We start from the raw sequence: 48790 nt of genomic DNA on the forward strand, positions 1-48790 counted from the left end.
AAGGTTGCGAACCCCTCATCTCAAGACAGGACGCCTCGTTGCGCTATCCTCTCAGCCGCGCTGCCGGCCGTCGTGCCTACCGCGCGAGCGGTTTAGTCCAATGACCCCAATTCAGACATCGGCCTCCCTCTCCCTCTCCCTCTCTCTCTCTCTTCATGTTGCAGTAGTCTTGAATTGAGACGCCCCGACCAATTGTCGCGGCGCTCGTCGATTTCATATCGTCCGCCAACTAGCCCTTAGACGTTTGTCTCGCGTCGGTTGGCGCAGCGACATATCTAGAGTTCGGCGCAACCAGGAAGTCACGTCAGAGGGCAAACCGACCCGATCGGTGCGCCGTCGCGTGCGCCATTCCCAACTACAATCGTTTTTTTTGCGAAGAAACGCACCTTAAGCCTTTAGGTCCGTGATCCGCATAATCGCGACCACGTTCCCATCATTGAACGCCTGCTCCTTTGTGTCCTTGTTGCAGGTCCAGACAAAATTCTTCTTGCCGGTAAAGGTCTTTTCGTCCTGCTCAAGCCGAAGCTCTCCTTCGGTGATATGGCAGACCATGGCATTCATCATCGGGGGCCCCATGGTCTTCGATCCCGGCTGCATGATGATGTCGCGCATTGAGACGGTCTTAAAACCCGGGATCAGCGATGGTGTCTCGCCATCATACTCACGCACCACCACACCTGGCCACGGAGTTGTGTCCTTGTAGCCCGTCGTTTGAGCGGCGGCGGGCTTTATCATGGCCGCCGATGCCGCTGCCAACCCGAATGTCAATGCAGACCTTCGATCGATCTTGCTCATCGCTTTTCTCCCTGGGTTACTTGCAACAAGCCGCCGCAAAAGCTGCGCGCGTGTGGAATGTGAAATCGTGGTGTGAAACCGAAAAGGGGGGGCGGTCTCTTAGGCTAGCGTACCTGCCGACAGCGCTAGTACTGCTCGTTCGGCCCGAACGGTGACTTCGGCACATCCCGCTTCAAGGGCGACCACATTCTACGAGAACGGACGCGCCCTAGAAATGGGTGTTTCGCCCAAGAGGCATAATGCCTCAGTTTGCTTAGGCCTGAAGTTCGGACCCGGCGTCAGCAACTTCACACTGCGACCAACTGAATACGCAAGTCAGTGTCACTGACTGGTCCTGTGGCGGGTCGCAGTAAGTGTGCGGCCACGACCTATTGGCGTCGAGTGCGGAGGCGATGATGCTGCTCCCGCAAGACCGCCCGGAGCTAGCCCATCAGCGAAGTGGCAGCACGCCTCAGTTTTATCGGACAAAGGGCAAGGGTCCGATGCCATCAGTGCAACCCGGAAATGAAATAGCTCCAAGCGGTGGCCGGTATTATACTGGTGCTACTGGAAGTGCTGTTTCAAGCGTTCGTGGAAAGATTGCTACGACCAGTCTGGGAGGAACATCTGATGACGACTATGTTTGTTAGACACACGGTTTCCGACTACAAGACCTGGCGGAAAGTTTACGACGATTTTGCTTCGGTTCAGAAGACGAAGGGCGTAACAGCCGAGGCTGTCTACCGAGCAGTCGAAAATCCCAATGACATCACAGTAACTCACGAGTTTGCCACGATTGAAGCTGCGCAAGCCTTCGCGGAGAGTGCTGAATTGAAGAATGCCATGCAGAATGCGGGAGTAGCGAAAGCTCCAACGATTTGGTTTACCAAAAAGGCGTGAAGTATCGATCCCGGCCAAGTGCCGGCTGTGGTGGTACCATGTCGCCTGTTGGCCCATTGAGACATGCCGAAGCGGTCTGACGATATCCGTTCACAGGGGTAGACCGGTAGAGAACGGCACGCGGCCAAAGTGACGCGATTGACCCTGGCTGTGTAAAAACGCAAAGATCGAAACGCGACGAGAATGACATTCTGGCTTTGCGGGCCCGCCGCCCTAGAATTGCGGCGATCAGGATGGGCGAAATGCAGTATGTTTGCGACACGCCGAAGGGTAAGACCTGGTTCCGTATCGAAACGGAAGGTGAAGCGGTGCAAGAGTCGCGCCTGATGCGCCACACAGTCGAGAAATATTTCTGCCGCGAGCGAGAGAAGGCAGTCCAATCCTGGCGTCCGGAGCAGCCCAACGCGATCGAGCGCGACATCGGCCTCGAGGCCCATGTACAGCGAGAGATGCCGCTTTTCCTCACGTTGCGTGACAGGGAGGGTAATCCACTGGCTACAGCGATGCTGCCACCGGGTGGCAAGGATCGCGGCGGGTTCCGGATCATCATCGTTGCCGCATGCAATGCCGATCCTTATCCTGAGCAGGATGCGGCCATCGCTGCGCTAGGAGCGCATTTCGGTCTCACACTCGATCGCCACCGCTGCTTCCCCTACGGCCGCTAAGGAGCCTGACAAGTATCGCTGCTTGGAGCGAAGTCGGCTCATGTCCCGTTGCGGACCTGCGCCGGCCTGCTACCTAATGGCAGCTTCTGACCGAAGGCGGCTATCGCATGGTCTCTATTTCTGCGAAACGGCTCTGTATTCACCACTCGCTCCGCCGGACGAGACGATGGCGCTTTCCCGGAACGGCGCACGGGTAGGCTGGGGCGCCGACAATTCCTGGCAATACATCCGATCGATCTTGCGCTGCATGAGCGCATAGCAGTCGCATACAACGCGCTCGAGCCGCACCCGGTCGATCTCGATAAACCCGCGCCGGTCGGAGGGGACGGCGCCGGCCGCGCGCAGCTTGCTCATCGTCAGAGTCACTGTCGTCCGCCGCACCCCAAGCAATTGCGCAAGCGCCTCCTGCGTCACCGGAAGGAGGTCATCGGGAACGCGGTCGTGAAGCTGCAGAAGCCACCGCGCCATGCGGCCATCCACCCGGTGCAGCGCGTTGCAAGCGGCTACGTGCTGGAGTTGCAATAACACCGCGCGGGCGTGGAGCTGAACGACATTCCTGATGGCTGCGCTTTGCGCATAGGCATCCCGAAATTTGGCGGCGGAAATCAATGATGCTGTGCCAGCGATGCGTGCAATCGCGGTCACGGATGAAAGCGATGGGCCGAGTACGGAGAAAGAGGCCAAAGCGCCTTCCCGTCCCATCAAGGTGGTTGCGACCGTTTGCCCGTCCGGCATATCGAGCATGAAGGCGATTGCGCCGCTATGGGGAAAATAGACCGGGTCCATCTCATCGCCCGAGCGCACCAGAACCGCATCTGGCTCAAACGAGATCTTCTGGAAGTAGGGCGTGAGCAAGCTGAGATCCGCTGGCGGCAGCGCTGCCAGTAGCCGATTCCCGATGCCAGTGCGGTTGACGGTCCCGATGCTTTCTTGTGAAAGAGCCCCCACTGAACGGCCGCGTCCATCTATTTCATTCACTAGGATTATCCGAATTATGAGTTGCCGAAAGGCAACTATCCAAACAGAGCCATTAGTCGAGATCAAGCACGGACATTTGCGGAGACGCTGCCGGCGTCTCGCCGCGCAAGCAGGATCTTGCATACATCATACTATTCACGCCCGTTGTGCGACTCGGCGAGCGGGGCCCTGCGGGATGATCAACCGGTGATGGTTCCGGCAGCGCTTGCTCTTGGCTTCCTAGCTGACGTCTTCGGCGGTGTGGGGCGTGCACGTCTTTTGGCCCGGCGCTTCCGTTGACACGGTGCAATTATCCGTCGGTTGATTGGGGTAAAGCCGGAAGTTTGCCGCCCCGCCAGAGCGACGCTTTTGCCCTCAACGGACATGCGGGCGTTGTCCGTCAGGAGGCCCCAGGCCAGCACGCTTAGGTTGCTCTGCCGAAAGTGCGGACATAACGCGGCCAGCTGCTTAATGAGTACACAGCCTAGGAGCGCCCTGCTGCCAGTTAAATTCGGCGACTGTTCGGGATTCCTCGCCGTGCGCAGACGCCGCCCCTGCACTGGCGGTGATCCACAGGCGATGCTTGCGCTATTCGCGCCACGGCATGCGGCACGGATCCGTAGCCCGCACATCGCCTGTTTCGTCCAGCCGTATGCACGCAAATTCCCTGTTCGCTAGCGATAAATTCCCTGTTCGGATTTGGCGGATCGCGCCCCGGATGCACTGAATTTCGAGGCAAATGTTCGCATTTTCATGGGATAGCGGCCTCACCGCAGGCGCGCTTTCCCTGTAAAATTCCCTGTTCGCAGGGAATTCGGACCGCGGCAGCGAAGGATCTTCCTGCGTCTGTCGTGATTGCTGTTCAAGCGCAGGGAGACGCATCCATGATCCGCAAACCTCTGTTCGTTGTCCTTGCCTGCATAGCATTCTCGTCGACAGCGTTCGCCCAAGGCGACGGTGGCGGCTCGGGTGGGGGAGCCGGCGGCGGCGCGTGTTCGGCGGCAAGCTCTGGTGCTGGGACAGGCACCTCGTCGAGCAGCGCGACCTCGGGCCCCTCGGCTCCTTCCGGCATAGGGACTCAAGGCACCACCACCGGCGCTAACGTGAACACGAGCAGCCCCAACCCCAGCCAGAACAATCCGAACGTCCAACCCCCAACCGCGAACGGAAAGACGCCGGCCGCCGCGCAAGCCGAGCGTAACTCCGGGGTTGGTCATTCAGCTAATGGTTTGCCGATCGGAAGCCCCGGATCAGGCACCAGCAACGAAGATCAGAAATAGGGCGATCTATTCATCAGCTCTCACCGAAAGGCCCACCGTTGTGGGCCTTTTCCTTCGAGCTATGGCTCCGAATAGATCGGACAGCCTGCGGCCAGTGTGTTAAGGCCGGGGATGAAAAAATTGATTTTGGCGATGCTGCTCATCGCGACGCCGGCCTTGGCGCAGCCCGAACCGCTAGCCCCGAAGGCCCCATTGACCGATCGCGAACGGGTTCAGGCCGATCGTGCGCAGGCCGCCACGCAGGAGAAGGACGCCCCGACCGCGCGGCCGTGGGACAGGGGCGCGGATGGCAAGCGGCCCTGGGACCGGGGTGCGCAGGCGAAGTAGCAGCGTTCCCGACGGGACCTCGAAAGCTTGCCGGCAATCGGCAGCAGCCTTCCGTGAGGATCCTTCCGCGACGGAACTGAGTTTAGGCGGCACGGGCTGGGGCTGCCTCAATTTCTCCATCGAGCCGTCCAGTGCAGCGACAGCGCTCCGGCTCCGCTTCCTCGCCAGTCGGCACGGCCCTATCTGACGGTCACTTCCACAGCGATGATCGAGGATCCGCGCTGCCTGCGGTTTTCGCCTGACACCGCAATTCGAAACCGGTCAGTCCCTGGACGTGAGGGGGCTTGGTAGCGAAATGACGGGCCGACGATCGTCACATGACCGGCACTGGGCGCCTCTGCCAGTTTAACTTCATCCAGAAGCTGAGTTCTGCCGCGCAGGCCTTGCAGGCATTCCGTGCCGGCTGGGATTGAAACAACCCAATACACGGTGTCGGAAAGCAGTACGAAGCGCTCGGGCCGCAAGGCGCATTCACCTGCGGCCGCAGCATGCGCTTGCAGCCAGTATCCCGCGATAAAACATAGGCTTGCCGCCGCTGTTTTGGGCCTCATGCTGCCGCCCATGCGGTGATCATGGTTGGATCGGCCAGGCAAGCTCAAACAAAATCGCCGCCACCGGCTGCCCGGTGTTGCGGCGATTCATGGGTGAACGCGGCTGGTCGCTAAACGCTATGCCGTTCACCGAGCGTACCAATACCCCCACCAGCGTTGCGACACAGGCCGGGCCTCCGCCTTGAGCGCGGCGACTTCCTCGACAGAGCGAAGGTTGGGGCCATAGATCGCAGGCGGGTAGACATCATCCCAAAACACGTAACCGGTTCGGAGGTGGGCCGACCGATGATGCGCAGGAGCAAGCGCGAGCTCCGCGGCTGAAGCTGCGGTCGTTATCAAAGCAAGGCCAAGAACAGAAAGAGCAATGGATGGAGCAAGGGTGCGGAAGTTCATTGGATCAATCCCTCTCGAAATGGGCGAGAAATAATGCGACGGCCTCTAAAAGGTTGCAAGCGCATCGTTCCATAGAATGGCTGCGAAATCCAGCTCTTCAGGTGCGCGAATCCACCTGGACGGGACAGAACAGATTTGAAGGTGACCATCCGTGTCGGTGCGTCCGGCCAAAAGATCGCGCTATCAGACAACTCAGATGCTGCTGCTCAGGACACGATCACGCGTGGGCAATCTTTTGGCAGCAGGAGAGCCACCAAGATCATCAGGAATCATGATGTCGACACACTGCTCACTCTTGATGAGCACTGCACTATTCAGGGACGACTCCTATGGCTTCTGCATTTGTCTTCGCCTTGATCTTCTGCGCCGGCGTCATGTCGGTCTATGCGCTGCGTCCCCGGCGGTCGCAACGAACGACGACGAACGAACCCTCCGGTACCTCGCGCAGAACAGCCCGATCGACTCCCAGCTCGGCATTCGGGCGCGTCCGACGTGCCTTTTAGGCCTCGTCCAGCGTGCGAGCGACACCTTTGTTCTCACGACCATAGGCGACACAGAACATGACCCAGCCGATGAGGGACGCACCGCGACGGTACATCGTGGACGGTACAGGACAGCGTGTCCTTTTCGGTTTGACGATCGCGGAAACCATCGAGTTCGAGACGTTGGACAAGCCCGACGCGCCCCTCGGCCCTGGCCTTCGCTTCGATCAGAACAAGCCGGGACAACGATGGCTGGAGCTCTACGCCAAGCATGAGCGGGCCTGGCGCAACTGGATGGCCGACACGCGGGCTGGAGGGGAAATGCCACTCGTGCTCAACTAGGTGATGCTCTTAGCTCGTGACCGCCGAGGCATTCCATTGGCTTCAGGAACAATCTTCCCGACGAATCGGGAGACATTCCCAGGCTAGTCATATCCTGGGCAGTCATACCGCGAGCATCCGGCTGCCTTGTATGCTCATGAGAGTTAGATTGCCCGTCGCGTAGGCGCCCGTATCGATGTTGACCCGGTTTGCCAGAACTTCGGCGGTGCGCACCGGCGTGTGACCATGAACGATATATTTGCCGAACTGCTCCTCACTCTGAAGGAACTCTTCGCGAATCCAAAGCAGGTCGCTTTCGCTTTGCTCGGCCAAGGGGACACCCGGGCGAACGCCGGCGTGGACGAAGAAAAAATCTCCACAGGTAAAGCTAAGCCGTAGTTCGTCCAGGAACTCCAGATGCTCACCCGGCATTGCGCGGATCAAATCGCGCATGATCGACGCTGGGTCGTCGCGCTTCAGGTCTGGCGGCGCGAGTCCATAGGACATGAGTGTCTGGGCGCCACCGATGCGAAGCCAATCTTCAAACAACGAAGGGTCTTCGAAAACCCTCACTAAAAATGCCTCGTGGTTTCCCTTGAGAAAAATCGAGTTTCCCCGCCGGCTTCGTTCGACCAAGAGGTCAAGCGTGGCGCGCGTGTCCGGGCCGCGATCGACATAGTCGCCCATGAACACCTCGATCGCATAGCGTGGCCGACTGTGGGCCAAGTCGGCGTCGATGACCCGCAGCATGGGCTGCAGCAAATGCGAGCAGCCATGAATATCCGAGATCGCGTAAATTCGGACGCCATCCGGCAGTTGCGGCCTATGAATCGGCGGGTGTGATTGGGCAAAAGATGTCATGGCGCGCACACTCGGTGAGGTGGTGGGGACAGTTTCGCCAAGTCGGTCCGCGGCCGGACCTTATTGAAGGGTGTCGCCTCTCAGACAGCCCGATTGCGCCGAAGGAAAGGAGGGTATTCGCTTGCTTAGCTTGTCGGCGCGCGCTGAGCAAATCAGGCAACTCTGCCGTGGGCTGCATCGCGCCCGGCAGCGGGAAGATGCCTGCCTCGCTGAAGACAGCTGGGCGGATACAGCTCTAGATCGTAATTCATCGGACTTCTACTAATCGAATCACATCGGTTGCGGAGTCACTCAATGTGGGCAACAGGCGCATCAAAGATGAGCTGCTATCGCTTCACGCAGGCGCCCCAGCGAATTCGACGCGGAACCTGATTCAAAATAGGGCAGCGAGTTTCGATCGTGTGTCAGCACTGTGACGTAGGTCTTCCGCGCCCATGACCTCTCAACAAAACGCGATGCATTCATGCATCGCAAAAGTTTCGCGTGCAGCGCCACAATATCGCTGTGATCACTTCACAGTTTGCGTTCGGGGAAGTGACGGATCTTCAGCATCACGGATCAGCGTCAAGCATTCTCGATAGCAGAGGTTCGAATGGCTGTTGCAACTTATGGTTCTGAAGGCGCTGGTGCACTGTCGTCAACGCGCGGCACGGCTCTTCAGCGGCCTTTTCAGATCGTCATCATCGCTGCCGACCTGCTGCTGATCCTGCTCAGTTATGGTGCAGGGGCGGCGCTCTACAATGTTGCGCTTGCCTCCACTGGCGACGGCGCGTCGATGGGGGCAGGATTGATTGTCGGCGTTGTGTTCGTCGCGGTCGCATATTCCCAGGACGTCTACGCCACGCACCGCTTGCTGAATCTGGTCTGGCAGCTGCGCAAGGCCGTCTTCATCTGGTTGGCGTCGCTGACGATCCTCGCTATGGCGGCATTTCTGCTCAAATCCACGGACAATCTGTCTCGCGGCACAGTGATCATTTTTGCTGCAATCGGAGGCGCCGGATTGATCAGTCTGCGCTTTGTCTGGCAGTTCGTACTCGCGACAAACTATGCCAGAAGCCGCTTGGTCGATCGCAAGGTGATCCTGTTGAGCCTGAAGCCGCTCGATTTCACCTCAAGCCGCTTCAAGGATTTGCGCAGAAACGGTTTCGACGTCATGCGTCATTTCGTGCTTGGGATCGACAGCGGCGACGGCCATTGGGAGCGACAGATTCGCGATGTCATTCGGCAATCGCGCCAGGCGGACGTCGATGAATATCTTCTAGCGATCGATTGGAACGAATTGCCGATGCTCCGAAAGATCGGGCCCTTCCTGCGCGCGGTGCCCCAACCGGTACGCCTTCTGCCGGATGATTCAATCGCCGACCTCGTGTCGCGCCCATTCCTGCCAGTCAGCGGGACCGTAGCGGTCGAGATTCAGCGGCCGCCGCTCAGTGTTTTCGAGCGTTTCCAAAAGCGCTGTCTTGATGTAGGGGTGGCCTTGTTGGCGCTCGTCATACTTGCACCGCTGCTGCTGACAGTCGCCGTTCTGATCAAGCTCGGATCGCCGGGAGCTGCCATCTTCCGCCAGTCGCGCCGAGGGTTCAACGGCAAGCCGTTCGAGATATGGAAATTTCGGACCATGACGGTCTGCGAGGACGGCCAGACGATTACCCAGGCCACCAAACGGGATGCTCGGGTCACCAAGATCGGGCGTTTCCTTCGCATGACAAGCATCGACGAGTTGCCGCAGCTTTGGAATGTCTTGCGCGGCGACATGTCCCTGGTCGGGCCGCGCCCGCATGCGCTCGCCCATGACAATTACTACGATGAACTCATCAGCAAATACGTCTACCGCCACCACATGAAGCCGGGCCTGACAGGCTGGGCTCAGGTCAACGGCTTCCGGGGAGAAACCCCGACGATCGACTTGATGGAAAAAAGGGTGGAATATGACGTCTGGTACGTCAGCAATTGGAGTATCTGGCTGGATCTGAAGATCATGGCGCGTACGGCCTCGACGGTCCTGTTCCAGGAAGCCTATTAGTAGGAGCCGCCTAGGTGGCGGCGGCACTTATCGGCCGTCAGCTTCCGTTGCCGGGGGTCTTCTTGAAGAGACGAAGGACGGCGTCCCGCAGCGCAAGCATTGGCGGCACAAGGACGAAGAACGCTCCCATGGCGACTGAGGCAACGACGTGACGAAGCGAAAAAGGCTCGTCATGCTCGAGCTCTCGGCGATTCGGATCGAGCGGGGCAGGCGCGAGAGTGGTCGCCAGCGGTCGGGATCCCCGGCGGGCCTTACGCGGGGGAACCACGATCAACACGAAAAGAATATTGAGCAACACCCAGATGCTCAGGACAATAAGAGCAATCACCATCCGAACCTGCCGAAAAAATGCGAAGAGTATGAGCGCACGTTAGCCCCCTGAACCTCGGAAGGAAAGGTGCTCAAAGATTCGGCAGTCCAGGTTGCGGTCACGATCAACAGCCCTTCGTGCCGGGGGCAGGTTTGTGCAGGCAACACGTCACTATCTACTATCTTTCGTCCGGATCGCCGTCGTCAATCCATGCCTTGGGCTATGGCAGAGATCGGCATTTGTGGATTCCGGATGAATACGGGGATTGGGCGCGTATCGGAGCCCGACGATGGGGTCACTTGGCCGGTTGGTTCCGACGTCGTCGCGGCCCCGGAACTCAAATAGAGCCCCGCTGACGCATCTTCGCCCCGCCTGGCGTCCCGCCCCACGGCTGCGAATTTCCGACGGCCCGTTTCGGTCGGCTCCTGCAGACGATGGGACCGAAAAGTGGGTCCCTGCAGTCTCTTCGGAAGGCTCCGCGGCGGCCGTCAGCAGGTCGGGGCCTGCGCTAGGGGCGCAGCCGCGGACTGTGCGGCTTGCTGCGCCCCTCGCTCTAGGAATGTTCGACGTAATAGCTGTTGCGGTGCTTACCCTTATACGCCTCGATGCGTCCAAGCATCTTCGGGTTGGCGCGATTGAGGACAGCACCCAGCAGCTTCTTCTGAAGGATCTCCGACCCCGAAATTGATTCTTGAAGCGCAGCTCGCGTGGTTGCTCCCCATTCGATCACATAGACCATTGCATCGATGAGGACGCTGAACGCTTTTGAGTCCGCCACCGGCATCACAGGCGCAAGATCGATAATGATATATTCGTAGTGTTCCCGGAGCATCGCGAGCAGGTCGGCCATTGGCCTCGATGCGATGACGTCGGCCGAATTGACCATGCGCGAAGCAACGATGGACGGCAGGAAATCGAGACCGGTCTCCTTGCTTCGTTGCACGTGATAGCTGAAGCCCGTGGGATCACTGAGGGCCTCGACCAGTCCGCTGTTGGCGTTCGGCGCGAGTTCCCGTGTGAGTGAGCGCGTATGCAGGTCGCCGTCGATGAGGATGGTGCGGTGACCTGTCATGGCAATCAACTGAGCGAAATTGGCCGCGACTGTCGTTTTTCCTTCCTTTGGCAGCGACGATACAATGCCGATGACCTTGATCTCTCGGGTCATGCGCGCAACGTCGATTGAGACCTTGATGTTGCGCAACGTTTCCGCAAACCGCGAGAACGGATGATCGACGACATAGCGGGATAGTCCCGCTTCGTCGGCTTTCGCGGATGCCGAAAGCAACGCGCGCGTCTTTGTCGGCGGGCGAATATCTGGGAGAACGCCAAGACACTTCACGCCGAGTTCGTCCTCGACCTCTCCGGGGGTCCGCAAGACGTCGTTGAGGAGCTCGCGCGCAAAGGCGGCGCCGAAGCCGAGGCAGAGGCCGCCGACCAAGCCTCCCACCAGGGCCAAAACCGTCCGCGGCGAGCTTTTGCGATCAGGCTTGGTCGCGGTGCTGATCAGGCGTGCCTCGCTGAGCGGGAAGCTCTGATTTTGGGTGGCGCTTTGCAGCTTCTCCAGGAAGTTGTTGTAGAGATTGCGATAGGTGTCGGCCGCGCTTTCGAGATCGCGCAGCTTGACTTCTGCCTGGCCGGTGTGACCCGCCTGGGCGACCAGCTCTTTCACGTTCTTATCGAGAGAAGCCTCTCGGCTTTTTGCGATCTCGTAGTCGCTGCGATAAGCGTCGCCAATCCGATGAAGCTCATCGGCGATATTCTTGCGCAGTTCCTCCATCTTGTTGGCCAAATTGACCGCTGCAAGATGGGTCTTGCCGTAACGCCTTGACCAATCGGCATATTGGGCCTGTAAATCGAGGTACTGGGCGCGCAGGCGCGTAATGACCGAGTTGTTAAGGGCGTCCGTCACGGTGGGTTGGGCGAGGTCTTGGTCGGAAATCGCTTCGATCCGATCGAGGCGCGCCTTGGCTTCGGCCGTGGCCGCCCGCGCCTGAACCAGCTGTGTATTCAAGTCCGACAATTGCTGCTCGGACATGAGGCCGCGGCTGGTTCCGACGATATTGTGCTCTGCCTTGAAGGTTTGCACCGCGCGGTCGCTGGCCGTCGCCTGCTCGCTGAGCTCGACGCTCCGCTGCTGGAGCCATTCGGTCGCCCGTTTAGTGGACTGGTATTTTGCTTCCAGTGCACCCACGATGTAGGCATCGGCGATCGCATTTACGATCTTGACTGCCTTGTCCGGGCTGTGTGCGCGATAATTGAGCGACAAGACGTATGTGGTCAGGACGCGCTCAACCCTCAGACTCTTTTGAATCGATTCGACCACGGCATGTTCGATCCGCTCCTGTGTGGGCGGTTCGCCGGATTCGAACACTGACATGATCTTGCCGGTAACGACGGCGAGAAGTCCTGGATTGGATCCGTTGAATTCCGGATCCTCGGTGAGCCGCAGGCGGCGAACGATTGACAGGATAAGATCGTCAGAATTGATGACTTCGACCTGGCTGTCGACATAGCCAGTGTCGATCAGAGCGCTGTTGGTCCCGCTGTCCTTGTCCAGAACCTGGGTTTGCCGGGTGTCCATCATGATACGGGCGTTTGCCGTATACATCGGCTTTGCCAGAACCAGATAGACGATGACCAGAGCCAGCGACGCGCCAACTGCCGCAGCGATCAGCGGCCATTGCCGACGAAGGACATCAGTGACACGGTCAAAGCTGAGGACCGCGCCGCCAAACTCGATGCCAAACCGGTGTCCCGATTGGAAGTGTTCTCTAGGCTGATACATCTGAAATTCGCTGCCTTAATGGTCAGGATCAATTCGGGAGGGGAACAGGTTTGAATGGATTGGCCAGTTTGGTCTTCCATTCGCCTTCCAACAGCGCTCCGCCCCGAGGCTGCGTCGGCTTGTTGTCTCTCGGCTGCAAGTGGGCGCTGGAGCCATCTTCTCCCGCCGCGGAATAGCCCGCCTGCACGGCGAGGTCACCGACTCGCTGCGTGAAATCCCTAATCTTGCGCGCAGCGTCCGGTTTCGTTGACGTGCACAGCGCTTCTGCGAGCCGCAGCGCCGCGCCGATGGTCGAGCGGTCGGGGGAAGCCGATTCGGAAATGAGCGTCTGCACCGACGGCAACACCGATGGATTGGTCGCGATATATGAAGAAAGGCGAGCCCTCAGCTTCTCTTTGTCGTTGCGTAGCCGTTCCAGAAGCGAAGACGGCGCCTTCACGAAGGCGTCGAGTTCGGTTTGTGAGGCGCGGTCCGAGAATCCGACGCATTGAGCGCGGGTCGGACCGACGCCCGATGCGATCAGAGCAAATCCCGTCAAGATGATGGGTTGCCATCTCGGCTTCGTACGACGCGTCACTTCGCAGCTCATCCGTGTCCCTTCGTCGTTGCTGCAAACCAGTACACGCGAAGAGTGGCAGCCAACTGTGTCAATTTTTGTGCGATGCAAAAGCGGGTTTCATTCGGTCGCGCTTGCCATCGATTGCTACATCAGGTGCTTTACCTTTCGTCGGTTGTGCAAGTACGATTTGCAATGCCTGCGAGATCGGCACAATGGCGCCTGCGATTTTTGCAGTTTGAAGATTTATGAGGCGGTCGCAAAAAATCTTGTCGCGAAATTGACACACGAAAATTTTCCAGCGAGCAGCGCGTGGATAGCGCCTGGATCAAGAAACATCTTCTGTACAGGCTAAATCGCAACACCGCCGGGTTTCGCGCATACTTTGTTCGCAAATGCTCGCGACCATGCCCCGGCGAGTCAGTTCGTTCGTCCCGATGCTCCTCGATCAGCAAAAATGGCGCAAAGTTGTCGCGCGCATGTTCGAATGACAGAGAGCGTTGAATTTATCGCCGGTCGTCATGCGTCATACGCGAATCCCCGATCGTGATGATTGAAAGCACGCAAAGACCTGATACAGACTGCTGCGGTGCAACAGCTACGGAATGTCGATGTGACGGAGTTGGTTCATCGTGAGAAAGCGCATGTCCTGCCGCTCGACAGCATCCGGGGTATCGCCGCGACATCTGTGGTGATCCACCATCTCCTGCTGATGCCGACCTTTCTCGCGGCATTCCCACACAATGCGTGGATCAATTGCTCGTTCTTCAGAAGCGCGTGGCTATTGGTCGACTTGTTCTTCGTTCTCAGTGGCATCGTGATGTCGTTGAGCTACGTCGAGGGCGACTTCGGACGCTTCTCGCTGCGCGAATTCATGGTGCGGCGTTTGGCGCGGGTCTATCCGCTTCACATCGTCATGCTGATCGCAAACCTGCTGTTCCGCCTCCTGCGTATCGGCTTGGTCGCCGCAGGCGTCGTGGTTGCCGCGCCGACCGCCTTTGAGGTGAACAATACCTATTCCTTCCTGCTCAACGTCTTTCTCCTGCATTCGGTGGGACTGATCGACTATCTCAGCTGGAACGCTCCGAGCTGGAGCATAAGTGTCGAATTCTACACCTACCTGGTGTTCGGCCTGATCGTCCTGCTGGCCCAGCGCATGCGTTCGCTGTCGTGGTTCTACGCCGTCTCCGGGCTCGTCGCGGTCGCAAGTCTTGTCGTGATCGTCTTCGTGCTCGACAAGAGGAGTCTGGGACTCCAGACCGATTTCGGCATTCTTCGCTGCTTTGTGAGCTTCTTCCTCGGTGTCTTGACCGTCAGGATCGTTCGTCGGCTGCCAGGCAAGCCGAGCCCTGCCGTGCAGGGAGGGCTGCAGTTGATCGCCATGATTGCCAGTATCGTCCTGGTCAGCCTCGCAGAGACCAATCCGGCGACCACCTTCCTGGCGCCGCTTGTTTTCGCAGCCTTCCTTGGCACGCTGCTGGCGTTTCCGGATGCGTTGCTGGTGCCGAAGATTCTGGTGGCGCGGCCGCTGGTGTGGCTGGGGCGCAGATCCTACTCCATCTATATGGTGCATGCGCTCGTGGTGCTCTTCGCGGAGTACTTCGTGCGGGCACTTGGGCCACGGCCGATCGCGGCGCTCGATTCGATCTGGACGGGGCTGCCGGCGACGCTGAATCTCGTGATCTCCCTGGCCGCTGTACTGGTAGTTTCGAACTTCAGCTATCTCTACATCGAGAGTCTTGGCGGTAAGCTGCTTCGGAATGCCCTTGGAAGCCGGCCCGATTTTTCGCCATCTCCGGCGGCATCGGCGCGGCTGACGAATTGAGGCGAGCATGACGGCCCTTGCGCTGCAGCGCCCGCAGATCACGCTGGTCAGCCTCAACATCGAGGCGATCGCGCTCGGGGTTTATCTGGTCCGAGACGCCTTCGGCGGCGTGATCCGCTACTACACCAGCATCTTTCATCTGGACACGCTCTGGTACCTGCCCGACGGCGTCGCGCTGCTGTGTCTGGCCCAGTTCTTCGTGCATTGCATTTTGGGCAATCGCAGCACCCTGGCGCTCCTGGTGTTCGCGCAGATCATGCTGTCGCTGGTGCTCGGCTACTTCATGATGGGCACTGCGACCGCCGCGATCTCGGCTTTCAAGATGATGCTGCCGGTGTTTGTCGGATTCTGTTTCTGCGATTCGAGCCTGGGTTCCTACCGAAAGCTGCTGTCGATCATCGCCGTGACCTTCTATCTCTCCGTCATCGGCGTGTTGTTGACCAAGTTCTACCTCATGCCCTGGGTCGGCTACAAATATGAATCCTTTGGCGCCGTGCGTGAGGCGGGCCGGCTATGGTGGGCCTATGGCGGTGACGATCAGCGCCTGATGGGCTTTGCCGCCGACAATACCATGGCCGCATTCTTCATCCTCGTGTCGTTTGCGATCACGTCGATCCGCAAGAGCACGCTGTGGTGCCTTTTGTACGGCTCCCTGGCGGTTTACGTCATTCGTCTGACCACCAGCAAGACGACCATGATCGTTCTCGTGCTGTACCTGGTGCTGCTGGTGATCGTGCGAATGCTGCCGGAGAAGTCGCGTTTCCCCGCGATCCGCGCGATCGCGTTGTGGTCGTTCGCTGCGATCCTCGTTCCGTTCTTCATGATCGTGGTCGCATCGGGCACCGCAGCAGTGCCGCACTCGACCTTGTTCAGCATTCTCGACCGCATCAATAACAGCTGGCAGCTGCCGTTCGTCTACATGAGCCAGCTGATGCCGATCGGTCTGGTAACCGGCTGCGGCGCGGGTTGCTTCAACTATCCGCAGAAGCTTTTCTCGCCGCTCGCGGCGTACTGGGTACCGGTCGACAACTTCTACATCGGAACATACCTGATGTTCGGGCTTCCGTTCGTCGCATTCATGGTGATGGTGTTCCGCGCCAACTTCGGAGCGACCGACGTCTACAAGCTGACGCTGCTCTTCGTGGTCAACCTGTTTACCATCACCGTCCTGAACTACGGTCCAGCATCAGGGCTCCTGATCATCGCATTGAGCTTCAGCGAAGTATTCTCCCGGCGGGCGACCTCCGCACGGGCAGCCGATACCGTTCCGATAGAATTGCCGCGGCCGATCCGCTCATTGGAGGGTCTCGGCGTAGATATGCCAGGGACGGCAGCGCGTGGGAGCAGATGAGACAAACGATGCATAGACGGCTTGCATTCATCGATACGCTGCGCGGCATTGCCGTGTTGGCGGTGCTGTTCCAGCACGTGTTCGAGGTGATCGTCCAGAAGCACCCCACCGGCGCGTATTACTGGGTCTTCCACGATGCGATCGGCTACTACATGAACTTCGGCCGGTTCGGAGTCGTGCTGTTCTTCTTCGTCAGCGGATTCGTCATCCCGTTCAGTTTTCCGGACAGTGCTACTCCTGTGCGCGATTTCACGATCAGCCGCTTCTTTCGGCTCTACCCGGCGTACTGGACGTCGATGGTGATCGGGCTCGTCACGATGCAGGTGCTGGAGGCCAATGCCTACCCGTTGTCGCAGGTCATCGCGAACGTGACGATGCTGCAGACTTTCGTGAACATCCCGAACCTCTGGATCTTCTACTGGACGTTGGCGATCGAGCTCCTGTTCTATGTCGGATGCACCATTCTTTTCGCGATGGGATTGCTGAACCGGCGCTTTACTGCAGTTGCGATTGTCATTGCTGCGGCGCTGGTCGGGACCGCCGCAGCACTTCTGATCGAAAGCAGGACGGTGTCGTCGCTGATGGAGGTTGGGCTGAACCTTTCGGCGATGTTCCTGGGCAAGGTCATCCGCGACACCGTCATCGGCGGAAAGCTGCGATGGCCGCACGTCGCCGTTTGTACGGTGTTCTATGCGATCTTCGCCATCACGCTGGCGGAGAGGCGGTTCGGCGGCGTCTATCAGGAGAACTTCTTCTACAGCTATTCGATCGGGTCGGCTTATGTCTGCGCAGCGCTCGTCTTCATCGCGTTTGCGGCGTTCGGTGAGAGGATGGCCTGGCGCTCGATGGCGTTCGTGGGAACCATCAGCTATTCCGTCTATTTGATGTCGCCGTTCGTGATCGTCTGGATCCATCGCCTCGTCTGGCTCGGTGATGGACCGCTGGGATGGGCCGCTTTCGCCGCGCTGGTCGCAGCATTGTCAATTCTGGTCAGCTGGTCGACATATGCGTTCGTCGAGAAGCCCAGCATCTCGTTCGGCCAGAGGTTCCGGTCGAAGCGCAGGAGGGCGGTCGTTCTCGAGCCGGCGCTCAGCGCGCAAGGGGCAGCTGAGTGATCGAAAAAACGCGCCAGCCGAATGCCGGATACGACGGATCTTTCGTTCCCTCCGTCCAGGGACTTCGTGGCATTGCGGCGCTGAGCGTGCTGATGGATCATTTCTACGACATGCCAAAGGGAGGCGTGTACGACATTCCGGATCCGGGCTTCCTGCCGCCGCTCTGGCTCTGGTTGCAATCGGTGATCAATGTCGGCGGCCACGGTGTCGAGCTGTTTTTCATGATCAGCGGCTTCCTGATCCCGGCCAGTCTGGTGCGGCACGGCTCGCTGCCAAGGTTCTTCTTCGACCGTGTCCTGCGCATCATGCCGGTGTTCGTCGTGCTGCATCTCGCGCTGTTCGTGATTGGCCCGATCGTGGGCTACAAATTCTTCCGCGGGATCGATCTGACCGGTTATCTCGCGATCTTCACGGCCAATCTGTTCTTCGTGCAGGACGCTCTCGGCTTGCCCATCGCTCAGCAGAATGCCTGGACCTTGACTTACGAATGGGCGTTCTACATCTGGTTCGGGCTGACATTCTCGGTGTGGCGCATCGGAGGGAGAATGCTGGCGGCGCCCCTGATCTTGCTGGGCGTGGCCTGTCTCCTGCATTGGCCGATCACGGCGTTCTTCTGCATTGGCATGCTTCTCAGCGCCACGGGTTGGCGCATCTCCATTCCGGGACCTCTTGGCTTGATGGCGGGCCTGACGTGCGGGGTCGCCATGTACGCGAGCCTGGTGCTGTTTCACCCGTTCGTAGGTCTTATTCCGGGCCTTTTGCTGTTCGCCATGGTGCTGGCCCCGGACTCCGGTCTCGCCAGGGCGCTCAGCACGCCGGCCCTGCAGTATGTCGGCAAGATAAGTTACAGCCTTTATCTCGTGCACCCGTTCGTCCTGTTTCCGTTACAGGTGATCGGGCTCAAGCTCGTCGCTGTCGGTGTCGACCGCTGGCTGCTGTGGGCAGCATTCATCCTGCTGGGATCGTTGATGTCGCTGGTTGCAAGCGCGATCACCTACGAGCTGATCGAGGTGAGGCTGAGACGATTGTTGGATGGCGCGGTCCGCGGCATGTTCTTTCGGTCATTGAGCAAGATGGAACAGTCCGCCTAGAAGATCGCAATATAAGTCACGATCAGCTCACGGTACGGCCGGCAAGCTTGCGGTAGGATGGCAACAGGCCATCGGCGATGCGATCCCAGTTCAACTGGCCCGCCGCTGTCTGCCGTGCACCGTCGGTCAATGTCGCGGTAAGCGATTTCGAGGTCAGGACGCGTTCGAGCGCATCGGCCAAGGCGGCAGCATTACCAGGCGGGACCAGAAGCCCGTTCACGCCGTCTGTCACGACGTCAGGAATGCCACCGGTGGCGCTGGCGACGACGGGACGGGAATTCCCGTAAGCAGACGCCAGCACGCCGCTCTGCGTCGCATCCTTATAGGGCAGGGCGACCACGGTCGCAGACTGAAATAATTGTCCCGTATCTTCGGGCGAGATATAGGCATCGATCGTTTTGACCGTCGGCATGGCCTCCATGCGCGCGCCGAGCCGCGTCATCTCGGGACCGCGGCCCGCGACGATCGCTTCGTGCGCCACGCCGCGCCGGTCCAGCAGGTCGATCGCATCGATGAAGATGTCCAACCCCTTGTAAGCCCACATCCGCCCAAAAAACAGGATTCGTGCAGATTCGGGTTCGATGGCCGCGGCGCGCGTCGGGGGCACCATGAGCACGCCGTGCATGCTGGAGACGATTTCTCCATTAAAGTCCGGCGTCGCATGGCGGAAATCTGCAATGCAGCTCTCGCCGTGCGTCGTGACGACTGACGCTGCCGCGCGCATGCGCGCGCGCCAGCCGTCCTCGCGCGGAGAGGTGCCCGAGCCGCCTTCCGAATGAGGAATTGCGTCGTGAACGGTCAGCACCAGCGGGATTCCAAGCGGACGCAGGAACTGGATCAGCTTGGATGTGTAGACTTCCGGAACTTCGTGACAATGAACCACGTCTGGACGAAACGAAATTATGTCCATGAATGAAGCTGGAATGCCGATGGCGCCGGCGCGGCGCAGGCTCAAATCGCGGATCCTTGTGTTGAAGGGTGTCGTCACCGCGATATCGGCCAGTTCCCACTGCTGGTTCGCATCCTTGCGGTTGAGGACGAGGCGAACATCGCAATGGCGCGCCAAGCCCGACGCGAGCCGGTAGGAATATTCTGCAAAATGCGGCGCGTAGATCGCCACGCGCAAGCGCCTGGAGTTGCGATTGAAGGCGGTGGTAGGCGAATTCATCAAGGCATCCATTTTGCATCACATCGCTGAGCCGGTTGGAGTGTAGTCCACGATTTGAACTCACTTCCACGCTAAATCGGATGATAGATGGTGCTCATCTGATTGCCATAACGTCGTCGTACTGCTGCGCGATTGCTGCCGCCATCGGGACGGAGTGGAAAAGGGCGACGTCACGCGCGGTCATCGATTCCCTGTTTGTCTAGCGGGCGATTGTGATTGGATCTGTCGGAATTGGGTCGATTTTTTGATGAACGTCACTCCGGGCAAACAACATCAGGTCGTGGTCGCGTTGTTGTGGTCGCTGGCGCAGAACTGGGGCGGCCGTGCGCTGTCATTTGTTCTGTTCTTGATATTGGCGCGGCTGCTCAATCCTGCGGATTTCGGTCTTGCCGCGCTGGTTGGCTTCATCCTGCTGCTCCTGAGCTCCATTTCCGAATTCGGGTTCGGTGACGCGTTGATCCAGCGACGCACGCTCGAGCCTGCGGACGTGACACTGCCATTTTTCTGCTCACTGGCGGCATCGGTCCTCCTTGCCGTTCTCATCGCCCTGCTGGCGACCGCTATCGAGCGTTGGCTCGACGTGAAGGGACTTGCGCCGCTCTTGACGGCTGCGAGCCTCTCGCTTCCGATCGGTACCGCCACGCTGTTCCAGGAGGCGCTCTACAAGCGCCAGATGGATTTTCGTGTGCTTGCGCTCAGGACCATGGTGGCGACCGCGATCTCCGGAGTGGTCGGGATCGCCTGTGCCTATGCCGGGTTCGGTGCCCTCAGTCTCGTGATCCAGGTGGTCGTTCAGAGCGCGGTCAGCGGCCTGTGGCTCTGGAGCCAGCCCAGATGGCTCCCGATGCGCGGCTACGATCTGAAGAGCTTGCGCGAACTCTCCGGCTACAGCATCCACGTCGTGTCGAACAGGCTGCTGGACTTCGCCATCGTGCGTACGATCGACATGATCATCCTGTCGCTTTATGGCGTCGCGGCCTTGGGCATCTACACGGTGGGCGCGCGGGTCTACATTATCCTGATGCAGTTGCTGACACAGGCGGTCATGGACGTCGCGCTGAGCGCACTGTCCAAGATCGCGCATGAGCGTCACCGTATTGCCGACGCCTATCTGCGAAGCGTGAGCCTCGGAGCATTGATTGGCTCTCCGGTCTTTGTGCTCCTGGCGGCGATCGCGCCGGAGTTCTCCCTGCTGCTGTTCGGCTCAAAATGGGCCGGCAGCGAAGCCGTGATGAGGCCGCTGATGCTCATCGGCGCGATTCAGACGGTGCAGTTCGTGAACAGCGCCTATTTTGGCGCCATGGGCAAGCCCAACTACGTCTTCCTGCTGAACATTCTCAAATTCGCCACGGTGGTACCCGCAATGTTCCTGCTGCCGTCGCACGACATTGGTCAGCTGGCCACCATCTTCGCTGTCGCGCAGCTCGTGGTGACGCCCGTGACGTTCGCGCTGGCGCTCAGGCTGCTGGGCCTGAGCTGGAACCAGTTTCTGCGGCCCGTCGCAGGCTGTCTTTGCGCCATCCTTCTGGCTTATGGCGCAGTTGCGCTATGCCGCGAAGCGACCCCGGACATGAATCCCTATTTGCGGATAGGACTGCTCTCGTCATGTTTCGGGGCGACCTATCTGATGAGCATCTTGCTGTTCTGGCGAAAGCAGCTGTTCTCCCTGATCGCTTTCGTCGTGAAGCGTGGTGCGACCGCTTGATGAAGACGAGGAAGACGTCGTGAAGCAATTGATTCCGGTACCCGTTCGCAAGCATCTCCGAGGCTGGCTCAACAGCGCGAAGAACACGCCCTTTGCGGTCGATCTGCTCGAGTTGCGCAGGTGGCAGATCGCCAGGAAGGCTATCGGCGGCAGTGCCGCGCCGCGCAACAACCCGCGCCGGCTCGTCCTGCTCCCGTCCGACCCCTGGAGCATTCATCAGTCGCGCGGCGATGAGGCCATGATCGAGGCGGCCGTCGGCGAGATGAAGCAGGCCCATCCGAACATCGAGGTCTACATTGTCACCGCCACCAAAGCGGCAAGCGCGGAAGTGCGCGCAATGGGGTTCAAGCCGCTCGAATTTTGGAGGCAGCCGTTTTCCTATATGACGGTGGCGCAGGAGCTTTCTCTCACCAGGCCGGATTTCGGAATGGTTCTGGGGGCAGACGTGCTGGACGGCTACTATTCCCCCGTGGACGCCGCTCGCATGCTGCTCGTCGCCGATCTCATGGCAGCGTGCGGCGCCAAGGTCAGCGTGCTCGGATTCAGCTTCAACTCCCGTCCGGCCAAGGCATTGCGCGAGGTGTTTCGGCTGCTCGATCCCGGCGTGGTCTTGAATTTGCGCGATGCACTATCTCTTCAGCGCTTCAAAGAGTTCGCCCCGAATCGTGCGTACCTCGTCGCTGATTCCGCATTCATGCTGGTGCCACAGGCGGAGACCGCGGCTGTGAAGCAGATTGCGGCCGCGATTGCGGAGCAGCGCAGGCAGGGACGCGACGTCTTTGTCTTCAATATCCACCCGATGTTGTTCAGGAAATCCGAGCCGGCCAAGCTACGGCGAATGATCGAACTCGCGGCGAGCGCAATCGAGCGCATGTCTCGAGAGCATAACGCGAGCTGGGTGTTGCTCGCGCACGACTATCGTCCGGAGATCGCCGACGACAATTGCCTTCGACCGCTGGCCGGTCGCCTGAGCGCAGCGCTGGGCAACCATGTTCATCATGTCGAGCACGTGCTGTCAGCGAGCGAGATCAAGGCAGTCGTCGGTCTGGTGGACGGCGTCGTCACCGGCCGCATGCATCTTGCGATTGCGGCTCTCGGACAGGGAACGCCGGTTGCGGCGATCACATACCAGGACAAGTTCCAGGGCCTGTTCGCTCATTTCGGTGTGAGCGAATCGCTTCTTCTCTCACCTGAGCAACTGCTCGCGGGAGACAATCTCGAGAAGTTTCTGCTGAGGTTCCTCGGCGCCTACAAGACGGCTGGCGCGCAGGTCCGCAATATGCTGCCGGCAGTCATGGAGCTGTCGCGCGCCAACATCGCTCCGCTGCGGGGCGATGGTTTGATGTCGGTTGACGCGGTGTCCGACGGTAAGGTCGCCTGAGGGAAGCGGGCGGACGTCAGTTGGCGGCCTGCTCCGTCTCGTCGAAACGCACGGACGTCTTGGTGCCAGACGTCTTGTTGGTGGCAGGCGTCTTGGCGGACGATTGCACTTTGCGCGGCGATCCAAATCCGATGTCGGCCCCACGATTGATCAGCCGCCGCGCCGGGTTCTCGAAATAGGCATAGGTGCGATCGGCGATGATGGTCAGGATCGCGCAGCACGCGAGAGCAAAGAGGCCAAATTGATCCGGACGCAGACCAAGCGACGCCCACAACGGCTTGAATACGGCGATGAGGACGGCGTCGTGCAGCATGTAGATCGAATATGAAGTGTTGCCGAGCCGCCCGAGGAGGCGGCTGCCCGGAATTTGCACGAAAGCGCTCTCCCCGACGGCGGTGAGCAGGATCGCGCAGGAGAACAGAATGATGGCCAGATCCGGCTTGGCGAAGATGTTCAGGACAAGCACGGAGATCCCGAACAGGGCGATGCCGGCGAAGACGACCGGCTTGTGCCGATACGGGTGCGACAACCTGAACAATATGGCGAGCAGGATTCCATTCAAGAAGCTCGGCAGCGCACGGAGCATCCCGTAGTCATAATTGGCTCCATACATCTGCGATCGTTCTTGCCAGATCGGCAAATGGCCGTGGGCCAGGACCAGATAGAGCGCAGCGACGATGGCGGCCAGCACCAGCGGATGGACCTTGCGTGCAAGCAGCATAAGCAGGGGAAAGATCAGATAGCAGAAGAATTCCGCGCTGATCGACCAGGACGGAGAGTTGAAGCTCAAATGATCGGTAACGCCCCAGGCCTGAAGCAGCACGAGGTTGTACAGGAAGTCCAGCGGCGTCGACCTCGCCGATCGGTCCAGACCGAACCCGATCAGCAATACGAACACGAGTAAAGTCAGAAAATGCAGCGGATAGATCCGCGCAATGCGGCGGATCATGAACCGGGAATATGCCTTGAGACCACGCGCGTCAGACGGATAGGAATAGGAGATCACGAACCCGGACAAGATGAAGAACATGTCCACGAAAAGGCCATAAGATCCGTTCCAGATCGGCGCGATACCGCTGTCGATGGTCTTCAGATGGAAAATGAAAACGCCGAGAGCGGCAACGAAACGATAGAAGTCGAGAACGACGAACCGTCTTGCTTCATTGGCTTCCATCGCGTGTCGAATTCCTTGCCTGACGCTACCGTCTGCTTAGCGGTCAATTGTGACGCAAGTTCGCTGGGCCGGCGTTCGACGGCAGGCGAATAGCCGTTATGCAGCTCCTGCCTCGCGACAAGGCAACCGCCTAATTATTGAACGGCGCCGGGACTTGCCTGAGCTGGTCCCGGCGCCTGAGATATTGATGCGATCCTGCGGACAATTCGCCGTGGTCAGACGAACAGGAAATCGTGGCTCGTCAGGCTGGCGACGTTGACGTTCTTCAGGAGGATCGAGTCGCTGGCCGAAAGCGTGACCAGGGCGTTCGCGCCCGACTGCGTGATTTGCAGATGGCCGTAGTCCGCGGCGAGGAGCTTCGAGATCTGGATCACGTCGTGAGTGGCGGCGTCGCCGGCCTGGAAGTTGACGATCTGGTCTTGGCCGTGATCGTAGACGATTGTGGTCGAGCTCGGCGCCGCCGAGAACAGGTCGTTGCCGGCCCCGCCCTGGATCGTCACGCCGCTCGCAACCGCCGTGACGTTGTGTGTGCCGTCGGTTTTGGTGTCGTCGAAGAACTGGAGTGCATTGGCTGAATTGTAGTTTTCGTGCTGCGTCGTGCCGGCCTGTCCGTTGAAGTTGAACAGGAACACGTCCTTCGAACCGTCGGCGTTGTTGGCGATCTCCTGGGTCTTGGAACCGGAGCCGTCGTAGATGCCGGTCAGCTTGCTGCCGTCGTTGTTGATGACCTGGGTATAGTCCAGCGTGCCATCGGCGTGGGTCCGGGTAAGCTCAACGATATGCCCGGAGGCATCGAGGTGCTGATGCTGCGTGGTGTAGGACTGCCCCTTGATGTTGTAGCTCCAATTGTCCGACGTGCCATCGGCGTTGGTAATGTACGCGGCAGTCTTGACGCCGTTGGTGTAGGCGGTCGTGGAGCTATAGCCGTCGATCTTCGTCGTCACCTCGCTGGTCAGAACGCCCTTGGCGTCGTACCAGTCCGAGGTTTTGGTCCCGTCTGAGCTCTGGACAAGCGTGAAGGCGAGGTTGCTATCGGCGTGGGTGCGCACGATGTTAGTGAGGAAGCCGGTCGGATCGTAGCTGTCGTGCTCGGTCGTGTAGGTCTGGCCCACGATATTGAACTGGAAGACGTCCTTCGAACCGTTGGCGTGGTAATCGGTCTCCGTCATCTTGACGCCGGAGGCATTGTAGTTGCTCACCACGCTGCTGCCGTCGCTATTGACGACTTGGCTGTAGTCGAGCGACCCGTCGGCATGCGTGCGGACCACTTCGGTCGTGACACCGGAGGGGTCGAGGTGCTGGTACTGCGTGGTATAGCTCTGACCTGTTATATTGTAGCTGTAATTGTCGTGGCTCTGGTCCGCATTGGTGATGTAGGCCGCGGTCTTGACGCCGTTGGTGTAGATCGTCGTTGCGCTGTAGCCGCTCGTCTTCTCCAGGACCTCACTGGTGAGAATGCCGCTGGCGTCGTACCAGTCCGAGACCTTGGTGCCGTCGCTGCCCTGCTGCAGTTTGAAAGCCAGGCTGCCATCGGCGTGCGTGCGAACCAGCGAGGTGAGGAAGCCCGCCGCATCGTAGATGTCGTGCTCGGTCGTGTAGGTCTGGCCGGTTATGTTGAGAAGCCAGATATCCTTGCTGCCATCGGCGTTGTAGTCGGTTTCCTTCGTCCTCGTTCCGGCTGCGTTGTAGTTGGTGACGACGCTGCTGCCGTCGTTGTTGATGATTTGCGTATAGTCGAGCGTGCCGTCGGCATGCTTGCGGGTCACGGCCGTGACCTTGCCGGAGGGATCGACGTGCTGGATCAGCGTGCTGTAGCTCTGGCCGGTGATGCCATAGGCGTAATTGTCCTGACTGCCGTCGGCATTCTTGACATAGGCGTTGGTCTTGACGCCGTTGCTGTAGAGCGTCGTCGAACTGAAACCGTTGGCCTTTTGCACGACTTCGCTGGTGAGGCCGCCGGCGGCATTGTACCAATCGGTCGTCTTGGTGCCGTCGGTCGTTTGCGTCAGCTTGAACGCCAGGCTGCCATCGGTGTGGAGGCGCGTCAGGGTCGTGAGAAAGCCGGTCGTATCGTAAACGTCGTGCTCGGTCGCATAGTTCTGGCCCTTGATGTTGTAGGTCCAGACGTCCTTGCTGCGATCGGCATGGTAGTCGGTCTCGACCAGCTTGACCCCCGTGGCGCTATAGGTGGTGATCACGCTGCTGCCATCGCCGTTGTAGACCTGTGTCGAATCGAGCGAGCCGTCGGCATGGCTGCGGACCACAGACGTGACCTTGCCGGTCGAATCGAGGTGCTGGACCTGGCTCGTGTAGCTCTGCCCCTTGATGTTGTAGGTATAGTTGTCCTGGGTGTGGTCGGCGTTCTTGACATAGACCGTGGTCTTCACGCCGTTGGTGTAGATGGTCGTCGAATAATAGCCGTCTGACTTTTGCACGACCTCGCTGAGAAGCGTGCCGGTGGTGTTGTATGTATCGGTGGTCTTGGTGCCGTCGGTAGCGAAATGGACGGAGGTGGTCTTTATGCCACCGGTGTAGCCGATCGCGTCTTTGGACCCGTCGGTGTAGCCGATCGTGGTCGAAATAGGCAGTCCGCTTGCGTTCAGGCCGGTGTCCGCTTTCGACAGGAGGTTGCCGCTGGCGTCATAGGTTTTCGTGCTGCTCCAGGTCGCGGCCGAGTTCGTGACGGAGAAGGAATGGCCGCCCTGGATCTTGGACAGTGCGCTGCCGTAATGCGCGATCATATAGTCCATCGTCGCTTTCGAAGCGACGGGCAGGACATGCGAGTCGGTTAGCGTGATGGTTTGAAGCGCCGTCGACGTGCTCAGGTCGGACAGTTGCGGCACGATCTCGGCAGCCGTACCGCTGACACTGGTTCGGGTGTCAGGCGGAATCGGGGTGGTCGCGGGCGCGTCGATCTCGATGATCAGCGGGTGATCGCTGACCGGAATCGTAATCGTGCTGACGTCGGTGTAGCTCGCGATCGCGGTAGTTCCCGTCAGCGTGTCGTACACCTTGACCGAATGATGCATGCCGCCAAGTTTCACCGTGACCGTCTGGGCCGGATTGGAGATCTCGGCATCGGCCGCATCATTCCAGAGCTTCGGCTCCGCCCAAACGACAAGCTCGTAGGCGCCATTGCTCTTGCCCAGCACCATGCTGTTGCCCAAGGCCGGCATGTTGCTCAGCGTGTAGTTCAATGGATTAGTCGGCTGCAGGCCGCCCTTGCCGTCATCGGCCAGAATGCTCGTCAGGTTGTGAATTGCCGTCGCGGCGAGCTTTGGCGTTCCGTCGGAGTTGAACAAGCCGAAGTTGGCTTCGGGATTGGTGTTGCTGGCGGACGAGTCGCGGTCGAACATCTCGTAGAGATAGGTCGCACTCACGCCAGCCTTGTAGGCATCGACCAGGGTGTTCAAGACCGACTTGGCTTGCACCGTCTCGTCGACTCCGAGATATTGGGTGTTGGCCTGGGTGGTGTAGCCGGTCTCCGTAATCACGACGGGCTTTCCCGGCGCCGCGGTCGAGACGGCGCTCAAGGTGGCAGCAAGTGAGCTGCTGGTCGTTAAGCTGGTGCTGACATAGGCATGCGCATTGGCGAAATCGGCCGAGCCCGACATGTTGCCGAGCTGGCTGTAGCCCTGGGGATCGTTGTAGGCGAGCGACAGATTGAAGACGGGAATGCTGGAAAGCGTGCCGTCTGCCTTGACCGCCTGATAGAGCGCGCTTTGGAACTGGGCCGCGGCGCCAAGGCTCGAACTGCCATTGTAGCTGAAGGGCTGGTGATTGGCCTCGTTGAGCCCCTCGATGGCGCTGATGCTGCCCGGATGGCTCGCCACGAACTTCTCGAGCGACACGATATACTTCTGAAGGCCGGCCGCACCCAGCTGGGGCAGGGCGGAGGATACCAGGAAGTCGAACTTGTAGCCGGCAGCCGCCAGCCCCTCAACGACCGGTTGTGCGGCGGGGCTGGTTCCCATTGCGTCGCGGAGATGGGTGACACCGAGATACTTCAGGTCATCGACCATCAACGCGAGGTTATTGTAGTCGGTCCACCCGAAGCCGGCATGCGTGTTGACGCCGATGGAGTTGATGAAGCCGCTTGCGGAGAGGACGGTTTGATCTGACGACATTTCACACTCGAATTTCTACGCGAACGAAATTGCTCGCAGGGATTTGCGTTCAACCTTCTCGATCGAGTGTGAATTTCAGATAAAAATCGGAGCTACAAATCGAGAGCGATCAGCAGTTCCTCGCAGGGAACAGCTCGACTCTGATTCAAGACAATAACGATGTCGTGCCGACGCAGCATGACCTCAACATGGCGCTTCCAAGAATTCGCAAGGTTTCACTGCTGAATCTATGCGCATGTCGCGCTTCAATGATGCATGTGACTTGGGGCGCGGAGCGGTGAAACTGTCAGGCCGACCCGATGCGCTGGTCGAATTTTGCCGGCACGAGCAAATCACTCAATATTCTCGTATTGGTTGTCAGTCACTTCGCCGCATTTTGAAGCGAAGTAGAGAGTTCCACGGTAGGAACTTCGTGGACGCGGGCAGAGCGTCAAGGGCGCATCTAGCTCCAAAGAAGGTTTGGAAGAGACCGGTCGACAGATCAGCTCGGGCGGGCCAGGAGGAGAAAGTTTCCGCGCCAGCCGACCGCAGCCGTGGCGATTGCGGCGATGACGATCTTTCCAGCAAGCCACGCCGCCGGTTCGCTCGGCGCATGACTGAGCGATCCGATCAGAATGGCGGCTGCGAGCGCCTGAAGCACCAAGGGCCAGCGCGGGAACGCATCGAACCTGAGGGTAGGGCCAAGCCCGGCCAAGATCGCTGCGAGCGTGGCGATCGAGGCGCAGGTGACTGCCGCTTGGGGTGACAGGCCGGCCCAGACGGCAACCAGGGAGAACGCCGCAACCATTGCAAGCTGCCCGGCAGCGACGAGGACGAGCCTGGTTGCGAGCTTTTCCAGGTGGGGAACGACCGCGATCGTCGCCTGCAGGTGGGTATGGAGGAAGTAGAAAGCAGCGACCGCCGGCCCTGTCGCCAGGAAGCCCTCGACGCTCTCCCGCGGGACCAGGATGCGGGCCGCGTCCGGAATGAAGGCGACAAGCCCGCCCAGCAGGACGAGGGTTGTGCAGATCATGAACTCGAACATGTGCCGCGCCGATTGTCTCGACGTCGTGGCGCTCCCGTGCTCGAAATCATTGACCACTTCAGGATAACTCACGGTGTGGATCGCCGCATTGAGGACCCAGAAGGGACGTTGCAGCAGGTCGAGCGCAATGGAAAATCCTGCACCGGCTCCTGTGGCGCCGAGTCGCCCGACGACGATGATACGAAGCAGAACCGGCACGGACAAATGGATCACGGACGCGCCGGCTGCAAGCATGCCGTAACGCGAGAAGTCCTTCCAGTCAGCCAGCATTGTTCGCAGCGACACGCGATCCAGCGGCGTGCGATATGCGATGAGACCGGCAAGGAGCCCAAGCAGGTGACCCAATGCGATGCCGAGCAGCGTTGCTTGGGCCGTGCCTGAGATCATTCCGCCCGAGACGGCCCCGCCCAAAAGCGCCGTCGCACGCAAGGCAAGAAGGCAGGAGGCGGTTCCCAGCCGGTTCGACAGTCGTACCGACAAGAAGTACAAATCGGTCGAGCCCTGAAGCACGGCCACGCTCAGGCCGAGGACGACCAGCCGTGGCGTGAGGCCGCTGATCAAGGAGGCGCAGCTCCCGACGGCAACGAGCGCGCCGGCGCTCATGAGGGCCGCCGCAAAGAGCGACGATCTCAGTCGAGCAGCCTCGCTCTCCTTGGCGGCCGCCAGAAAGCGCAGCCCCGCGAGCTGCAGCCACTCGAACATGAGGACGCAGAGCAACTGGCTCGAGGCCATTGCGAGAGAATAATTGGTGTAGTCGGCGGCAGGCAGCAGGTGACTGATCACAAAGATCAGGATGATCGCTGCTGCGCTTTGGTAAACGTAGCCGGCGATCGCGAAGAGACGTGTCATCTCGGAATGAAGCTACTCTTTGCCACCGCATGCGCTTGTGGTACCTCGGCTATTGCCGGGCGCACGGACGACATCCGTCGCTGACGCAGTTGTTCATACAGGTTCTTGTACGACGACAATACGTCGGAAAAGATCCACTTGTTCGTGTCGGCGATAAGCCGACGGCTGATCTCGTCGATCTTGTGCGGGTCCGCGGCGATTTCGCGCATGCTCGTGGCCAGGGATTGTGGATCTGCTTCGGTCAACCACCCGGTTACGCCATGCTCGATCGCCTCCGGCATGCCGCCAAAGTGCGTACCGAGCAGCGGTCTGCCCGCCGCCTTAGCATCGGCGACGACGAGCGGGCCGGGATCGTGCCAGATGGACGGAGCGACCACGACGTCGACTTGCCTGTAGAATTCATCGGGAGACACGAATCCCATGAACTCGACCCGTGCATGCGGCGCCAGTGCTCTCAGGCGCTGTTGTTCCTGATCGCCCAAGCGGCCGGCAATCATCATCCGGATCCGATCGGGCGGCAGCATGGCCAGCGCTCGCATGAGATTGTCGATGCCCTTCTCCTCGGTGATCCGTCCGATGAAGCCGAATGTCACTTCCGTCGTGCAGACAGGCCGCGGGTAGGGTGAGCGCGGCGGCTCGGTCGAGGCATTGCGGATGACGGTGCGGATTGGGGTCTCGGCAAACATGCCCATATCGGTGTGAATGGAGAGGACGCGCTCGCTGACGCCGACCACGGCATCGAGCCAATGCGTCGCCCGTTTGCGGTGGTACGTCAGGATCCCACAGCTCGTACAGGTGTGTTCGCAGGAGCGGCCCTTGTCGAAGCGGGAACAGCGTGGACACGTCAAATAATAATCATGAAGCGTATGCAGGACCGGAACTCCGAGCTTGGCGGCTGCCCGCCAGATCGCCGTGGTCAGGCCCGATAAATTATTGGAATGCAGAACGTCCGGCTTGAAAGCGCGAATGCGCTCCGCGATCATCGGGGCCTGGATCTGCCAATCGTCGATCGCATGCCAGATGCTTCGTTTCACGACGTTCTTTTGCTCCGTGAACGGCGCATAGACGTTTTGCACCGGTGCGGAATAGACGTTGATACCGTTGCATAGTTCACGGCCCTGCTCGGGTGCGGATGCGGCGCGCACCACCTCGACCTCGTCGCCGCGCTGAGCCAGGCCCTCGGCAAATCTCCGCGCGAAGATCTCTGCTCCGCCGACGATCTTTGGTGCCTGCGGGGTCGGATAAAGCGTGGATGTCAAAAGGATCTTCATCGCGTCAACCTCTTTGTGCCGATCCGATTACCGTGCCGGCCGTATATCCAGTGCGGGAATGGCGTCATTATTGGCGGCGATCAGGACCGGCGTGCTCGAAACCGGCAGCCAGATCCCGGAGGCTGGCCTTGCAGTTGCATCGCAGGGGGCCGCGAAAGTCGCCCCCGGCAGATCGCCTCTGATCCGGACCTCGTAGCGTCGATCCGGATCCTCGGACCAGACCGCGATTTTGCCGCCGGTGGTCGAGGATGCTCCGATCGACATCACCCCGTTGGCAAGGCTTCTTCGTTCGGCGGTTAGAGCGGAACGGACGAATGCCCAGGCGCCACGCGCCGCGCAGGCTACGGGTTTGGGCGAATTGTCGAAACCGTAGAGGCCAAAATTGTCCTCCAGCTCGGCTGGATTCTGACCACTATTTTTGAGCTCATAGATCCACATCCCCTTGAGCCAGCGCGCCGCTGTCGAGGCCCACAGGATGAGCTGTGCCGTGTTATCGGCCTGAGCCTGCTCGCTGACACCACATTTGTTCGCAGCCGTGGTCCAGCCAGTCTCGGTCACGTAAATGGGGAAGTCGGGATTGCCGCTCGCTTGGCCGACCAGTCGATGGAACGCCGTGAGCCGGTCGATAATCTCGGCCGAATTGCGCTTCGCCGGCGCCATGCAGAAATTGTAGAGATGAATCGAGGCGCCATCGGCGTATTGAAGGATGCCGGTTTGCAGCATCTTCTCCGTCCACGTCCAACCGGGATCGTCGCCGATCGCGCCGACGACGAAAGGTGCATTCGGCACCGCCTGCTTGACCGCGGGCCGTGCTACCTTCGCGAGGGCCAGGTAGTTGTCGGCTGAGAATGAAGGGTCCTTCTTGGCTGCCAGATTCCACTCGTTCCAGAGTTCGAAGATCGGGCGCTGCGGCGCGACCGATCGCGCGGCCGCTGCCGCATAGTCCGCGAACCGCTGCCGGGCTTCGTCCGTCGTCGGAGGCGACGAGTTCGGCACGAGGTGATGACCAAATGCAAGGATGAGGAGCGGCCGGGCGATGCCGGACTGAACCTGCGCGTCGAGCCTGCCCAACCGCGGCGTGAAGCCCATCCGACGTCCCGGCAATTCGAAATCAGACCAGGGAAAATCGTCGCGGAAGGCGTTAAAGCCCAGTTGCTTGATCTGGCTGACGTTCACGGAGGGCACGTAGCCTCGCGAACTGACCGGCCCTCCCAGTCCCTGATGGGTGCCGATACCCAACAGGAATCTGCTTTCAAGCGTCTGAGCCTGTTGAGCGCATGCCGGGACAGACAGAGAAACAGACGCGATGAGGCTCGCCATCCAGAGCAGCCTGTTGCGACCCAAGGTGCGGTGGCCTGCCATCGCCTGGATCATACCCGTCATCATTTCTCGCCTGCCGCAACTCACCTCAAAAAGGCTTCGAGAGGTCCGATTGCAGTGCCACGTTCTGCTCGACTCCGCTCTTGTTGTCGTCGAGGAGTTCGACATAGACCTGATGCAATTGGCGGTGTGTCTTCTGGACGTCATAAAACTGCTTGAAGCGATCGTAGCCGCGTTGCCCCAGGACCTTGAGATCCAGATCGAGCATCCGTCGGAAGCCGTCGATGAGAGGTTGAACCGCAACAGGTTCGCAAAGCACGCCGGTGACGCCGTCAACGACGATTTCAGGCAGCGCTCCGCTGTGGAAGGCCAGGATGGGCTTGGCCGCGCGCATCGCTTCCAGAGCGACGAGGCCGAAGGCCTCCCATCGTGACGGGATGACGACGAGATCGGCCGCCTCCAGCTGAGCCTCGATCTGCTGACGATCCAGCCAGCCTAGCAGCGAGACGTTGGCGGGAACCGCAGCTCCGTCGAACTTGTTGACCACGGAGGCGCCGACAATGCGAACATCCAAGACATCTTCGAGGGATCGTGCGGCCTCGATCAGGAGGTCGAAGCCCTTTTGTCGATCAAGACGGCCAATGAAAAGGACCTTGGCCTTCTTTGAAGTCCAATCTGTCGCAGCGCCGTACGGCAGTGGGCGGCTCTTGGAGATGCCATTGTGCACCAGGGTCAGACGGTCGGTCGGAATTCCCGCCCGGACCGCTTCATTGAATTCATCGCCGGAAATGCAGATGATACGATCCGACGTGCGGGCCAGAAGAGTCTCTGCAGCTTTTGCCGCCAGATGGCTCAGGCGGCCGGTCTCTCGCGAGAACGCCCAGCCATGCGGGCAATAGACGACGCGAGGACCTTCGGAACGAGCCGCCAACGCGGGCCTGAGAACGAGTCCGGCAAACGACGAATGGAGATGCATTACGTCGGGCTTGAAGGCGTCGAGCGCCTGCATGCTCGCCCGCAGCATCTGAAATAATCCGGCGATGCTGCGGCCCGATCTGTCGAAGGTCGTGATCTGGCTGTCATCGATTCCAACGAGGTCGTGGCGATGATCCGATGGCACAACATAGTGCACGTTCTCCGCGCCGAAGCTCGCTTGCTGCTGCGGATGCAATTCGTTCAGGTAGCTCGCTATCCCACCCCGGATGGTTTCCGCGACATGCAGCACCTTCACCGCCTGCCTTGCGGAAGATTGAGTTGGGAAGATCGACATGGCGCATCCTTAATTGAGCATCAACGGATGCGATCACAATCCATCCAATCCATAGCGAGATTTGGGCAGCGGTGTGTTGTTGTTGCGCCGCGATGCTGAAGCTCGCGTCCGTCGAAGTCGAACGTGCGCATGGAACTCGTTGGATGCTGAGCGCTGAGGTCGCTATGCGCGCGACGCGAGAAAATTCAATAGTGTTCGCGCCGACTCTTGCCACGAATATAATGCAAGACGATCTTGTTGCTTTCGGCGCTCCTGATCAGATATTGCGCCGATTGCCAACCTTTCGAGCATAAGCTGTTGCAGCCCTTGAGCATCGTTGGCGCAAAAATAAGCAGCTGCTTCGCCACACGTTTCCATCACCGCGTCAGCCGTCGAGGCTATGACCGGACAGCCGAAGATCATGGCTTCAAGTGGCGGTACACCGAAGCCCTCGTATAGAGAGGGAAAAACAAACGCCAGAGCGTGCGCATACAGAGCTGCAATCTCGCCATCCGCCAGGCGTCCTGCCAGAAGCAGGCCCGATTCGCTCTCGCCCAGATTGTCTTGAAATACCTTGCTGTTATCTCCGCCGACAATGACGAGGGGAACGTCCTTTCGTTCGAGCAGCCGCGCCGCCTCGATTGCAACGGCGAGATTCTTGTTCTTGGTTCTGGAGCCGACAAAGAGAAAATATTTTCCCGGCTGAAGCCCTAATCGTTCGAGAATACCGTGATCAGGCGTTGTGGACGCGAAATGCTCCGCGCTGTTGGGGAATATCGGAATGTCCGTTTTCGAAAGGCCAAGCATTGCAGCCAGTTCATTGCGAGAAAAGGCCGATACGGTCGCGATCGTGGCCCGGCGTGCAAGCAGGCGGCCCATCGTGCGGTGGACGGCCAAATAGCGCCAATTGAAGAAATCGGGCCGGCGGAAGACCTGTGCGTCGTGGATGACGACGATATGATCGCCATGAAACACAGGTCCGGCATTGGCCAGACTGATCAGGCGACCTCCAGCGGCGGCGCGCGCAAGTTCAATCTGATCCCAGGCATGTCCGCTCAGCCGTCCTATCTTGCGTACCTTGATGTGGGCGAGATTGATCGCTTCGCACGTCTCGCTCGGCACGAGCAATTGCCACTCGGCTCCTCTGAGGGCAGCGGGCGATTGGTCGGACGCAAGCAGGGCATCGATCGCTTTGACCAGTTCGGCGGCATAACGCTGAACGCCGGTCAGCTTTTGCGAGAGAAAGCGGCCGTTGATGAAAAGCTTCAATTTTGTGCCGTTCGGGTTGTCGATGCCACAACGCGTGGGTCGCGATGTGTGCTTTCGAACCAAATGTGAGCACGGAAAGAAGCAGCCCGAAGGCACGGAATTATGACGGCATCGGCCGCGTGATCGCGCTGTTCGTTCGGTGCTCCCCGGGAACACTTGTTGAAAGTCTTGCCGGGCAGCCGGGAGCCTTTTATGGACGCGCGCCTGATGTTGCGTCGGCAGGCAGAGGGCGCTCCCGTCTGGTTAACTTGGGGAAGGCTGACATCCGAAGCGCCCGGCATTAAGCTTGCCGATGCTAGGGGGCTGTTCTCCAATGCTGAACCCTTGCCTCTACCGGTTCAGTCTGGCAATGCGGTATATGAGGACGGACAACGGAGTTTATTTTGGCCCCCGTGGTGGTTACCGGCGCTGCCGGCTTCATCGGCATGCATGTCTGTGAGCGCTTGCTTGCGCGCGGGGAACGAGTTGTCGGCATCGACGCAGTGACCCCTTACTATGATCCCGCGCTCAAGCGCGCTCGCCTCGAGACGCTCAAGCATGAGGCTTTCACATTCCACGAGATCGATCTTGCGGATTTCGCTGCGGTGACGCGTGTGTTCGACGAGGTCTCGCCCGACCGCGTGGTGCACCTTGCGGCGCAGCCCGGCGTGCGCGCATCGATCGACGATCCCATCACCAGCATCCGCGCCAATTGTGATGGCTTCGTCACCGTGCTCGAAGCGGGCCGGCGCCACGGCCTGGCGCATCTCGTCTACGCCTCGTCGAGCTCCGTGTATGGCGCCAATCGCACCTTGCCGTATTCGACCGAGCATTCGGTCAATCATCCGGTCAGCCTCTATGCCGCGAGCAAGAAGGCCAACGAGCTGATGGCGCACACGTTCGCACATGTTCACAAGCTGCCGGTGACCGGACTTCGCTTCTTCACTGTCTATGGTCCATGGGGCCGGCCCGACATGGCCGCCTGGCTCTTCACGCGCGCGATCTTTGCGGGTGAGCCGATCAAGCTTTTCAATAATGGAAATATGTGGCGCGATTTCACCTATGTCGACGACATCGTCGAGGGCGTGATCCGCACCCTTGATCGTCCCGCGACGCCGAATCCCGCGTGGAACGCCGAGCAGCCGGAAAACTCGTCGAGCTATGCGCCGTATCGCGTCTATAACATCGGCAACAATTGCTCGGTCGATTTGATCGAGTTCGTCGAGACACTGGAGAAGATCATCGGCAAGCCCGCGATCCGCACGCTTTTGCCGATGCAGGCAGGCGACGTCCTCGAGACGCGCGCCGACATTTCGGCCCTGCAACGCGACGTCGGCTTCACGCCCTCGACGCCGCTGGCGGATGGCTTGGGCCGCTTTGTCGAATGGTACCGAAATTTTCACCGCGTATAAACCCCTCTCTTGAGTAGCTCACACGTGTCTCAAAAAATTATCCCCCTGATCATGTGCGGCGGTGCCGGAACGCGGCTGTGGCCGGCTTCGCGCGAGGTGCGCCCCAAGCAGTTCCTGCCGCTGTTCGGCACGCGCTCGACCTTCCAGGACACGCTGCTCCGCGTCTCCGAGGCCTCGCTGTTCGATCGCCCGATCGTCATTACCAATGCCTCCTACCGCTTCATGGTGCTGGAGCAGCTCGCCGAAATCGGCATCGAGGCTGACGTGATCCTCGAGCCGATGCGGCGCGATTCCGGTCCTGCGATCGCAGCCGGCGCGGTGTTTGCGCAGAACCGCTCGAGTGAGGCGATCGTGCTCGCGCTCGCCGCCGACCACGTGGTGCAGGACAATGCCGCGTTCGTCGCGGCGTGCCGCCAGGGCCTCACCGCCGCGAGCGCCGGGCGAATCGTCACGTTCGGCGTCAAGCCGGAGCGGCCGGCGACCGAATACGGCTATATCAGCCCGGGCGAGGTCATCTCCGGTGAGGTGCACGCGGTCGCGCGCTTCGTCGAGAAGCCGGATGCGGTGAAGGCGGCCGACTATGTCAATTCCGGCTATCTCTGGAACAGCGGCAATTTCATGTTTCCGGCCAGCGTATTGCTGGACGAATACCGCAAGGTCGATGCGGCGAGCGTGGAGGCGATTTCCAATGCCGTGACCAATGCCGGCCGAGATCTCGGCTTCGTGACGCTGGAGCCCGAGGCGTTCGGCGCGGCCAAGGCGATCTCGATCGACTATGCGGTGATGGAGAAGACCGCGCGCGCCGCGGTCGTGCCGGTGTCCTGCGGCTGGTCCGACGTCGGCTCCTGGCACGCGGTGTGGGAATTGTCGGACAAGGACGCGCAAGGCAATGCCGCGCACGGCGCCGCCGTGTTCGAAGATAGCCGCAACTGCAACGTCACCACCGATGCCGCGCTGGTCGCACTCGAAGGCGTTGACGATCTCATCGTGGTCGCGACCGCGGACGCGGTGCTGGTCTCGCGTCAGAAGGATGCCAACGGGCTGAAGCGGCTGGTCACAAAACTCAAGGCGGTCGCACCGAAGGTCACCGAGGAGCACCTCAAGGTGCATCGGCCCTGGGGCAGCTACCAGTCGGTCGACAACGGCGAGCGCCACCAGGTCAAGCGCATCGTGGTGAAGCCGGGCGGGCGTCTGTCGCTGCAGAAGCACCATCATCGCGCCGAGCACTGGATCGTGGTCCGCGGCACAGCCCGCGTCACCGTCAACGAGACCGTCAAAAGCGTGCACGAGAACGAGTCCATCTACATCCCGATGGGCGCGGTGCACCGGATGGAGAACCCCGGTAAAATCATGCTGGAGCTGATCGAGGTCCAGACTGGAAGCTATCTCGGGGAAGACGACATCATCCGGATTGAAGACGACTATCAGCGCTCTTGAGCAGAATGTCGCTCCAACATTCCGCGAACATTTAGAAATTGTCCTGCGAATTGCGATGATCGGAGCAGGCTACTATGACCGACGACACGCACACAATCCGCTGCGGCGGGCTCGCCGCGACCATCAAGGCGCAAGGCGCGGAGATGTGTTCGCTGGCGAGCGATGCCGGCATCGAGTTCGTTTGGCAGGCGGGGGCGGCCTGGCCGCGCCATGCGCCGCTGTTGTTTCCGATCGTCGGGCGTCTCGTCAATGACGAATTGCGGCACCGGGGCACGACCTACCGGATGACCCAGCACGGCTTCGCGCGTGACAGCCGCTTTGCGTGGGTGGAACGTGGCGAAAGTCGCTGTATCCTGGTGCTCGAAGACAGCGAGACGACGCGCGCGCTCTACCCCTTTGCGTTCCGCCTGACGGCAACCTATGCGCTCGACGAATCCGGTCTCGATCTTTCACTCGTGGTCGCGAACACCGGCAAGGAGATGTTGCCGGCCTCGCTCGGCGGCCATCCCGCTTTCAACTGGCCGCTGCAACCAGGACTGGCAAAGGAGAGTTACGCGCTGAGCTTCGCGAACGCAGAGCCATCTCCGGTCCGCCGTCTCGACGGCGGCTTGCTGCGTCCGGCAACGGAGCCGAGCCCGGTCCAGGGCTCCGTGTTGCCCTTGTCAGAATCCCTGTTCGTCGACGACGCAATCATCTTCGATCGGATCGCGAGCACTTCGGTCCGCTATGCCGCGGAGCAGGGCGCGTCCACCGGGCCGCGGTTGAAAATGTCATGGCGCGGCTTTCGCGAGCTTGGCGTCTGGTCGAAACCGTCGGGCGCGCCGTTCCTCTGCATCGAGCCCTGGCGCGGCTATGCCAGTCCCGCCGGCTTCGACGGCGAATTCACTGACAAGCCGGGCCTGATGCACATCGCGCCCGGAGCGGAAGAGCAGTTGTCGTTTCGGGTTGAGGTCGGATCGGCCTGAGGCCGCACGGCCTTCGCGCATCTCGAGTTCTCAGACCTCGATCCGCGTGAGGTCCTCGCCGAGCACGACAGGACCCGCGTAGTCCCGCCTGACATCCGCGAGCAGCGCATTCAGCATGGACTCATCGGTGCGAGGCCGGTGATGGGTCAGCGCGAGCTTCTTGACGCCGGCCTTGGCCGCGACCTTGCCGACTGTATCGCCGCAGGCGATCGTGAATTTCGCAAGCCGGCGCAGGTGCTCGTTGTCGATCTCCGGCGTGGCGAGAAAGCAGCACTGGACCAGCAGATCGGCGCCCTCAGCCAGTCGTTCGAGACCGGGGCAGGGCACCGTATCGCCGGAAATTGCGATGACCTTGCCTTCGGCCTCGAAGCGATAGCCGAGACACATCCAGCGTGCGAGAAAGGCCGGCGACATGTCGAGGCCGTCGCCATGCGAGACGAGTTCTGCACTGATCTTCCAGCGCCCGGTGTCGCGAACTGGGCCCGGTATAATGTCGGTCGCGACGACAGGTTTCCAGCCGCCGAAGCTCGGCTCGCCCTGATCGCGCCAGGTGATGTCCTTGTCGTAGACCTGCGTGACCAGCGTATTGACGAGCCGTTCGGTATCCGGCGGTCCATAGATGCGCAGATCGTCCTTGCGCCCGTGCATCCATGAATTGAGCATCACGTCGTAGAGGTCGCCAATGTGGTCGAAATGGTGATGGGTGAGAAAGACCGTGTTGATGGAGCCGAGCGGCACGCCGGCCTTGCTGAGCTGCACCATGACGCCGCGGCCTGCGTCGATCAGGATATTTTCTCCGCCGAGCCTGATCAGCGTTGTCGTCGCCATGCGGCGCGGGTCCGGGCGCGGGCCGCCGGTGCCGAGCAGGATGACTTCCATGGCGCCACCTCCTGGGGCAGACTTTTCGGGCGTTACAGTAGATTTGAAGCGTTTGGCGAGGCAAGCGGCCGTGAGACGGCCGTCAGCCCCCACAACAACCGCTTGTGCGGGGCCCCCGAACACGATGCGCGGGACGAGAAGTGTGGGCCAATTCATACTTAATTCGGCCAGATCGTGACCAATGTTGTTTGGGCGCGATAACGCGCCTAGTGTTGCAGCAGGCAATTCGAGGGGGCTCGAACAGTCGTGAATGTACGTTCACAGGACGGCGCGCTCGGCGACCTGAGCATCCAGGCCAGTTCGCAAGCACACAGGACATCCAACATCGTGGCTGATTCCGCAGTTCAGGAATTGCGTGTCGCTGGCCGCGAGCGGCTGATCGTCGTCGAGGACGATCCGGTGACGCGGACGATGCTGGTCGGCTATTTCAGCGAGAACAATTTCGACGTGGTCGGCGCCGGCTCCTGCGCGGAATGCCGCCAGGCGCTGCGGACGCGGACCGATCTCGTCTTCCTCGACGTGCAGCTGCCCGACGGCGACGGTTTCGATCTCGCCAAGGAGATCCAGGCGACCAGCAACGCGGGCATCATCTTCGTGACCCGCCGCGACACCGACGTCGATCGCATCCTCGGCTTCGAGGTCGCGGGCGACCACTACGTCACCAAGCCGATCGATCTGCGCGATCTGCTCGCGCGCGCGCGAAGCGTGCTGCGGCGGCGCTCGATCGACCGCAAGGCGGCGCGCAACCACAATTCGATCGCCTTCGGCGACTGGATCATCGACCTGACGCGGCGCGAGCTGCTCGGCAGCGACGGCAAGCCGGTGGCGCTGACGCGCGCCGAATTCGACCTGCTCGCGGCGCTCGTCGGTGCCGACGGCAGGCCGCTTAGCCGCGACTATCTGATCGAGGTCGTCAGCAATCGCCAGGCCGAGGTCGACATCCGCACCGTCGATGCCTTGGTGGCGAGGCTGCGCCGCAAGCTCGTCGGCAGCGGCACGCCCGTCATCACCACGGTCACCGGCGTCGGCTACAAGCTCGCGCTGAGCGAGCGGCTCTAGAAGCCGGGCGCAGCACGAAACGGTGCCGGCTGAGCCGTCGGGTTCAGCCACTGAAGCCGACCAGGAACCGAATGGCGAGAAAGGCCGACAGCGCCACGGCGCCGGTCGCGAAGATTGCAAACAAAACTCTCAAACTATTGTGCATGATCTCTATTCAGGTTCGGTTTCAAAGTCCGGTTTCAAAAATGTCGTTCGTCCAATCGCTGCTCGTCTCAAGGCAGGCGACTCTAATTCTATTGGCGTGATGCGACCCGTTTCCACTTGGCTTCGACGCGAGCCTTGATGATGCGGACCCGGGCTTCCTGTGCTGCCCAGTATGCCCTGCTCGCGACCGCCGTGCCTTGACGGTAACGTGCGTAAACGTCCTTCGGCTGTGCCGGTCTGTTTTGATTGTGCGCTGATTTCTGATTGTGCGCCGACTTCGAGACGGTGGGCGCCGGAGTTGGCGCCGGTGCCACATCTGGGACGGCGGCAGCCTGGTTTCCCACATTCGTCGAGTTCATGGCGACAAGACGATTGCGGGCGCGATTACAGTAGACCTGGGAGCGCGGCGTCATGGACTCCTCGTCATGACCGGCTCGATATTTCATCAGGGCGCGGCAAAGGTCCCCGCCTGCCAGGCGCCATGCGCGGCTCAGATAGAGAACGCCATAGTGGATGTTGATATCGGGCTCTGCGAGCTCTGCGTTATGTCCCCGAAATCCGAGCATCGCTGCCGTTTCGGGTCGAATTTGCATGAGGCCGATCTCGCCGACGGCGCCAATGGTGCCCGGATTGTATCCGCTTTCAACGAAGACGACGGCCTCCGCGATGTCGGCGGGCAGATCGGTCCTGGCCGTTTCTCTTTCGATAATTTTTCGAATCGCCGCCCGCGAGGCCGGCGTCTCTCCAGCGCCGAGATCTGCATCGTGACCGCCAGCCGCCAACGCCGGTTCCGCGGCGTTCAGAGCGCTGCCCTGAGCGTGCACGGAGGTGGATGCCAACCAAAGCACAGCGATCGCAACGTGTGTCCACGCCGCGCGGGCATTGATGTGTGTTCGATCCCGCAGCATGGACATGTATTATATCTTTCGAGTTAACAACCGATTTTCTGGCGGCCTGGCTCGGACGGCGCGACCGGCCAGCGGCGCAATGAAGCTATCGCGACCGCGAGCTCTGGTCGGTTGATGTGCTTGGCGCAGCCCCGGCCAATTTGTCGTCGACCGCATAGAGCGTGCAGGCGGGCGACCATTTTGTGCAGGCGCCAAGTGAATCGCGCTGGGCGTCGTCGACGGTTGCCCGCCCCGAGCGCCAGCCGTAACCGCCGTTCGGCGACACCGCAAAAGCCTTGTGCGGCACCGTGCTGGCGAGATAGCGCGCGAACTCGGCACGCGCGGCCTCGCTGAGCTGGCCCGGCGGCGCGAGCGGATCAGGCGGGCTCAGGATATCGTGGCCGAGACCTCGCTCGCGCAGGAAGGCGTCGAGATATGGCGTCCATTGCGGACGGCTGACCACCGAATAGAGATAGTGGCCGTCGTCGCCGTAAGGCGGCGCTGCGACGAATTTCGCGTTGCCGCCATTGGCACGAAATCCGTCATGGAGGCGGCGCGCGAGCTCGGGACCGAAGTACGAATCGTTGGCGGCGTAGACCCACAGCATCGGCGCACGCGAGGTTTTGCCGAACGTGGCGAAGGCCTGCACCAGCCCGTTGGGATTGCAGACGTCGTCGTCGTCGCGCGAGCCGCGCCCGCCGGCAAAGCTGATCGCGGCGACGAGACCCGCTGGCGCCTGCGCGGTCAACGCGACGGTGGCGAACCCGCCGGCGGAATGACCGGCTGCGATCATGCCTGATGTGGTGACGTCGGCCCTGCGCGCCATCGCCTCGATCGCCGCGCGCAAATCCGCAACCGCGACCGCCGCCGCCGGCAGGTAAGCGGCATTGGCGCAGCCCCCGACGCTGTCGACGCGCCCGCCGGGCGAGGTGCCGTAGCCGCGCCGCATCACGATCAGCGCCGCAAAGCCGCGCCGGGCATATTCGAGAGCGATGCCGTAATATTTGTGCGCGGACATCGTCGCGCGATCGTCGAAACTGCGCGGCGAGCCGTGGCTGAGCAGCGCGAGCGGATAGCGCCTGGTCCCGGCCGGCCGGACCAGGAACGCCTCCAGCCCCTGCAGTCCGGCCTCGGCCATCGGGATACGCAAGTCCTCGGTGTAGAACACCGCGGCCATTGCATCGGGCACGATGCCAGCCGTCGCAAACCAGGCCATCAGAACAACCAAGAGCCTCTGAAACAGCGTCATGCCCCGACTCGAAAAGCCCCGATCAAAAGACCATAGCATGATCTCAGGAACGGCCGCCCCATCGCGGGTGTTGTGCTCTTGGCGGGGGCTTGGCCGATGCTATGGTATCGCGCAATTCTACGACAGGACGAGGTATATCCAGTGGTTGATGTTCATCCCGCGGCGGGCAAGCAGGCCTCGCCGGACGCGCTCACCAACGTTCCGCGGCTGGTGACGGCCTATTTCGCCGGCAAGCCTGATGTCGCCGATCCCGCGCAGCGGGTGGCGTTCGGCACCTCCGGCCATCGCGGCACCTCGTTCAAAACCAGCTTCAACGAGGGCCATATCCTCGCGACGACGCAGGCAATCTGTGATTACCGACGTGAAAAGGGGCTGACCGGTCCGCTCTTTATCGGCATCGACACCCATGCGCTGGCCGAGCCGGCGCTGGTCAGCGCCGTCGAGGTGTTCGCGGCCAACGGCGTCGACATCATGATCGACAAGGACGGCGGCTACACGCCGACGCCGGTGATCTCGCATGCGATCCTGACCTACAACAAGGGCCGCACCTCCGGCCTTGCCGACGGCGTCGTCGTCACGCCTTCGCACAATCCGCCCGAGGACGGCGGCTACAAATACAATCCGCCGCATGGTGGACCGGCCGACACCGACGCGACCTCCGTGATCGAGAAGCGCGCCAATGCCTATCTCGCCGACGGCCTCAAAGGCGTGAACCGCATCGACTACGCCAGGGCACGCAAAGCCGCGAACGTCCACGTTTATGACTTCGTCACACCCTATGTCGCCGATCTCGGCAACGTGGTCGATCTCGACCTGGTCAAATCCGCCGGCGTGAATATCGGCATCGATCCGCTCGGCGGCGCCGCCGTGCATTACTGGCATCCGATCATCGAGCGCTACGGCCTGAAAGCGACCGTGGTGAACGAGGCGATCGACCCGACGTTCCGTTTTATGACGGTGGACTGGGACGGCAAGATCCGCATGGACTGTTCCTCGCCTTACGCGATGGCGAGCCTGATCGCGATGCGCGACCGCTTCGACGTCGCCTTCGCCAACGACACCGACGCCGACCGCCACGGCATCGTGACGCGCACCGGCGGCCTGATGAATCCGAACCATTATCTCGCGACCGCGATCTTCTATCTGTTCGCGCACCGCCCGAACTGGGGCAAGGGCGCCGCGATCGGCAAGACGGTGGTGTCGAGCTCGATCATCGACCGCGTCGCGAAAAAACTCGGCCGCAAGCTCGTTGAGACGCCGGTCGGCTTCAAATGGTTCGTCGATGGCCTGCTCACGGGCGGCTTCGGCTTTGGCGGCGAGGAGAGTGCAGGCGCCTCGTTCCTGCGCCGCGACGGCACGGTGTGGACGACCGACAAGGACGGCATCATCCTCGGCCTGCTCGCGGCCGAGATCATGGCCAAGACCGGCCGCGATCCGAGCCAGCTCTTCAACGACCTCACTGCCGAGTTCGGCGTGCCCCATTACGCGCGCATCGACGTCGCCGCCACCACGCCGCAGAAAAACATCCTGAAGTCCGTCACGCCCGAGCAGCTCGGCCTGAAGGATCTCGCCGGCGATCCCGTCCGCGCCACCCTGAGCAAGGCGTCCGGCAACGGCCAGCCGTTCGGCGGCATCAAGGTCGAGACCGATTTCGGCTGGTTCGCCGCAAGGCCGTCAGGCACCGAGGACGTCTACAAGATCTACGCGGAGAGTTTTCGCAGCCCCGAGCACCTGAAGGCGATTCAGCAGGAGGCTCAGACAGGGTTGGCGAAGGTGTTCGGGGCGTAGTCGTCGAGCCAAAGCGCCGCTGCCACTGCTCCCCCGGGGGGGGAGACTCGCCGCATCAACAGGTGTCATCACCCGCGAAAGCGGGTGATCCAGTACGCCGTGGCGCCAGTTGAGTAAACCAACAACCCGCCGCGGAGTACTGGATTCCCCGCTTTCGCGGGGAATGACAGCGGAACAGATTTGTATACACGATGCGAGATAAAGGTATTATAATACGCTCCCATCCGCCCTTGAACGATTCCATTCCTCCGCTATTGTATACATAACGTATCCACAAGCCTTGGGAGTGAACCGGTGACAAAACCCTTCCCGATGAACGCCTGGTATGCCGCCGCCTGGGACGCCGACGTGAAGCCGGCACTGCTGCCGCGGACGATCTGCGGCAAGCACGTCGTGATGTACCGCAAGGCCGATGGCTCGGTGGCCGCGCTCGAGGATGCCTGCTGGCACCGCCTGGTGCCGCTGTCCAAGGGTAGGCTCGAAGGCGACACCGTCGTCTGCGGCTATCACGGCCTGAAGTACAATGCGCAAGGGCGCTGCACCTTCATGCCGTCGCAGGAGACCATCAACCCGTCTGCCTGCGTGCGCGCCTATCCCGTGGTCGAGCGTCACCGCTACATCTGGCTCTGGATGGGCGATCCCGCGCTGGCGGATCCTGCGCTGGTGCCCGACCTGCACTGGAATCACGACCCCGCCTGGGCCGGCGACGGCAAGACCATCCACGTCAATTGCGACTATCGCCTCGTGCTCGACAACCTCATGGACCTCACCCACGAGACGTTCGTGCACGGCTCGTCCATCGGCAACGAGGCGGTTGCGGAGGCGCCGTTCGACGTCACCCATGGCGAGAAGACGGTGACGGTGACGCGCTGGATGCGCGGCATCGAGGCGCCGCCGTTCTGGGCCAAGCAGCTCGGCAAGTCCGGGCTCGTCGATCGCTGGCAGATCATCCGCTTCGAGGCGCCGTGCACCATTGCCATCGACGTCGGCGTGGCGCCGACCGGCACCGGCGCGCCCGAAGGCGACCGCTCGCAAGGCGTCAACGGCTTCGTGCTCAACACCATCACGCCGGAGACCGAGAAGACCTGCCACTATTTCTGGGCCTTCGTGCGCAATTATCAGCTCGGTGAGCAGCGCATCACCACCGAGATCCGCGAGGGCGTCTCCGGCATTTTCCACGAGGACGAGCTGATCCTCGAGGCGCAGCAGCGCGCGATGGACGAGAACCCGGATCGCATCTTCTACAATCTCAACATCGACGCCGGCGCGATGTGGACGCGCAAGCTGATCGACAAGATGGTGGCGAAGGAAAACCCGCCGCAGCACCTCCAGGCCGCGGAGTAAGCCGACATGGCCGAGCGTGAGGTCGACCGCTCCGTCTCGCAGACCGTGAAGGCGCAGCTCGCGCTGCGCGACCAGCTCCTGTCGGGCTCGTTGCGCCCGGGCGAGCGCATCTCCGAGCTCCAGGCGGTGGAGACCACCGGCGCCTCGCGCACCCCGGTGCGCATGGCGCTGGTGCGGCTGGAGGAGGAGGGCCTCTTGGAGGCGATTCCCTCCGGCGGCTTCATGGTGAAGGCGTTCTCCGAGCGCGACATCTCCGACTCCATCGAGCTGCGCGGAACGCTCGAAGGGCTCGCCGCGCGCTTTGCCGCCGAGCGCGGCGTCTCCGCGCGCGAGCTCGAGCCGCTGAAGGAGTGCCTCGCCGCGATCGACGAGTTGTTGCGCCAGGTCCCGATCTCGGTGGATGCGTTCTCGTCCTATGTCACTTTGAACGCGCGCTTCCACGCCCTGCTCACCGAATTGTCGCGAAGCCCGCCGCTGATCCGGCAGATCGACCGCGCCTCGTCGCTGCCGTTTGCGTCCCCGAGCGGTTTCGTGATGGCGCAGTCGGCGCTGCCCGAGGCACAGCAAATCCTGATCATCGGGCAGGAGCACCACCGCGTCGTGATCGACGCCATCGAGAACCGCGAAGGCGCCCGCGCCGAAGCGGTCATGCGCGAGCATGCGCGGCTCGCGGTGCGCAATTTGCGGCTCGCACTGCGCAACCGGACCCATCTCGACCTCTTGCCGGCGCTCGCGCTGATCAGGTCCGCAACCGATTGAGGGGAGTGCCATGCGCTTCATCGAAACCTGGATTCCGGCGACGCTCGTCTCGATGCGCGATCTCGCACCCGGCATCCGCGAATTCCTGATCCGGCCCGACCAGTTCGACGGCACGGCCTATCCGGTCGGCAGCCACATCAATATCAGCGTTGCCATCGACGGGCAGCCCGAGACGCGGTCCTATTCGCTGGTCGGGGAAGCCTCGTCCCAGGGTCTAAGGATCGCCGTGCGCCGCGCCCAGGACTCGCGTGGCGGCTCGCGCTATATGTGGTCGTTACGGCCGGGCGCGCGGCTCGACATCACGACGCCCGCCTCGCTGCTCGCCGTCGATTGGGCACGCCAAAACTACTGCCTGATCGCCGGCGGCATCGGCATCACCCCGATCCTCGGTGCCGCGCAGGCGCTGGCCCGGCGCGGCACCGATGTCACGCTGCATTACGCGGTGCGCTCGCGCAGCGAGGCCGCCTATCTTGACGATCTCGCCGCAACGCTGGGCGATCGCCTGGTCGTTCACGCCAGCGATGAGGGCAAGCGGCTCGATCCCGACGCCCTGTTCGCCTCGGTGCCCAAAGACACGCTGGCGCTGTTCTGCGGCCCGATGCGGATGCTGGATGCCGCGCGCCACGCCTGGATCGGCGCCGGCCATCCGCTTCCCGATCTCCGCTACGAGACGTTCGGTTCGAGCGGCACGCTGCCGACCGAGACATTTCGCGTGCGCCTGAAGGGCTCCGATGTCGAGCTGGAGATCCCGCGCGAGCGCTCGATGCTTGATGTCCTCAACGCCAGCGGCCACGACGTGATGTACGACTGCAAGCGCGGCGAATGCGGCCTGTGCGCCATCGACGTGGTCGCCATCGACGGCGAGATCGACCATCGCGACGTCTTCTTCAGCGACCATCAGAAGCAAAGCAACCAGAAGATCTGCGCCTGCGTTTCGCGCGCCCGCGGCACCATCACCGTGGACACGCTGCTGCGGGCGGATCCGGTCTGACAGGGGTTCAGCAGGTGCGCTCTTGCGATCAGCGGCCTACCAAGCGTACCGCACCACACCTTTACCGGCATAAGAGCGCGTGACGTCTGAGAACTCGCCCTCGAAGGTGCCCGCCGCAGACCAGCCGTTCATCCATTTCATTTCGACGGACGCCGTCGTCAGCGCGGCCTCGCTGGCCTGCCGCGCGCCGTTAACGGTGAAGCTGGCGCCAGGCAGCGTCTGGAAGGTGGAGTTGATGGCGCGGTCCGGGTTGAAGTCGTGCGCCCAGGCTGCACGGCCGCGCAGCGTGAGGATCGCGTTCGGGATTGCCCAGGATTTGTCGGCGCGGACGCCGAGCTCGCTGCGGGTCGCGGTGACGCTCTTGGAGCTGTAAGCCAATGCAAAGGTGTTGGCGCCGGAAACGACAGTTTCCGCATAGGCAGGCAGGTCGAACGTGGTGAATTGGGCGGCGGCATAGGGCGTAAGGCCGAGGCCACCGGCCCACGCCGTCAGAAACCGGTAGCCGCCCTCGGCGCGACCGGAGAACGCGTTGGCGTTGAACTGCGCGCGCAGGCGATCGGCGCCTGCAATCGTCACGGTGCGGTCGGTGGTGATGTCCTGCCAGCCATAGGCGAGCGCGCCGGAGACATGAGCGGCGCCGATAGTGTGACGCACGAAGGCGCCGGCCTGGAACAGGTCGGAGCGTCCGCCGCCGCCGTTGACGACGCTGAAATTGGTGCCGCCGCCGGCAAGTGCAAAGCCGACCAGCGTGTCGCGCGAGATGCGATAGTCGGCGCCGACAGCGGTGCCATAG

Annotated in this window: 39 protein-coding genes; 19 read left to right on the forward strand and 20 right to left on the reverse strand. The window is 61.1% G+C overall.

Going from position 1 to position 48790, the window contains the following annotated elements; all coding sequences use genetic code 11:
• Positions 1–387 precede the first annotated feature (387 nt).
• Positions 388–795 (reverse strand): hypothetical protein, encoded by a 408-nt coding sequence (locus IVB36_RS01900; protein ID WP_085349974.1) that lies wholly within the window; start codon positions 793–795, stop codon positions 388–390.
• A gap of 609 nt (positions 796–1404) precedes the next feature.
• Here IVB36_RS01900 and IVB36_RS01905 point away from each other — a divergent pair.
• On the forward strand, positions 1405–1674 hold the full coding sequence (locus tag IVB36_RS01905; RefSeq protein ID WP_026233982.1) for a cyclase: 270 nt from the start codon (positions 1405–1407) through the stop codon (positions 1672–1674).
• Positions 1675–1907: 233 nt separating this feature from the next.
• The gene (locus tag IVB36_RS01910; protein ID WP_018460247.1) at positions 1908–2339 is read left to right on the forward strand and encodes a hypothetical protein; all 432 of its coding nucleotides are present in this window, start codon (positions 1908–1910) and stop codon (positions 2337–2339) included.
• A 114-nt stretch (positions 2340–2453) separates the two neighbouring features.
• On the opposite strand, the gene IVB36_RS01915 is transcribed toward IVB36_RS01910, so the two are convergent.
• A complete protein-coding gene (locus IVB36_RS01915) occupies positions 2454–3287 on the reverse strand; it encodes a Crp/Fnr family transcriptional regulator (protein ID WP_247299672.1) in 834 nt (277 codons plus the stop codon).
• Positions 3288–4687: 1400 nt separating this feature from the next.
• Between IVB36_RS01915 and IVB36_RS01920 the strand changes: the two genes are divergently transcribed.
• On the forward strand, positions 4688–4903 hold the full coding sequence (locus tag IVB36_RS01920; RefSeq protein WP_018458866.1) for a hypothetical protein: 216 nt from the start codon (positions 4688–4690) through the stop codon (positions 4901–4903).
• Positions 4904–5082: 179 nt separating this feature from the next.
• Here IVB36_RS01920 and IVB36_RS01925 read toward each other — a convergent pair whose 3' ends face one another.
• Complete coding sequence (locus IVB36_RS01925) at positions 5083–5466, reverse strand: hypothetical protein (protein ID WP_143274130.1); 384 nt, start codon at positions 5464–5466, stop codon at positions 5083–5085.
• A 941-nt stretch (positions 5467–6407) separates the two neighbouring features.
• Here IVB36_RS01925 and IVB36_RS01930 point away from each other — a divergent pair.
• Positions 6408–6671 (forward strand): hypothetical protein, encoded by a 264-nt coding sequence (locus IVB36_RS01930; protein ID WP_018458864.1) that lies wholly within the window; start codon positions 6408–6410, stop codon positions 6669–6671.
• Positions 6672–6773: 102 nt separating this feature from the next.
• Here the strand turns inward: IVB36_RS01930 and IVB36_RS01935 are convergent, their stop codons facing one another.
• Complete coding sequence (locus IVB36_RS01935; RefSeq protein ID WP_026233678.1) at positions 6774–7511, reverse strand: metallophosphoesterase family protein; 738 nt, start codon at positions 7509–7511, stop codon at positions 6774–6776.
• Positions 7512–8103: 592 nt separating this feature from the next.
• Here IVB36_RS01935 and IVB36_RS01940 point away from each other — a divergent pair.
• Entirely contained in the window at positions 8104–9534 is a 1431-nt protein-coding gene (locus IVB36_RS01940) for an undecaprenyl-phosphate glucose phosphotransferase (protein ID WP_018458862.1), read from the forward strand.
• A 37-nt stretch (positions 9535–9571) separates the two neighbouring features.
• Here the strand turns inward: IVB36_RS01940 and IVB36_RS01945 are convergent, their stop codons facing one another.
• From IVB36_RS01945 to IVB36_RS01960, 4 genes are all read right to left on the reverse strand, one after another.
• Positions 9572–9865 (reverse strand): hypothetical protein, encoded by a 294-nt coding sequence (locus tag IVB36_RS01945; RefSeq protein WP_018458861.1) that lies wholly within the window; start codon positions 9863–9865, stop codon positions 9572–9574.
• 532 nt (positions 9866–10397) lie between these two features.
• Positions 10398–12629: an AAA family ATPase gene (locus IVB36_RS01950; protein ID WP_018458860.1), complete on the reverse strand. Its 2232-nt coding sequence runs from the start codon at positions 12627–12629 to the stop codon at positions 10398–10400.
• A 28-nt stretch (positions 12630–12657) separates the two neighbouring features.
• Complete coding sequence (locus IVB36_RS01955) at positions 12658–13218, reverse strand: hypothetical protein (protein WP_247371325.1); 561 nt, start codon at positions 13216–13218, stop codon at positions 12658–12660.
• A gap of 58 nt (positions 13219–13276) precedes the next feature.
• A complete protein-coding gene (locus IVB36_RS01960; RefSeq protein WP_247371321.1) occupies positions 13277–13474 on the reverse strand; it encodes a hypothetical protein in 198 nt (65 codons plus the stop codon).
• A gap of 324 nt (positions 13475–13798) precedes the next feature.
• On the opposite strand from IVB36_RS01960, the gene IVB36_RS01965 reads away from it, so the two are divergent.
• Genes IVB36_RS01965 through IVB36_RS01980 form a run of 4 tightly spaced genes read left to right on the forward strand, consistent with a single transcriptional unit; the run spans position 13799 to position 18567 of the window.
• Positions 13799–15010 (forward strand): acyltransferase, encoded by a 1212-nt coding sequence (locus tag IVB36_RS01965; protein WP_247390422.1) that lies wholly within the window; start codon positions 13799–13801, stop codon positions 15008–15010.
• Between the two features lie 7 nt (positions 15011–15017).
• Entirely contained in the window at positions 15018–16361 is a 1344-nt protein-coding gene (locus IVB36_RS01970) for a hypothetical protein (RefSeq protein ID WP_204513785.1), read from the forward strand.
• A gap of 8 nt (positions 16362–16369) precedes the next feature.
• The gene (locus IVB36_RS01975) at positions 16370–17476 is read left to right on the forward strand and encodes an acyltransferase (RefSeq protein WP_018458855.1); all 1107 of its coding nucleotides are present in this window, start codon (positions 16370–16372) and stop codon (positions 17474–17476) included.
• A complete protein-coding gene (locus IVB36_RS01980; RefSeq protein WP_247371316.1) occupies positions 17473–18567 on the forward strand; it encodes an acyltransferase in 1095 nt (364 codons plus the stop codon). Before IVB36_RS01975 ends, IVB36_RS01980 begins: the two co-directional genes overlap by 4 nt.
• A 22-nt stretch (positions 18568–18589) precedes the next feature.
• Here IVB36_RS01980 and IVB36_RS01985 read toward each other — a convergent pair whose 3' ends face one another.
• Positions 18590–19687, reverse strand: a complete 1098-nt coding sequence (locus IVB36_RS01985; RefSeq protein ID WP_247363641.1) for a glycosyltransferase family 4 protein — start codon at positions 19685–19687, stop codon at positions 18590–18592.
• A gap of 295 nt (positions 19688–19982) precedes the next feature.
• Between IVB36_RS01985 and IVB36_RS01990 the strand changes: the two genes are divergently transcribed.
• Both IVB36_RS01990 and IVB36_RS01995 read left to right on the forward strand, forming a co-directional pair.
• On the forward strand, positions 19983–21440 hold the full coding sequence (locus IVB36_RS01990) for a lipopolysaccharide biosynthesis protein (protein WP_247390423.1): 1458 nt from the start codon (positions 19983–19985) through the stop codon (positions 21438–21440).
• Between the two features lie 19 nt (positions 21441–21459).
• A complete protein-coding gene (locus IVB36_RS01995) occupies positions 21460–22821 on the forward strand; it encodes a polysaccharide pyruvyl transferase family protein (protein ID WP_247390424.1) in 1362 nt (453 codons plus the stop codon).
• Positions 22822–22837: 16 nt separating this feature from the next.
• Here the strand turns inward: IVB36_RS01995 and IVB36_RS02000 are convergent, their stop codons facing one another.
• The 7 genes from IVB36_RS02000 to IVB36_RS02030 all read right to left on the reverse strand — a co-directional run bounded on the left by IVB36_RS02000 (position 22838) and on the right by IVB36_RS02030 (position 35104).
• Entirely contained in the window at positions 22838–23995 is a 1158-nt protein-coding gene (locus IVB36_RS02000) for an acyltransferase (RefSeq protein WP_247299642.1), read from the reverse strand.
• A 215-nt stretch (positions 23996–24210) separates the two neighbouring features.
• Positions 24211–28122 carry an RHS repeat protein gene (locus IVB36_RS02005; protein ID WP_247371305.1) on the reverse strand — a complete coding sequence of 1304 codons (3912 nt, stop codon included), beginning with the start codon at positions 28120–28122 and terminating at the stop codon, positions 24211–24213.
• Positions 28123–28603: 481 nt separating this feature from the next.
• On the reverse strand, positions 28604–29995 hold the full coding sequence (locus IVB36_RS02010; RefSeq protein ID WP_247371302.1) for a hypothetical protein: 1392 nt from the start codon (positions 29993–29995) through the stop codon (positions 28604–28606).
• Positions 29992–31266 (reverse strand): glycosyltransferase family 4 protein, encoded by a 1275-nt coding sequence (locus tag IVB36_RS02015; RefSeq protein ID WP_247371299.1) that lies wholly within the window; start codon positions 31264–31266, stop codon positions 29992–29994. The genes IVB36_RS02010 and IVB36_RS02015 overlap by 4 nt, the downstream gene beginning before the upstream one ends.
• Positions 31267–31293: 27 nt before the next feature.
• Positions 31294–32640 carry a glycoside hydrolase family 5 protein gene (locus IVB36_RS02020; RefSeq protein WP_247390427.1) on the reverse strand — a complete coding sequence of 449 codons (1347 nt, stop codon included), beginning with the start codon at positions 32638–32640 and terminating at the stop codon, positions 31294–31296.
• Positions 32641–32674: 34 nt separating this feature from the next.
• Positions 32675–33856 (reverse strand): glycosyltransferase, encoded by a 1182-nt coding sequence (locus tag IVB36_RS02025; RefSeq protein ID WP_210350951.1) that lies wholly within the window; start codon positions 33854–33856, stop codon positions 32675–32677.
• Positions 33857–34018: 162 nt separating this feature from the next.
• Positions 34019–35104: a glycosyltransferase family 1 protein gene (locus tag IVB36_RS02030; RefSeq protein ID WP_247371296.1), complete on the reverse strand. Its 1086-nt coding sequence runs from the start codon at positions 35102–35104 to the stop codon at positions 34019–34021.
• A 383-nt stretch (positions 35105–35487) separates the two neighbouring features.
• On the opposite strand from IVB36_RS02030, the gene IVB36_RS02035 reads away from it, so the two are divergent.
• The 3 genes from IVB36_RS02035 (at position 35488) to IVB36_RS02045 (ending at position 38897) form a co-directional block, all read left to right on the forward strand.
• Positions 35488–36495: an NAD-dependent epimerase gene (locus tag IVB36_RS02035; RefSeq protein ID WP_247371293.1), complete on the forward strand. Its 1008-nt coding sequence runs from the start codon at positions 35488–35490 to the stop codon at positions 36493–36495.
• Between the two features lie 24 nt (positions 36496–36519).
• Positions 36520–37932, forward strand: a complete 1413-nt coding sequence (locus IVB36_RS02040; RefSeq protein ID WP_247390430.1) for a mannose-1-phosphate guanylyltransferase/mannose-6-phosphate isomerase — start codon at positions 36520–36522, stop codon at positions 37930–37932.
• A gap of 74 nt (positions 37933–38006) precedes the next feature.
• On the forward strand, positions 38007–38897 hold the full coding sequence (locus tag IVB36_RS02045; protein ID WP_247371212.1) for an aldose 1-epimerase family protein: 891 nt from the start codon (positions 38007–38009) through the stop codon (positions 38895–38897).
• Between the two features lie 30 nt (positions 38898–38927).
• Here IVB36_RS02045 and IVB36_RS02050 read toward each other — a convergent pair whose 3' ends face one another.
• Positions 38928–39776 (reverse strand): MBL fold metallo-hydrolase, encoded by an 849-nt coding sequence (locus IVB36_RS02050; protein ID WP_247371210.1) that lies wholly within the window; start codon positions 39774–39776, stop codon positions 38928–38930.
• 246 nt (positions 39777–40022) lie between these two features.
• Here IVB36_RS02050 and IVB36_RS02055 point away from each other — a divergent pair, with 246 nt between their 5' ends.
• A complete protein-coding gene (locus IVB36_RS02055; protein WP_247390433.1) occupies positions 40023–40835 on the forward strand; it encodes a response regulator transcription factor in 813 nt (270 codons plus the stop codon).
• Between the two features lie 233 nt (positions 40836–41068).
• Here IVB36_RS02055 and IVB36_RS02060 read toward each other — a convergent pair whose 3' ends face one another.
• Positions 41069–41887 (reverse strand): transglycosylase SLT domain-containing protein, encoded by an 819-nt coding sequence (locus IVB36_RS02060; protein WP_247338864.1) that lies wholly within the window; start codon positions 41885–41887, stop codon positions 41069–41071.
• Positions 41888–41972: 85 nt separating this feature from the next.
• The gene (locus IVB36_RS02065; protein WP_247390435.1) at positions 41973–43115 is read right to left on the reverse strand and encodes an alpha/beta hydrolase; all 1143 of its coding nucleotides are present in this window, start codon (positions 43113–43115) and stop codon (positions 41973–41975) included.
• A gap of 141 nt (positions 43116–43256) precedes the next feature.
• Here IVB36_RS02065 and pgm point away from each other — a divergent pair, with 141 nt between their 5' ends.
• The 4 genes from pgm (at position 43257) to IVB36_RS02085 (ending at position 47997) form a co-directional block, all read left to right on the forward strand.
• Entirely contained in the window at positions 43257–44903 is a 1647-nt protein-coding gene (gene pgm, locus IVB36_RS02070) for a phosphoglucomutase (alpha-D-glucose-1,6-bisphosphate-dependent) (protein WP_247371208.1), read from the forward strand.
• A gap of 294 nt (positions 44904–45197) precedes the next feature.
• Entirely contained in the window at positions 45198–46247 is a 1050-nt protein-coding gene (locus tag IVB36_RS02075; protein ID WP_198957655.1) for an aromatic ring-hydroxylating dioxygenase subunit alpha, read from the forward strand.
• 6 nt (positions 46248–46253) lie between these two features.
• On the forward strand, positions 46254–47006 hold the full coding sequence (locus tag IVB36_RS02080; RefSeq protein ID WP_204513794.1) for a GntR family transcriptional regulator: 753 nt from the start codon (positions 46254–46256) through the stop codon (positions 47004–47006).
• A 10-nt stretch (positions 47007–47016) separates the two neighbouring features.
• A complete protein-coding gene (locus tag IVB36_RS02085) occupies positions 47017–47997 on the forward strand; it encodes a PDR/VanB family oxidoreductase (RefSeq protein ID WP_247371206.1) in 981 nt (326 codons plus the stop codon).
• A gap of 36 nt (positions 47998–48033) precedes the next feature.
• Here the strand turns inward: IVB36_RS02085 and IVB36_RS02090 are convergent.
• Positions 48034–48790: autotransporter outer membrane beta-barrel domain-containing protein (locus IVB36_RS02090; protein ID WP_247390438.1), on the reverse strand; the 757-nt coding region annotated here is incomplete at its 5' end.

This window comes from Bradyrhizobium sp. 35 (assembly GCF_023073215.1).
Taxonomy (GTDB): domain Bacteria; phylum Pseudomonadota; class Alphaproteobacteria; order Rhizobiales; family Xanthobacteraceae; genus Bradyrhizobium; species Bradyrhizobium canariense_D.

What these genes read in the sequence shown, in the direction of transcription:
- IVB36_RS01925 (WP_143274130.1), bottom strand. Translation starts at nt 5,466, where the DNA reads ATGGGCGGCAGCATGAGGCCCAAAACAGCGGCGGCAAGCCTATGTTTT.
- IVB36_RS02080 (WP_204513794.1), top strand. Translation starts at nt 46,254, where the DNA reads ATGGCCGAGCGTGAGGTCGACCGCTCCGTCTCGCAGACCGTGAAGGCG.
- IVB36_RS01940 (WP_018458862.1), top strand. Translation starts at nt 8,104, where the DNA reads ATGGCTGTTGCAACTTATGGTTCTGAAGGCGCTGGTGCACTGTCGTCA.
- IVB36_RS01990 (WP_247390423.1), top strand. Translation starts at nt 19,983, where the DNA reads ATGAACGTCACTCCGGGCAAACAACATCAGGTCGTGGTCGCGTTGTTG.
- IVB36_RS02065 (WP_247390435.1), bottom strand. Translation starts at nt 43,115, where the DNA reads ATGACGCTGTTTCAGAGGCTCTTGGTTGTTCTGATGGCCTGGTTTGCG.
- IVB36_RS02000 (WP_247299642.1), bottom strand. Translation starts at nt 23,995, where the DNA reads ATGGAAGCCAATGAAGCAAGACGGTTCGTCGTTCTCGACTTCTATCGT.
- IVB36_RS01945 (WP_018458861.1), bottom strand. Translation starts at nt 9,865, where the DNA reads ATGGTGATTGCTCTTATTGTCCTGAGCATCTGGGTGTTGCTCAATATT.
- IVB36_RS01950 (WP_018458860.1), bottom strand. Translation starts at nt 12,629, where the DNA reads ATGTATCAGCCTAGAGAACACTTCCAATCGGGACACCGGTTTGGCATC.
- IVB36_RS02020 (WP_247390427.1), bottom strand. Translation starts at nt 32,640, where the DNA reads ATGATCCAGGCGATGGCAGGCCACCGCACCTTGGGTCGCAACAGGCTG.
- IVB36_RS02045 (WP_247371212.1), top strand. Translation starts at nt 38,007, where the DNA reads ATGACCGACGACACGCACACAATCCGCTGCGGCGGGCTCGCCGCGACC.
- IVB36_RS01935 (WP_026233678.1), bottom strand. Translation starts at nt 7,511, where the DNA reads ATGACATCTTTTGCCCAATCACACCCGCCGATTCATAGGCCGCAACTG.
- IVB36_RS02010 (WP_247371302.1), bottom strand. Translation starts at nt 29,995, where the DNA reads ATGACACGTCTCTTCGCGATCGCCGGCTACGTTTACCAAAGCGCAGCA.
- IVB36_RS02015 (WP_247371299.1), bottom strand. Translation starts at nt 31,266, where the DNA reads ATGAAGATCCTTTTGACATCCACGCTTTATCCGACCCCGCAGGCACCA.
- IVB36_RS01955 (WP_247371325.1), bottom strand. Translation starts at nt 13,218, where the DNA reads ATGAGCTGCGAAGTGACGCGTCGTACGAAGCCGAGATGGCAACCCATC.
- IVB36_RS01910 (WP_018460247.1), top strand. Translation starts at nt 1,908, where the DNA reads ATGGGCGAAATGCAGTATGTTTGCGACACGCCGAAGGGTAAGACCTGG.
- IVB36_RS02005 (WP_247371305.1), bottom strand. Translation starts at nt 28,122, where the DNA reads ATGTCGTCAGATCAAACCGTCCTCTCCGCAAGCGGCTTCATCAACTCC.
- IVB36_RS02060 (WP_247338864.1), bottom strand. Translation starts at nt 41,887, where the DNA reads ATGCTGCGGGATCGAACACACATCAATGCCCGCGCGGCGTGGACACAC.
- IVB36_RS01900 (WP_085349974.1), bottom strand. Translation starts at nt 795, where the DNA reads ATGAGCAAGATCGATCGAAGGTCTGCATTGACATTCGGGTTGGCAGCG.
- IVB36_RS01920 (WP_018458866.1), top strand. Translation starts at nt 4,688, where the DNA reads ATGAAAAAATTGATTTTGGCGATGCTGCTCATCGCGACGCCGGCCTTG.
- IVB36_RS01905 (WP_026233982.1), top strand. Translation starts at nt 1,405, where the DNA reads ATGACGACTATGTTTGTTAGACACACGGTTTCCGACTACAAGACCTGG.
- IVB36_RS02085 (WP_247371206.1), top strand. Translation starts at nt 47,017, where the DNA reads ATGCGCTTCATCGAAACCTGGATTCCGGCGACGCTCGTCTCGATGCGC.
- IVB36_RS01930 (WP_018458864.1), top strand. Translation starts at nt 6,408, where the DNA reads ATGACCCAGCCGATGAGGGACGCACCGCGACGGTACATCGTGGACGGT.
- IVB36_RS02025 (WP_210350951.1), bottom strand. Translation starts at nt 33,856, where the DNA reads ATGTCGATCTTCCCAACTCAATCTTCCGCAAGGCAGGCGGTGAAGGTG.
- IVB36_RS01975 (WP_018458855.1), top strand. Translation starts at nt 16,370, where the DNA reads ATGCATAGACGGCTTGCATTCATCGATACGCTGCGCGGCATTGCCGTG.
- IVB36_RS02050 (WP_247371210.1), bottom strand. Translation starts at nt 39,776, where the DNA reads ATGGAAGTCATCCTGCTCGGCACCGGCGGCCCGCGCCCGGACCCGCGC.
- IVB36_RS01970 (WP_204513785.1), top strand. Translation starts at nt 15,018, where the DNA reads ATGACGGCCCTTGCGCTGCAGCGCCCGCAGATCACGCTGGTCAGCCTC.